Consider the following 56,332-nt stretch of genomic DNA (forward strand, 5'->3'; position numbering starts at 1 on the left):
GCCCCCCCCCCCGGCGGCCCGGGGGGGGGGTCCGGATCTCCCCCGCCCGGGCCCCCCCCCCCGGGCGGCGGCCCCCCCCCCCCGGGGGGCCCCGGGGGGGGGGGGGGCCCCCGCCCCCCCCGCCCCCGATGTGCGTGTCGGAAAACCGCCAGCCCTCGGGACCTTGGACGCGCAGACTCGAAGGCGCGGCAAGGTGCTGTGCGCGTGGGTGGAGGTGGCGGGGCATGACGGTGTACGCGAAGGTCGACAGCCCGCTGGGTGAGCTGTTGCTGGTCGGCGAGGAGTCCGCCGGCGCACCGGGCGGCGTCGCGCTCGCCTCGGTGTCGATGCCGGGTCAGAAGGGCGCGGCGGTCGTGCGGGAGGGCTGGCGCGAGGAGCCCGCGGCGTTCGCGGGGATCGCGGCGCAGCTCGCGGAGTACTTCGCGGGGACCCGTACGCGCTTCGACATCGCGTACGTCTCCGGCGGCACGGATTTCCAGCGGCGCGTGTGGGCCGCTGTCGAGGAGGTCCCGTACGGACGGACGGTTTCGTACGGGGAGGTGGCCGCACTGGTCGGGGTTTCCGGGGCGGGCGTACGTGCCGTGGGGACCGCGATCGGGCGCAATCCGCTGCTGGTGGTGCGGCCCTGTCACCGGGTGATCGGCGCGGACGGGGCGCTGCGCGGGTACGCGGGCGGTGTCGAGCGCAAGGAGCGGTTGCTCGGCCTTGAGGGCGCGCTGGTCGCGTGAGCGGGACGCTGTTCCCTCCTGAGCCGCGGGAGCGGGCCGAGGTCGCGCCGGGCGCGGTGCACGTGCCGGGGTGGCTGTCGATCGAGCGGCAGCGGGAGTTGGTCGCCGCGTGTCGCGGGTGGGCGCGGGGGCCCGTACCGATCCGGCACACCGTGCTGCCGGGCGGTGGCGTGATGTCCGTGCAGACCGTGTGCCTGGGATGGCACTGGAAGCCGTACCGCTATGTGCGCACCGCCGACGACGTGAACGGCGCCGCCGTCGCGGAACTGCCCGGGTGGCTGGCGGAGTTGGGCCGGGACGCGGTGCGCGAGGCGTACGGAGACGACGGTGGCTACCGGCCCGACGCGGCGCTCGTGAACTTCTACGACGGCGCCGCGCGGATGGGGATGCACCAGGACAGGGAGGAGCGGTCGCGCGCCCCTGTGGTGTCGCTCAGCATCGGCGACAGCTGCGTCTTCCGGTTCGGCAACACGGAGGGGCGCGGACGGCCCTACACGGACGTGGAGTTGCTCTCCGGGGACCTGTTCGTCTTCGGCGGGCCCTCCAGGTTCGCGTTCCACGGGGTGCCGAAGGTGCTGGCGGGGACGGGCGATCCGGCGCTGGGGATGCGCGGCGGGCGGCTGAACGTCACGCTGCGCGAGACGGGTCTCTGACGTTCACTTTCCGGCTCTATGGTGCGGCGCATGACACAGGAGTTGCGCCGGTCCCTCGGCGTGTTCGACGCGGTGGTGATCGGCCTCGGGGCGATGGTCGGGGCCGGGATCTTCGTCGCCCTCGCGCCCGCCGCACAGGCCGCCGGATCGGGGGCGCTGCTCGGCACGGGTCTGGCGCTGGCCGCCGCCGTCGCGTACTGCAACGCCATGTCGTCGGCCCGGCTGGCCGCCCGCTACCCGGCGTCGGGCGGGACGTACGTGTACGGGCGGGAACGGCTCGGGCCCTTCTGGGGGTACCTGGCGGGCTGGGGGTTCGTCGTCGGCAAGTCCGCCTCCTGCGCGGCGATGGCGCTGACCGTGGGGGCGTACGTGTGGCCGGGGCAGGCGCACGCGGTGGCGGTGGGCGCGGTGGCGGCGCTGACCGCCGTGAACTGTCTGGGGGTGCAGAAGTCGGCGTGGCTGGCACGGGCGGTCGTGGCGCTGGTGCTGGCCGTGCTGGCGGCGGTCGTCGTGGTGTGTCTGACGGGCGACGGGGGCGGCCCGGGTTCCGGCGGCGGGCGGGGGGCCGGTGGCGGGCTCGGCGGGGTGCTCCAGGCTGCCGGGCTGCTGTTCTTCGCGTTCGCCGGGTACGCGCGGATCGCCACGCTCGGCGAGGAGGTGCGCGATCCGGCGCGGACCATCCCGCGCGCGGTGCCGATCGCGCTGGGCATCGCCCTGGCGGTGTACGCGGCCGTGCTGGGCGCCGTCGTCTCCGTGCTGGGCACGGGCGGGCTGGCCGACGCCTCGGCGCCGCTCGCCGATGCCGTACGGGAGGCGGGCGCGCCCGGTCTCGTACCGGTGGTGCGGGCCGGGGCGGCGGTGGCCGCGCTGGGGGCGCTGCTGACGCTGATCCTGGGCGTGTCGCGGACGCTGCTCGCGATGGCGCGGGACGGGCACCTGCCGCGCGCGGTCGCCGTGGTGCACCCCCGCCACCAGGTGCCTCAGCGGGCCGAGCTGCTGGTGGGTGCGGCCGTCGCGGTGGTGGCCGCGACGGGGGACGTGCGCGGGGCGATCGGCTTCTCGTCGTTCGGCGTGCTGGCGTACTACGCGATCGCCAACGCGTCGGCCTGGACGCTCGGAGGCGGGGCGAAGGGCCCTGACGGGGGCGGGGGCGAGGGCGGGGGCGAGGGCGGGGGCGAGGACGGTCCTCGCGGGGTGCGGGTGCTCGCTGTGGGCGGGTTCGTGGGGTGCGTGGCGCTGGCGTGCGCCCTGCCGCTGTCCTCGGTGCTGGCGGGCGCCTCGGTGCTGGCCGCGGGAGCGGCGGTCTACGCCGTACGCCGGAGGTGACGTGCCGGTCCGCCGGCTCGGGCCCCCGCCGCCCCCTTCGGTCCGTCAGCGCGAGGCGAAGGGCTGGTCGGTGGGGACGATCTCCTTGCCCAGGGGCATCAGCGAAACCGGGATCATCTTGAAGTTCGCGATGCCCAGCGGGATGCCGATGATCGTGATGCACTGCAGGACGCCCGTGACGATGTGGCCGAGCGCGAGCCACCAGCCCGCCAGGACCAGCCACAGGACGTTGCCGACGCAGGAGGCGACGCCCGCGTCCCTGCGGTCGACGACGGTGTTGCCGAACGGCCACAGGGCGTACAGGCCGATGCGGAAGGCGGCTATGCCGAACGGGATGCCGATGATCGTGACGCAGAGCAGGGCACCGGCGAGCATGTAGCCGAGGAAGAGTGCGATGCCGCCCAGCACGAGCCATATGACGTTGAGGATTATCTTCACTGCTGGCGACCTGCCATCTGTTCGAGTCGGGCGATCCGCTCCGCCATCGGCGGGTGCGTCGAGAACATCTTGGACATTCCCTGCCCGGGGCGGAAGGGATTGGCGATCATCATGTGGCTCGCGGTCTCGATGCGCGGCTCCGGGGGCAGCGGCAGCTGCTTGGTGCCCGCGTCGAGCTTGCGCAGGGCGCTGGCGAGGGCGAGCGGATCGCCCGTCAGCTGCGCGCCCGACGCGTCGGCCTCGTACTCCCGGGAGCGGCTGACGGCCAGCTGGATGACCGAGGCGGCCAGCGGGCCCAGGATCATGATCAGCAGCATGCCGAAGATGCCGGGGCCCTCGTCGTCGTTGGACCGGCCCACGGGGATCAGCCAGGCGAAGTTCACCAGGAACATGACGACCGACGCGAGGGCGCCCGCCACCGAGGAGATCAGGATGTCGCGGTTGTAGACGTGGCTCAGCTCGTGGCCGATGACGCCGCGCAGCTCCCGCTCGTCGAGGATCTCCAGGATCCCCTGGGTGCAGCAGACGGCGGCGTTGCGCGGGTTGCGGCCCGTGGCGAAGGCGTTGGGCGCCTGCGTCGGCGATATGTAGAGCCTCGGCATGGGCTGGCGCGCGGCCGTCGAGAGCTCGCGGACCATGCGGTACAGCGCGGGCGCCTCGAACTCGCTGACGGGTCTGGCCCGCATGGCGCGCAGCGCGAGCTTGTCGCTGTTCCAGTACGCGTAGGCATTGGTGCCCAGTGCCACGACGAGCGCGACGATCAGCCCTCCGCGGCCGAAGAAGCTGCCGATGAGGATGATGAGTGCGGACAGCCCGCCGAGGAGTACGGCGGTCTTCAGCCCGTTGTGCCGGCGGTGCACGGTACGCCCTCCAAGTGGTGCGGCAGGGGAACCCTTTGCTTAGCGGTGCTCCACTCTCCAGTGGACCCTCCTGTACTGGTCAACGCCAGGCGAGGAGTGCTGGTTCCCCGGTGCTCCGGGGCGGGGCCGTAGGCCGTACGGGTGGGAGGCGCGGTGCCGCCCCGGCGCGGCGTCCGTCCGGAGCGGCGTCCGTCCGGAGCGGCGTCCGTCCGGGACGGCTTCCGCTCAGCGCTGTGCGGGCAGGCCGGCCTTCTCCAGGGCGTCGGCGAGCGGCTGGACCTCACTGGTGCAGTGTCCGCAGCGGCTGGCGACGGCGGGGATCTCCGTGTAGCAGCGGGGGCAGTCGCGCAGGGCGGCCCTGATGTCGAAGGGCTGGTCCTTGGTGAAGCGGTTCTGGACCTTGGCCATGGGGGCGACGACGAGGAAGTACAGGACGGCCGCGGTGATCACGAAGGCGATGGCCGGGGCGATGAACTTTCCGTACGGGAAGGTGACGCCCTCGATCGTGAAGACGGAGTCGCTGAAGTCGCCGGTGCCCTGGGTGGCGACGCCGATCAGCGGGGTGATGAAGGCGTTGCTGAAGCCGGTGACCACCGCGGTGAACGCCGATCCGATGGCCAGACCGATGGCCATGGATATGACGTTGCCGCGGAGGATGAAGTCCTTGAAGCCGGTCAGCATGGTGATGTAACTCTCCTTGTGGTGCAGATGGGTGCTATTCGGTCAGAATCCGTCAGAAGAGGGTGACAGACGCGAAGCGCAGAACCAACTGCGGGATGCCGGAGAGGCCGACGGCCGCCGCACAGGTGAGGGCGATCGCGGCGGTGAGGGCGGCGGGGGCGCGGTGCGCGACGGGGGCCTCCGGGGCGCCGTCTGCGGCCCCGGCGGGCTCGGCGGCGGTCTCGGGGGCCTTGAAGAGCGTCGCCGTCCACTGGAGGTAGTAGTACAGCGCGATCACGACGTTGGCGGCCATCACGACGGCGAGCCAGCCGAGCCCGGCGTCCACGGCGGACGAGAAGACCGTGACCTTCGCGAAGAGCCCGATGACGCCGGGCGGCAGTCCGGCCAGGCACAGCAGGAAGAAACCGAGCGTCAGGGCGGTCAACGGGCGGGTCCGGTACAGGGCCCGGTAGTCGGTGAGGCGGTTCTCCGGGTGCACGCGCGCGAGGAGGGCCGCCACCCCGAAGGCACCGAGGTTCACGACGGCGTACATCAGGGCGTACGCGACGGTGGCGCCGATCTGGTCGTCGCTGGAGTACCCGGCGGCGGCGATCGGCACCAGGAGGTACCCCGCCTGTCCGACGGACGACCAGGCCAGCAGGCGCACCGCGCTGTACGGACGGTCGGGCCGCTGCCGCAGGGCGCCGACGTTCCCGACGGTCATGGTCAGGGCCGCCAGGACGGCGACGGCCGGTCCCCACACGTCCGCGTACGAGGGGAAGGCGATGACGGTCACCAGGATCAGCCCGGAGAAGCCGACCGCCTTGCCGACGACGGACAGATAGGCGGCGACGGGCAGCGGGGCGCCGACGTACGTGTCGGGCACCCAGAAGTGGAAGGGCGCGGCGGCCGTCTTGAAGGCGAACCCGACCAGGGTGAGGGCGACGCCCGCCTTGGCGAGGGTGTCGAGCTGCGCGGGGACGTCGTCGAGCTTCCCGGCGATCTCCGTGAGGTGCAGGGTGCCCGTCGTCGCGTACACGAAGCTGACGCCCAGCAGCATCACGGCGGTCGCGGTGACCGAGGACAGGAAGAACTTGAGGGCGGCCTCCGAGGAGAGCCGGTCGCCGCGCTTCAGCCCGACCAGCGCGAAGGCCGGGAGGGACGCCACCTCAAGGGCGACGACGAGGGTGGCGAGGTCGCGGGAGGCGGGCAGCAGGGCGGCCCCGGCGGCGGAGGACAGCAGCAGGAACCAGAACTCCCCCGCCGGGAGCTTCCTGGTGTCGGCCAGGGACAGCAGGGCGGTGAGGAGCGCGCCGCCGAGCACCAGGAACTGGACGACCAGGGCGAAGTGGTCGGCGGTGTAGCTGCACACGCCCGTGTCGCCGGGCGTGGTGAGGCAGAAGGTCGTGCGGTCGCCCTTGCGCAGCGGCGCGAGGGCTGCGATCGCGACGGCCAGGCCCGCGATCGCGCCGTACCCGAGGAACCGCTTGCGGTCCTCGGGCACGAACAGGTCGGCGACGAGGACGGCGAGGGCGGTGACGGCCGCGACGGTCGGCGGCGCGATCGCGAGCCAGTCGACGGACTGGACGAGGGAGCTCACGACTTTCCTCCTGCGAGGAGCTTCTGCACGGCCGGGTCGGTGAGGCCGAGGAGGACCGCGGGCCAGAGTCCGGCGAGGACGGTGAGGGCGACGAGCGGTGTCCAGGTGACGGCCTCGTACCGCTGTACGTCGGCGATCTCCAGCAGTTCCTCGCCGCGCTCGCCCATGCACACCCTGCGGACCACGATCAGCATGTACGCGGCGGTGAGCAGCGTGCCCAGGCCCGCGATCGCCATGAAGGTGAGGAACGCGGGGCGGCTGAGCCCGTCCGCCGGGTCGAACGCGCCGAACATCGTCAGCATCTCGCCCCAGAACCCGGCGAGTCCCGGCAGTCCGAGCGAGGCGACGGCGGCGAACGCGAGGAGGCCGCCGATGCGGGGCGCGCGGCCGTAGAGCGCCGCGCCCGTGGCCCCGGCGAGGGTGTCGAGGTCGGCGGTGCCGTACCGCTCCTTGATGGCTCCGACCAGGAAGAACAGCAGTCCCGTGATGAGGCCGTGGGCGATGTTGGCGAAGAGCGCGCCGTTGACGCCGGTCGGGGTCATGGAGGCGATGCCCAGGAGGACGAAGCCCATGTGGCCGACGGACGAGTAGGCGATCAGGCGCTTGAGGTCGCCGCCCGCGCCCCGTCCGGCGAGGGCGAGGCAGGCGAGGGACCCGTAGATGATGCCGACGACCGCGAAGGCCGCGAGGTACGGGGCCAGTTCGCGCATTCCGTCGGGGGCGATCGGCAGGACGACGCGGACGAACCCGTACGTGCCCATCTTGAGCAGGACGCCCGCGAGGAGCACCGAGCCGACGGTGGGCGCGGCGGTGTGGGCCGCGGGCAGCCAGCTGTGCAGCGGCCACATCGGCGTCTTGACCGCGAGCCCGATCCCGATCGCGATCACGGCCGTGAGCTGCACGGACGTACTCAGGCCCCGGCCGTTGTCAGTGGCGAGTGCCACCATGTCGAACGTGCCCGCCTTCAGCCCGATGAGCAGGAGGCCGAGCAGCATGATCACGGAGCCGAGCAGCGTGTAGAGGATGAACTTCCAGGCGGCGGCCGCGCGGCCGTCGCCACCCCAGCGGGCGATCAGGAAGTACATGGGGATGAGGACCGTCTCGAAGGCCAGGAAGAAGAGCACCAGGTCGAGGACGGCGAAGGTGGCGAGGGTGCCCGACTCCAGGACGAGCAGGAGGGCCACGAATGCCTTGGGGGACGGGCCCGGGGGCATTTTGAAATAGCTGTGGAGCGCGCAGAGGAAGGTCAGCAGCGTGGTCAGCAGCAGGAGGGGGAGCGAGATGCCGTCGACACCGAGGTGGATGCGCACGTCGAGTGCGGGGATCCAGCTGATGTCCGTGGTGGCCTGCATCTTCGACGGGTGGTCGTGGTCGAAGCCGAGTGCGAGGGCGATCGCGGCGAGCAGGACCGCGCCGGTCACGGTCACGCCGTGGCGCAGCACGGCCTGTTCGGGGCTCTTGCCCTTCAGGCCCGGCGGGGCCGGGAGGAGGGCCGCGGCCGCGCCGACGAGCGGGCCGACGACGATCAACGCGAGGAGGACCCGCATCACGGACTCACTGATATCGATCACTGCTGCTCACGCTCCGGCGGTGGCGACGAGGACGGCGGCGATCGCCAGGACGACGGAGCCCAGGAGCAGCGCGCCGAGGTAGGTCTGCACGTTGCCGGTCTGGGCGCGGCGGACGGCCCTGCCGAGCCACTGCGCGCCGGTGCCCGCGCCGCGCACGTAGGTGTCGACGACCTCGCGGTCGAGGAAGCGGACCAGTCGGGCCGCGGCGCGGACGGGGCGGGCGAAGAGGGCGTCGTAGAGCGCGTCGAGGTGGAAGCCCGCGGCCGCGTGGCGGTGCAGCGGGCCCAGCAGGAGACGGCCGGGGTCGGCGGGGTCGGCGGCGGCGGACACCGAGCCGTACGCGGGGGTGTGGCTCGCGATCGCCTCGGCCTCGACCTGGCCGCCGTCGCCGTCGGGGTGCGCGGCGACGGCGCCGAGGGGGGTGCGGGCGGCGAGCGCGGTGGTGTGGCGCCAGGCGGCGTAGGTGATCAGACCGCCGACGAGGCCGATGCCGGTGCCGAGTACTGCGGTGGTGAGCGTCGGGGTGAGGGCGTGGCCGTCGAACCAGTCGTCGAGGTGGGTGACGGTGAGGCCGAAGCCGAGGGAGGGGATCGCGAGGATCCACAGGACGGTGGTCATGGCGAGCGGCTGCCTGCCGTGCTCGGGGACGCTCGGACCCCGGCCGCGGAAGGCCAGCAGCCACAGGCGGGTGGCGTACGCGGCGGTGAGGAGCGCCGTGAGCAGGGCGGCGACCAGGACGATCCAGCCCGCGCCCGCCGGGGCGGTGTCGCTGTCGCCGAGGGCGGTGTGCTCGGCGGCGACGAGGACGGCTTCCTTGGAGAAGAAGCCGGCGAAGGGCGGGACGGCGGCGAGCGCGAGCAGGGCGACGGTCATCGTCCAGTAGGCGTCGGGGATCCGCTGGGCGAGGCCGGACGTGCGGGACATGGCGGCCAGCGAGTTGGTCCCGGCGGCGTGGATGACCGCGCCAGCCGCGAGGAACAGCAGCGCCTTGAAGGCGCCGTGCGACAGGAGGTGGAAGACGGCGGCCCCGCGGTCGCCGACGGCCAGGGCGCCGGACATGTAGCCGAGCTGGCCGATGGTCGAGTAGGCGAGGACGCGCTTGATGTCGTCCTGGGCGAGCGCGGCGAGCGCCGAGCCGACCATGGTGAGCGCGGCCGTCACGGCGAGGACGGTGAGCGCCGCCTGCGAGGTGGCGAAGACCGGGAGGAGGCGGGCCACGAAGTAGATGCCGGCCGCGACCATGGTCGCGGCGTGGATCAGCGCGGAGACGGGGGTCGGGCCCGCCATCGCGTCGGGCAGCCAGGTGTGCAGCGGGAACTGCGCCGACTTGCCCGCGACGCCCGCGAGGAGCAGCAGCGCGACGAGGGTGGGGTGGTCGAGGCCGTCGTGCGCGACGGCGTCCAGGATGCCGGTGACGCGGAAGGTGCCGGTGTCGGCGGCGAGCGCGAACAGGCCGATCAGGAAGGGGACGTCGCCGAGCTTGGTGACCAGGAACGCCTTGAGGGAGGCGGCGCGGGCCTCGGGCGTCTCCCAGTAGTGGCCGACCAGGAAGTACGAGCAGATGCCCATGATCTCCCAGCCGACCAGCAGCACCATCAGGTCGCCCGAGTAGACGACCAGCAGCATCGCCGAGGTGAAGAGTGAGACGAGGGCGGCGTAGGAGGGGTAGCGCGGGTCGTCGCGGAGGTAGCCCGTGGAGTAGATCTGCACGCAGGTCGCGACCAGGCCGACCAGGACGGCGACCAGGGCGGCGAAGCCGTCGACGTGCAGGGCGAGGTCGACGGGGACCGAGCCGGTGGGGGTGAGCTGGGTGGCGGCGTCGATCGCCTTCCCGCCGCCCTGGCGCACGGCGACGAGGGCCGCGAGGCCCAGGGCGGCGAGCGTCGGCAGCACGGCCAGGGGGCGTACGAAACCGGGGGCCGTACGGCCCAGCAGCAGGCCGGCGACGGCGCCGAGGAGGGGCAGGAGGGGGACGAGGACCGCGAGGGTCGTGGTGGTCACGCGGTGGCCTCGGCCTTCTCCTCGCGGGGGTCGTCGGTGGGTGCGGTCGTGCCCGCGGGGGCGTCGTCGGCGGTGTCGCGGAGCTTGTCGATGTCCGCGGTGCCCCGGTTGCGGTAGACGGCGAGGACGATCGCCAGGCCGATGCCGATCTCGGCGGCGGCGATGGCGATGGTGAAGAGGGTGAGCGCCTGGCCGGTGTGGAGGGTGTCGCGCAGCCAGACGTCGAAGGCGACGAGGTTGAGGTTGACGGCGTTGAGCATCAGCTCGACGGACATCAGGACGAGGATGGCGTTGCGGCGGGCGAGGACGCCGTAGAGCCCCGTGCAGAAGAGGAGGGCGGCCAGGACCGCGGGGTAGGCGAGGTGCACTACTTCTCCCCCTGCCTGCTCTTGGCGTTCTTGCCCGTACGGGCGTTCTGGGCGTTCTGGGCGTTCTTGCGGGACAGGACGATCGCGCCCACCAGGGCCGCGAGGAGCAGCACGGAGAGCGCTTCGAAGGGCAGCACCCAGTGCCGGAAGAGCATTTCGCCGGAGACCGCGGTGGAGCCCTGGGCCGGTCCTTCCAGTTCGATCCAGGTCGTGCGGAACGCGTCCACGACGACCCAGACGAGGGAGGCGGCGGCGAGCAGGGCGACCCCGAGCGCGACGGGGCGGTTGCCCGAGTCGGCGTCCGGGGAGCGGCCGATGGGTGCCTTGGTGAGCATCAGCCCGAAGAGGAGGAGGACGACCACGGACCCGACGTAGATCAGGACCTGGACCCAGGCGATGAACTCGGCCGTCAGGAGCAGGTACTCGACGGCGAGGCCGCCGAGGGCCACGACCAGCCAGAGTGCGGCGTGCACCAGCTGCTTGGTCGTGACCGTGACCACGGCCGCGCCGAAGGTGACGAGGCCGACGAGGAGGAACGCGATCTCCACGCCGGTGGGCGAGAGGAAGCCGGGGTGGCCGGCTGCGAGGACGCTCACTCCGCGGCCCCCTGTTCCGCGGAGCCCGCCGCCTGTTCCGAGGAGCCTGCCGCGGCCTGCCTCTCGGCGGCCTGCCTCTCGGCGGCCTGCTTCTCGGCGGCCTTGCGGGCGGCGGCGAGTTCCTTGGGCTCCTCGGCGCCCGCGTCGAGCGCGGGCGGCTCGGGCACGGTCCACATCCACTCGCGGAGCTTGTCGCGCTCGTGGGTCAGCTCGTGGATGTCGGTCTCCGCGTACTCGAACTCGGGCGACCAGAAGAGGGCGTCGAAGGGACACACCTCGATGCAGATCCCGCAGTACATGCAGAGGGAGAAGTCGATGGCGAAGCGGTCGAGGACGTTGCGGCTGCGCTCGCGCCCGCCGGGCGCCGCGGGCGGCACCGTCTCCTTGTGGGAGTCGATGTAGATGCACCAGTCGGGGCACTCGCGGGCGCACAGCATGCAGACCGTGCAGTTCTCCTCGAACAGTCCGATGACGCCCCGGGTGCGGGGCGGCAGCTCGGGCTGGTGCTCGGGGTACTGCTCGGTGACGGACCTCTTCGTCATCGTGCGGAGGGTCACGGCCAGGCCCTTGGCCAGGCCCGAGCCGGGAACGGGGGGAGCCACTAGTTGATCGCCACCTTCACGATGCCGGTGAGCGCGATCTGCGCGAGAGCGAGCGGGACGAGGGTGGTCCAGGCGAGCTTCTGGAGCTGGTCCTCGCGCAGGCGCGGGTAGCTCACGCGGAGCCAGATGACGACGAAGGCGAGGACGGCGGTCTTCAGCAGCGTCCAGACCCAGCCGAGTCCGTCGCCGCCGAACGGGCCGTGCCAGCCGCCCAGGAAGAGGACGGTGGTCAGACCGCACAGGACGACGATTCCGACGTACTCGGCGAGCAGGAAGAGCGCGAAGCGCAGACCCGTGTACTCGGTGTACGCGCCGAAGATGATCTCGGAGTCGGCGACCGGCATGTCGAAGGGCGGGCGCTGGAGCTCGGCGAGACCGGCGACGAAGAAGACGAGCGCGCCGACGATCTGCCAGGGCAGCCACCACCACTCGAACGCGTCGAGGATGCCGGGCAGCGAGACGGTGCCCGCCGCCATGGCGACCGAAGCCGCGGCGAGCAGCATCGGCAGCTCGTACGCGAGGAGCTGCGCCGCGGTGCGCAGGCCGCCGAGGAGGGAGAACTTGTTGGCGGACGCCCAGCCCGCCATGAGCGAGCCGAGCACGCCGACGCCCATCATCGCGAGCACGAAGAAGATGCCCGCGTCGACGACCTGCCCGACCGCGCCGTCGCCGGGCCCGACCGGGATCGCGACCAGGACGAGGAGGTACGGCAGGAGGGCGACGGCGGGCGCGAGCTGGAAGACGCGGCGGTCGGCGGCGGCCGGGACGACGTCCTCCTTCTGCGCGAACTTCACCCCGTCCGCGACGAGCTGCGCCCAGCCGTGGAAGCCGCCCGCGTACATCGGTCCGAGGCGGCCCTGCATGTGGGCCATCACCTTGTGCTCGGTCTGCCCGACGACGAGCGGGAGGACGAGGAAGGCGGCGAAGACGATGACGAGACGGAGGGCGACGTCGAGAACGTCGTTCACGCGGAATCGCCTCCGGCGGGGGTGTCGGAATCGGAGTCGGAGTCGGAGCCGGAGTCAGGACCGGAGCCGGTACGGGGCTCGGGGTCGGCGGGTTCCTGCGCCGGGGCCTGCGCCTGCGCCTGCGCTTGGGCCTGCGCCGGGGCCGGGGACTCCTCGTCGAAGGCCGGGCGCGGGTTGTGCCAGGGGGCGTCCGCGCTGCCGGTGGGCGCGGGCCGCGCCGGGGCGGCCCCCTCCGGTGCGGGCGGCGTGTCGCGCTGCGAGGCCGACCCCTCACCGGCGCCGCGCGACCGGCGCACCGGCGCACCGGCCTGACTCGCCGAGCCGTCGGAAGCGCTGCGGGTACGCCGGGGCGGCCGGGCCGGAGCCTCCGCGGCGGCCGCTCCCCCGGCAGGCGTCTCCGGCGCCGCGGGAGCCTGGCTCGCCGAACCGTCCGACGCGCTGCGCGTGCGCCGGGGCGGCCGGACCGGAGCCTCCGCGGCAGCGGCCCCCTCGACGGGCGCCGCTGGAGCCTGGCTCGCCGAGCCCTCGCTCACGCTGCGGGTGCGCCGCGCCGGACGCTCCCCCGCGGCACCCGCCGCACCCGCCGCACCGGCGCCGGCACCTGCACCCGCGCGCGCAGCGCGAGCCGGGCGGGCCGGGGCCGGAGGCAGCTGCCCCTTGAGCGGGCCCCACTCGTTCGGATCGGGCACCCCGGGCGGCAGCATCTGCCGCCGCTTGGGCGCGCCGTGCGCCGCACCCGCCGCGGGCTCCCCCGGCTCCTTCGCGCCCGGCCACGCCTTCGCGACCCGCGCCGCGAGCACGAAGTCCTTGCGCAGCGGGTGCCCCTCGAAGTTCTCGGGCAGGAGCAGCGGAACCAGGTTCGGATGGTCGGTGAAGACCACGCCGAACATCTCGTGCGTCTCGCGCTCGTGCCACGCCGCGCCCGCGTAGACGTCCACGGCGGTGGGCAGCGCGGGCGCGGTGTGCGGCACGGTCGTGCGCAGCATCAGGCGCCGTACGCGACGGCCTTCGAGCCCGACGACGTGCGCGCAGACGCGGAAGCCCGTGCCCGGCTCGTCGACCGCGCTCAGCCAGTCGAAGTACGTGCAGCCCAGTTTGTCGCGGGCGATTTCGAGGGCGGCGATCCAGGAGCCGGTCGGCACGTCGACGGTGAGCAGGTCGTACGCGTGCTCGGCGGTCGCCTCGACGCCGAAGACCTCGGTGACGGCGTCGGGCAGCGTGTCGTAGGCGGTGCTCGTCATCGGTCCCCGGCCTCCCCGGACGCCGGGGGCGCGGGCGGCGGGGCGACCAGGGAGCTGCGCAGCGCGGCGGTGGAGGCGCGCGGGCCGCCGCCGTTCCCGTACCGCTCGGCGAGCGACTCCTTGGCGATCTTCTCCTGGAGCTTGAGGATGCCCTGGAGCAGCGCCTCGGGCCGGGGCGGGCAGCCGGGCACGTACACGTCGACGGGGATGATCTGGTCGACGCCCTTGGTCACGGAGTACGAGTCCCAGTAGGGCCCGCCGCAGTTGGAGCAGGCGCCGAAGGAGATGACGTACTTCGGCTCGGGCATCTGCTCGTAGAGCCGCTTCACGGCCGGGGCCATCTTGTCGGTGACCGTGCCGGAGACGATCATGAGGTCGGCCTGGCGCGGGCCCGGCGCGAAGGGGATCACGCCGAGGCGGATGAAGTCGTGGCGGGCCATCGACGCGGCGATGAACTCGATGGCGCAGCAGGCGAGCCCGAAGTTGAAGACCCACAGGCTGTAGCGGCGGCCCCAGTTGAGGACCACCTTCATCGGCTCGGGGGCCAGCCGGGACAGCACGCCGAGCCGCTGGGGCTCCGGGAGGTCCACGGGGCCGGGGCCCGGATGAGGGGCGGTCACGTCCATTCGAGGACGCCCTTCTTGTATGCGTAGAGCAGTCCCACGGCCAGGAAGCCGAGGAAGATGAACATTTCCACCAGGGTCGTCGCGCCGTATCCGGCGGCGGCGAAGACCGTCGCCCAGGGGAAGAGGAAGATCGAGTCGACGGCGAAGATCACGTAGAGGAAGGCGTAGACGTAGTAGCGGACCTGGGTGTGGGCCCAGCCCTCGCCGACGGGGTCGACCCCGCATTCGTACGTGAGCAGCTTCTCCTGCGTCGGCACCACGGGCCGCAGCAGCCGCCCGGCCCCGAAGGCCACGGCGACGAACAGCACGCCGACCACCGCCAGCAGCCCGACGACCGAGTAGCTCTCGAAGTAGTCCGCCGCGAGAACGGTCGATTCCGGCACGTCGGCCCCTCGCTCCCAGTCCTGGTCCGTTCGACGATCTGTACGCACGGGAGTCTAGGCCCTGTTAAAGGAGTGGTAAGCAGTTGTGTCGGCGTGGGGTGCGAAGTGGAGTGGAGTGGGGTGCGAGGCGGAGCGGGCGGGGTGCGGAGCGGAGTGGGGTTATCCCTACCGCACCCCACCCATGTACCCCATGGCGTGCGCTGCCCCGGCCGGGCAGGCTTGATGCCATGACCACGACCCCGCTGATCAGCGACTCCACCGGCGACGATCGGCCGCCGACCGCACGCTTCTTCGCCTTCGACCGGCACATCTGGAAGGAGATCGCCCATCTCCTGATCAATCTGCCGATGTCGCTGATCGGTTTTGTCTACACGGTGTTCATGGTCGCGCTCGGCGTGGGATTTTCCGTCACGGTGATCGGTCTTCCGCTGCTCGCGGTGGGGCTCGGCGGTTCGCGGCTGCTGGGCCGCCTGGAGCGCGCGCGGGCGCGGTCGCTGCTGGGCATGCGGATCGACGAGCCGAGCCCGCTCTCGCTCAGCCGCCGCGACCCGGGCTTCTTCGGCTGGCTGTGGTCGGCGGTCAAGGACCCGGTGGCCTGGCGGTGCGTGCTCTACGAGGTGGTCAGGCTGCCGTGGAGCGTGTTGACGTTCGCCGTGACGCTGGTGGGGCTGATCGTGCTCTGGCCCGTGCTCCCGTTCCTCGTGCGGACCCTCGCCAACGCCGACCGGGCCATGGTGCGCGGGCTGCTCTCGCCCTCCGACGAGCTGGAGCGGCGGATCGCCGAGCTGGAGTCGGACCGGGGCGTGGTGGTCGACACCGCAGCCGCCGACCTGCGCCGCATCGAGCGCGACCTGCACGACGGCGCCCAGGCCAGGCTCGTCGCCCTCGCCATGGGGCTCGGTCTGGCCAAGGAGAAGCTGCTGGAGGACCCGGAGGCCGCGGCGGCGATGGTCGGCGAGGCGCACGGCGAGGTGAAGCTGGCGCTCCAGGAGCTGCGCGACCTGGCCCGCGGCATCCACCCCGCCGTCCTCACCGACCGGGGGCTCGACGCGGCGCTCTCCGCCATCGCCTCGCGCTGCACGGTGCCCGTCAAGGTCACGGCCGACCTGCGGGAGCGCCCCGCCGAGGCCATCGAGGGCATCGCCTACTTCACGGTCTCCGAGCTGCTCCAGAACATCAGCAAGCACAGCGGGGCGCGGAACGCGACCGTCGAGGTGTGGCGGTCCAAGGGCCGGCTGCTGATCCAGGTGCAGGACGACGGGCGCGGCGGCGCGAGCCTCGACGGCGGTACGGGCATGGCCGGTCTCGCCGAGCGGCTCGGCGCGGTCGACGGGCTCTTCGTCCTGGAGTCCCCGGCGGGCGGCGGCACGACCGTGACGGCGGAACTGCCCTGGCGCGACCGGGAAGGTGCGGGAAAGCGCACTTAGCGGGGTGGGGAAAACCCCCGGTCGGAACTGAAACGGGCCTCATGGTGCGCGGTCTTCGCACCCGGCAGTCTTGTTGTACGAGCTTGAACACGAGCGCGGCGACACCGTCCGCGCCACCGCCCACCCGCCACCACCCACACACAAACGAGAACCAGAAACGGACGGCACCGCCATGGCCACGGCATACGACGGACCGGGGACCCGGGACCACTTCTTTCCCGCGGCGCTGCGCGCGCCGTTCGAGGCCCGCACCTGGCGCGAGTACGTCTACGTGCTGCTGAGCCTGCCGATCAGCGTGGTGAGCTTCAGCTTCGCCATAACCGGCTTCTCGGCCAGCGCCGGTCTGCTGATCACCTTCCTCGGGGTGCCGCTGCTCGCGCTGACGCTGGCCATGTGCCGCGGCTTCGGGGCCGTGGAGCGGCTCAGGGCGCGGGTGCTGCTCGGCGTGGACGTGGCCTCTCCCGCGCCGGCCAGGGGCCGGACCAACGGCCTGATGTCCTGGGTGGGCGCGGTCCTCAAGAGCGGCGTCTCCTGGCGGCACTTGCTCTACGCGCTGCTCCAGCTCCCCTGGTCGATCTTCACCTTCGTCGTCTCGACGGTCTTCTGGTCGATCGGCTGGAGCCTGTTCACGTACCCGCTCTGGCAGTGGACCTTCCCGGCGTACGGCGGCCACGGCGGCATCCAGCTGTACGGCGACAAGTCGCACGACATCTACCTGGACTCGGCCTTCGAGATAGCCGTCACCTCCCTGGTGGGCCTGGTCTTCGTCCTCGCCACCCCCTGGGTCGTCCGCGCCCTGACCTCGGTGGACCGGGTGATGGTGACCGAGCTGCTCGGCCCGTCCCGGCTGGCCACCCGCGTCACGGAGCTGGAGTCGGACCGGGGCGTGGTGGTCGACACCGCAGCCGCCGACCTGCGCCGCATCGAGCGCGACCTGCACGACGGCGCCCAGGCCAGGCTCGTCGCCCTCGCCATGGACCTGGGTCTGGCCAAGGAGAAGCTGACCGAGGACCCCGAGGCCGCCGCGCGGATGGTCGACGAGGCGCACGGCGAGGTCAAGACGGCCCTCCAGGAGCTGCGCGACCTGGCCCGCGGCATCCACCCCGCCGTCCTCACCGACCGGGGGCTCGACGCGGCGCTCTCCGCCATCGCCTCGCGCTGCACGGTGCCGGTGACGGTCGAGGTGGAGCTGGAGTCCAGGCCCGCCGCCGCGATCGAGGGCATCGCCTACTTCACGGTCTCCGAGCTGCTCCAGAACGTCAGCAAGCACAGCAGGGCGACCCGGGCGACCGTCGACGTGTGGCACGCCCAGGGCAGGCTGATGCTCCAGGTCACCGACAACGGCAAGGGCGGCGCGGACATCACGGCGGGCAGCGGACTGGCCGGGCTCGCGGAGCGGCTGGACGCGGTGGACGGGATCCTGGTCGTCGACTCCCCCGTGGGCGGCCCGACCAGCATCACGGCCGAACTGCCCTGGCGCCGCTGAGCGCCCGGCCCCGGCGGCGCCCGCCCCGGCGGACGCCGCCCCCTTCGCCGTACCCCGGCCTCGTGGCCCCCGACCTCGTGGCCCTCAGCCCCGCGCCTCCGGCCCCGTACCTCCCGGGATGTGCGGAGCGACACCCCGTTGTTGCCCGCACCCTGGCGCGTCCGGCCCCGGATCCTGGGATGCTGGAGGGCACAGGGGCGGGAAGCACATCGATACGTGGGGGCTACAGGGTCGTGGAGGACAGGGTGCGCGTCGTCATCGCCGAGGATTCAGTGCTGCTCAGGGAGGGCCTGACCCGGTTGCTGACCGATCGCGGGCACGACGTGGTGGCGGGTGTGGGCGATGCCGAGGCGCTGATCAAGACCATCGGGGACCTGCACGGACAGGGGCAGCTGCCGGACGTCGTCGTGGCGGACGTGCGGATGCCGCCGACGCACACGGACGAGGGAGTGCGGGCCGCGGTGCGGCTGCGCAAGGACTACCCCGGGATAGGCGTACTGGTGCTGTCGCAGTACGTAGAGGAGCAGTACGCCACCGAACTGCTCGCCGGGAGCAGCCGGGGCGTGGGGTACCTGCTGAAGGACCGGGTCGCCGAGGTGCGGGAGTTCGTCGACGCGGTGGTGCGGGTGGCGCGGGGCGGGACGGCGCTGGACCCGGAGGTCGTGGCCCAACTGCTGGGCCGCAGCCGCAAGCAGGACGTGCTGGCGGGGCTGACGCCGCGCGAGCGCGAGGTCCTCGGTCTGATGGCCGAGGGGCGGACGAACTCGGCGGTCGCCAAGCAACTGGTGGTGAGCGACGGCGCGGTGGAGAAGCACGTCAGCAACATCTTCCTGAAGCTGGGGCTTTCGCCGAGTGAGGGGGATCATCGGCGGGTACTCGCGGTACTCACCTACCTGAACTCCTGACGGAGCGCCGGGCGCTCCGCCCGGCGTCGAACCGGACTCGGACCTAGGACCAAAGGACGAGCGGGGAACGTCTCTGAGAGAAGCGCCGGGGGGCGACGAATCATGACGAAGCGTGGCAAGAGCGTGTTCCGACAAGGCGTTCATCATGTGATCTGCCCCGTAGGGGCGGCTCTCACGGCCGTAGGGTGGGCTCAGGGACTGCCGGGCAGCCGGCTGGTTCCGAGCAGCCGCCTCAAGGGAGGTTCAGTTCAGTGACCAGCCAGGTCAGTAGCCCAGCCGAGCAGGCCGACGGGGCCGACGGGGCCGTCGTCGCCGGGCAGCGTTCGCCGCTGCCCGAAGCGGCCGACAGAGCGGGTGCCGGCGAGAAGGAAGTGCGCCGACTGGACCGGGTGATCATCCGCTTCGCGGGTGACTCCGGTGACGGCATGCAACTCACGGGAGACCGCTTCACGTCGGAGACGGCGTCCTTCGGCAATGACCTCTCCACCCTGCCGAACTTCCCCGCCGAGATCCGGGCGCCCGCCGGAACCCTGCCGGGCGTCTCCAGCTTCCAACTGCACTTCGCCGACCACGACATCCTCACCCCGGGCGACGCGCCCGACGTGCTGGTGGCGATGAACCCGGCGGCACTGAAGGCGAACATCGCGGACGTACCGCGCGGCGCGGAGATCATCGTCAACACCGACGAGTTCACCAAGCGCCCGATGGCCAAGGTGGGTTACGCCACCTCCCCGCTGGAGGACGGCTCGCTGGACGGCTACCGCGTCCACCCGGTGCCGCTGACGACGCTGACGATCGAGGCGCTGAAGGACTTCGGGCTCTCCCGCAAGGAGGCCGAGCGCTCCAAGAACATGTTCGCGCTGGGCCTGTTGAGCTGGATGTACCACCGGCCGACCGAGGGGACCGAGCGGTTCCTGCGGACCAAGTTCGCCAAGAAGCCGAACATCGCGGAGGCCAACGTCGCCGCGTTCAGGGCGGGTTGGAACTTCGGCGAGACCACCGAGGACTTCGCGGTCTCCTACGAGGTGGCCCCGGCCACCCAGGCGTTCCCCACCGGCACGTACCGGAACATCTCCGGGAACCTCGCGCTGTCCTACGGGCTGATCGCCGCGGGCCGCCAGGCCGACCTGCCGCTCTACCTGGGCTCGTACCCCATCACCCCGGCGTCCGACATCCTGCACGAGCTGTCCAGGCACAAGAACTTCGGCGTGCGGACGTTCCAGGCGGAGGACGAGATCGCGGGCATCGGCGCGGCGCTGGGCGCGGCGTTCGGCGGCTCGCTCGCGGTGACCACGACGTCGGGGCCCGGCGTGGCGCTGAAGTCGGAGACCATCGGACTCGCCGTCTCGCTCGAACTGCCGCTGCTGATCGTGGACATCCAGCGCGGCGGGCCGAGCACGGGCCTGCCGACCAAGACCGAGCAGGCGGACCTGCTCCAGGCGATGTACGGGCGCAACGGCGAGGCGCCGGTCCCGGTCGTCGCCCCGAAGACCCCGGCGGACTGCTTCGACGCGGCGCTGGAAGCGGCGCGCATCGCGCTGACGTACCGCACGCCGGTCTTCCTGCTCTCCGACGGGTACCTGGCCAACGGCTCGGAGCCGTGGCGGATCCCCGAGATCGACGAACTGCCCGACCTGCGCGTGCAGTTCGCGACCGGCCCCAACCACGAGCTGGCGGACGGCACCGAGGTCTTCTGGCCGTACAAGCGCGACCCGCAGACCCTGGCCAGGCCGTGGGCCGTGCCCGGCACGCCCGGCCTCGAACACCGCATCGGCGGCATCGAGAAGCAGGACGGCACGGGCAACATCTCCTACGACCCGGCCAACCACGACTTCATGGTCCGCACCCGCCAGGCCAAGATCGACGGCATCGAGGTCCCGGACCTGGAGGTCGACGACCCGGACGGCGCCGGGACCCTGGTGCTCGGCTGGGGTTCGACGTACGGGCCGATCACGGCCGCCGTACGGCGGCTGCGCGCCGAAGGAACCGCCATCGCGCAGGCCCACCTGCGCTACCTCAACCCCTTCCCGCGGAACCTCGGCGAGGTGTTGGGGCGTTACGACAAGGTGGTCGTGCCCGAGATGAACCTCGGTCAGCTGGCCACCCTGCTGAGGGCGAAGTACCTGGTCGACGCCCACTCGTACAACCAGGTCAACGGAATGCCGTTCAAGGCCGAACAGCTGGCGACGGCTCTGAAGGAGGCCAGCGGTGTCTGACGCGAACGATACGCTGGAGGCGCTTTCACTCGTGCCCAAGGCCGAGGCCCTGCAGTCCATGAAGGACTTCAAGTCCGACCAGGAAGTCCGCTGGTGCCCCGGGTGCGGTGACTACGCGGTGCTCGCGGCCGTACAGGGCTTCATGCCCGAGCTCGGCCTGGCGAAGGAGAACATCGTCTTCGTCTCCGGGATCGGCTGCTCCAGCCGCTTCCCGTACTACATGAACACCTACGGGATGCACTCCATCCACGGCCGCGCCCCGGCCATCGCCACCGGACTCGCCTCCTCCCGGCGGGACTTGAGCGTCTGGGTCGTCACGGGCGACGGCGACGCGCTCTCCATCGGCGGCAACCACCTGATCCACGCGCTGCGGCGCAACGTGAACCTGAAGATCCTGCTGTTCAACAACCGGATCTACGGTCTGACCAAGGGCCAGTACAGCCCGACGTCCGAGGTCGGCAAGATCACCAAGTCGACGCCGATGGGCTCCCTGGACGCGCCCTTCAACCCGGTGTCGCTGGCGATCGGCGCGGAGGCCTCGTTCGTGGCGCGGACGGTCGACTCCGACCGCAAGCACCTGACGGGCGTGCTGCGCGAGGCCGCCGCCCATCCGGGCACGGCGCTGGTGGAGATCTACCAGAACTGCAACATCTTCAACGACGGCGCCTTCGAGGTCCTGAAGGACAAGCAGCAGGCCGAGGAGGCGGTGATCCGGCTGGAGCACGGGCAGCCGATCCGCTTCGGCGCCGAGGGCGCCAAGGGCGTCGTACGGGACCCGCTGACGGGCGACCTGAAGGTCGTCGCGGTCACCGCGGAGAACGAGTCGCGGATCCTGGTCCACGACGCGCACAGCACCAGCCCCACCACGGCGTTCGCGCTGAGCCGCCTGGCCGACCCCGACACGCTGCACCACACCCCGATCGGGGTGTTCCGCAGCGTGGAGCGGCCGGTCTACGACACGCTGATGGCCGACCAGCTGGACGCGGCGATCGAGCAGAACGGCAAGGGCGACCTCGGTGCGCTGCTGGCCGGCGGCGACACCTGGACGGTCGTCGGCTGAGAGCCGCACGTACGCAAGTAAGGGGCGCCCTCCCGGGAGGGCGCCCCTTACGCATGTCCGTACTACTTCTCCGCGCGCGCCTCGTCGTACGTCTCGCGCGCCTTCAGCACCTCGTCCATCCGCTGCTCCGTCCAGCGCGCCAGGCCCCACACCTGCTCGGCGGCCTCGCGGCCGAGGCCGGTGAGCGAGTAGTCGACGCGCGGCGGGATCACCGGCTTGGCGTCCCGGTGCACGAAGCCGTCCCGCTCCAGGGTCTGGAGGGTCTGGGCGAGCATCTTCTCGCTGACCCCGCCGACGTGCCGCCGCAGCTCGCTGAAGCGGTACGAGCGGTCCAGGAGCGCGGCCAGGACGAGGACGCCCCAGCGGCTCGTGACGTGCTCCAGGACCAGCCGGGAGGGACACATCGGCTGGTTGACGTCGGCTTTCCACGGTTGACTTACGCCCATACCAGTACCTTACTTCAAAGTGGGTACTTCCGAATAGTTAGTACCCCTCCTACGGTAAGTCCCATGAGCATCGTCATCACCGGAGCAACCGGACACCTCGGCCGTCTCGTCGTCGAAGAGCTGCTGACCACCCACCGCGTCCCCGCGGGCGACATCGCCGCCGTCGTCCGGAACGAGGAGAAGGCCGCGGACCTCGCCGCGCGCGGCGTCGAGCTGCGGATCGCCGACTACGGCGACCCCGCGTCGCTCGAAGGCGCCTTCCGCGCGGGCGAGCGCGTGCTGCTGATCTCCGGCAGCGAGGTCGGGCGGCGCGTGCCGCAGCACACCGCGCTGGTGGAGGCCGCCAAGGCGGCGGGCGTGGCGCAGCTCGCGTACACCGGGGTCCTGGGCGGCCCCGGGGCCGACTTCGACCTGGCGGCCGAGCACAAGGTCACCGAGCGGCTGATCCTCGACTCCGGCCTGCCGTACACCTTCCTGCGCAACGGCTGGTACCACGAGAACTACACGGAGCACCTGGCGCCCGTCCTGGAGCACGGCGCCGTCGTGGGCAACGCGGGCGACGGCCGGGTCGCGTCGGCCGCCCGCGCCGACTACGCGGCCGCCGCGGCCGCAGTGCTGACCGGCGAAGGGCACCTGGGCCGCACCTACGAGCTGAGCGGCGACACCGCGTGGTCCTTCGCCGAGTACGCGGCCGAGGTCGCCCGCGCGGCGGGCCGGGAGATCGCGTACCGGAACGTCACGGCCGCCGAGCACCAGGCGATCCTCGCCGGGGCGGGCCTCCCCGAGCCCCTTCCCGCGATCCTCGCCGACGTCGACGTGGCGATCGGGCGCGGCCTGCTGGCCGGGACGAGCGGCGACCTGGCCCGGCTGATCGGCCGCCCGACCACCCCCGTCGCGACGGCGGTCGAGACGGCGGTCCGCGCCGCCGGATAGCCCTACCGGGGCGCCGATCGACCCCGCCGGGGGCGCCGCAGGACCACCCGCCGGGGCCTGTCATGACCGTATGGCAATACGCACATGGCAGAAAAACCCCGACGCCGCTACCTTCCTCTTGAGTGGGCTCGGTCAACACCGGGTGTCGGGCATGGGGCGGGAAGGGCGGGCCGGTGGCTGAGTCGGAGAAGGAGCAGCGGGCAGGACTGCTGTACGGCATCGGCGCGTACGGGATGTGGGGCCTCGTGCCCCTGTTCTGGCCGCTCCTCAAGCCGTCCGGCGCGATGGAGATCCTCGCCCACCGCATGGTCTGGTCGCTGGTCGTGGTCGGCCTCGTCCTGCTCGTGCTGCGCCGCTGGGCGTGGCTCGGCGAGCTGCTGCGCCAGCCCCGCAAGCTGGCGCTCCTCGCGGCGGCCGCGGCCGTCATCACCGTCAACTGGGGCCTGTACATCTGGGCCGTCAACAACGGACAGGTCGTCGAGGCGTCGCTCGGCTACTTCATCAATCCGCTGGTCACCATCGCCATGGGCGTGCTGCTCCTGGGCGAGCGGCTGCGGCGCGCGCAGTGGGCCGCGGTCGCCACGGGCGCGGCCGCCGTGCTGGTGCTCGCGATCGGGTACGGCAGGCCGCCCTGGATCTCCCTGGTCCTGGCGTTCTCCTTCGCGACGTACGGCCTGGTGAAGAAGAAGGTCAACCTGGGCGGGCTGGAATCGCTCGCCGCCGAGACCGCCCTCCAGTTCCTGCCCGCGCTCGGCTACCTGGTGTGGCTCGGCGCGGCCGGGTCGCTGACCTTCGGCGCGGAGGGCACGGGCCACGCGGCGCTGCTCGCCGCGACGGGCGTGGTGACCGCGGTGCCGCTGGTGTGCTTCGGCGCCGCCGCGATCCGGGTGCCGCTCTCCACGCTGGGGCTGCTCCAGTACCTGGCGCCGCTGTTCCAGTTCGGGCTCGGAGTCCTGTACTTCCACGAGGCGATGCCCGTCGAGCGGTGGATCGGCTTCTCCCTGGTGTGGCTGGCGCTCGTGGTGCTGACCTGGGACGCCCTGCGCACCGCGCGCAAGGGCCGGCTGGCGGCGGCAGCGGCCCGCGCCGAGGCGCTGCCGGACCCGGAGGCCCCGGTGGAGAAGGGCCTCCGGGAGAAGGCGCCGCGGGAAGAGGCGCTGCCGGGGAAGGCCGCGGCGGCGCGCCAGGACGCGCCCGCCTCCTCCTCGTAACCCCCCTGGCTCCCCCGCACGGACCGTCGCCCGCAGCACCTGGGCGGCGGTCCGTGCAGTTTGCTGCCACCTCCGCCGGGCCGCCCTTCGCGTGGCGCGATCTGATCGCCGTACGACTGCCGGACCTGCGGCCGACATCGAGACCAACGGCGCGTAAACGGTCACCCGGCGAACGAAAAGCGCAGACCAACCACTCTTTCGCGACCCCCCGTGTCCGATATGCGGATCCTTCTGACCGATTCCCGCCCTTGACGCAATATCGGCCGCTCGCCGAACATTCAGCACGCGCTCAACATGACGTGCCCCTGCCACAGAGGCACCTCGCGTGCACCACAGCACTCCCGCACGTTCCGTCCTGTCCCCGTACGGAATTCGGAGCCCCCACACCATGACCCCGCTCTCCCGCAGAGGCGCCGCCGCGGTCGCGGCCCTCGCCGTCGCCGGTCTGCTCGGCACCGCGGCCACCACCTCAGCCGCGACCGGCGCCCCGGCCACCGCGCCCGCGAAGTCCGCGCGCACCGCCCAGGCCACCGCCCTCGCCGCGCCCGACATCCCGGTCGCCAACGTCAAGGCGCACCTGAGCCAGCTCCAGTCGATCGCCACCGCCAACGGCGGCAACCGCGCCCACGGCAGGGCCGGCTACAAGGCGTCCATCGACTACGTGAAGGCCAAGCTGGACGCGGCCGGCTACACCACGTCCCTCCAGACGTTCACCTCGTCCGGCGCCACCGGCTACAACCTGATAGCCGACTGGCCCGGCGGCGACCCGAGTCAGGTCCTGATGGCCGGGTCGCACCTCGACTCGGTGACCTCGGGTCCCGGCATCAACGACAACGGCTCGGGCTCGGCGGGCGTCCTGGAGACCGCGCTGGCGGTCTCGCGCGCCCAGTTCAAGCCCGACAAGCACCTGCGCTTCGCCTGGTGGGGCGCGGAGGAGCTGGGCCTGGTCGGCTCGCGCCACTACGTGAACAACCTGCCCGCGGCCGAGCGCACGAAGGTCAAGGGCTACCTGAACTTCGACATGATCGGGTCACCGAACCCCGGCTACTTCGTCTACGACGACGACCCCACGATCGAGAAGACCTTCAAGGACTACTTCGCCGGGCTCGGCGTCTCCACGGAGATCGAGACCGAGGGCGACGGCCGCTCCGACCACGCGCCCTTCAAGAACGTGGGCATCCCGGTCGGCGGCCTGTTCTCCGGCGCCGACTACACCAAGACGTCGGCGCAGGCGCAGAAGTGGGGCGGCACGGCCGGGCAGGCCTTCGACCGCTGCTACCACTCCTCGTGCGACACCACGGCGAACATCAACGACACCGCGCTGGACCGCAACGGCGACGCCATCGCCCACGCGATCTGGACGCTGTCGGGCGGCGGCGGCACCCCGCCGACCGGTGACGTGTACGAGAACACCGCGGACGTCCAGATCCCCGACAACGGCGCGGCCGTCACCTCGACGGTCAACGTCTCGGGCCGCACCGGCAACGCGCCCTCGACCCTCAAGGTCGGCGTCGTCATCAAGCACCCGTACCGCGGCGACCTGGTGATCGACCTGATCGCTCCGGACGGCTCGGCGTACCGCCTGAAGAACTCCGGCAGCGACTCGGGCGACGACGTCAACACGACGTACACCGTGAACGCCTCCAGCGAGGCCGCCAACGGCAGTTGGAAGCTGAAGGTCCAGGACGTCGGCCCGCAGGACGTCGGTTACATCGACAGCTGGAAGCTCACCTTCTGACCCTTCCCCGTCACCCTTTCGGGGCCTTCCACGGACTGTATGCGTGTGCATATACTGCACACGCATACAGTCGTGTGGGTGGAGGGGAAGCATCATGTCCGACCGGAAGTTCCTGTTCCTGCTGGGTTCGAGCCGCTCGGGCGGCAACACCGAGACGCTCGCCAGGCTCGCCGCCGAGCAGCTCCCCGACTCCGTCGAACAGCGCTGGCTGCACCTGGAGGACCTGCCGCTCGGCCCCTTCAGGGACGTGCGCCACGCCGAAGGCCCGGCCCCGGCCGCCGCGCTCACCGGCCACGCGGCGACGCTGCTGGAGGCCACGCTGGAGGCGACGGACCTGGTCATCGCGTCGCCGGTGTACTGGTACTCCGTCTCCTCGTCCACCAAGCTCTACCTGGACCACTGGGAGTACTGGCTGAACGAGCCCGACGTGGACTTCAAGGAGCGCATGAAGGGCCACACCCTGTGGGGCGTGACCGCGCTCGCGGGGCGCGACAGGGCGGACGCCGATCCGCTGGTCGGCACCCTGCGGATATCCGCCAGGTACCTCGCGATGAACTGGGGCGGGGCGCTCGTCGGCAACGGCAGCAAGCCCGGCGACGTGCTGAACGACAGCGACGCGACGGCCCGCGCGAAGACCTTCTTCGACCTCGGCTGACGGCCGCGGACGACGGGCCGCGCGGCGGCGGCCCGGTTCAGGGGCGCGGCTCAGTTCAGGGGTGCGGCCCCGCCCGTACCGCCCAGGGCCCCCACGGCCCCCAGGACGTGCGCGATCAGCTTCTCGACCTCCGCCGCGCCCTGTATCGGCTTGCGCAGGACGTAGCGGTAGTAGAGGGGGCCGTACAGCATCTCCACCATCAGCGGCAGGTCCGCGCCCTCCGGGAGCTGGCCCGACCGGCGGGCCGAGCCCAGCCGCTCCAGGGCGGCGTCGAACCGGGGGCCGATCATCTCCTCCTGCACGGCCCGCGCGAGCGCCGCGTCGTGGTGCAGCTCGGAGAGGATCCCGGCGTACGCGGGCCCGAAGGGCGGCGTCGTGAGCAGCTTCACAGCGCCCGTCATATGGGTACGGAGGTCGGCCGCGACGTCCCCGGTGTCGACGAAGGGCGTGGCGTCGATCAGCGCTTCCGTGACGGCTTCGAGCAGCACCGCGCCCTTGGAGGGCCACCAGCGGTAGATGGTCTTCTTGCTGACCCCGGCACGGGCGGCGATGGCCTCGACCGTGACGTGTGCGTACTCCTTCTCCGCGCAGAGTTGCAGCGCGGCCGACAGGGTCGACTGCCTGGACTGTTCGCTGCGGCGGCGCACACTCATCGACTGAGTCTACGGCCAGGGTTTGACAGTGGAATGACAACCTCCAAGAATGTCGGGGCACCGCAGGAAACGCTACGTGTCGTGTCGAGCCGCACGCGGGGACGTCTCGACGCGACACGTAGTCCTGGTCCGTACGGCCCCCCGTCGGAGCCGGTGTCTCAGGCGGTGATGTCCTTCGCCGTGAAGCGCGCCCAGGCCGCCGAGCCGAACACCGCCGCGTACAGCCCCTGGAGTCCGAGGTTCTTGACCACCTCGTCCCAGTAGACGGGATCGCGCAGCAGATCGGCGAACGACAGCCAGTAGTGCGTGAAGAGATACGGCTGAATGGCGTCCAGCTGCGGGATCGTGTCCAGGATCTGCACGGTGATCAGCAGCCCGACCGTCGTCGCCATTGCCGCGATGCCGCTGCTGGTGAGCGTCGAGACGAAGAGCCCGAGCGCGGCGATGCCGACCAGCGAGAGCGCGACCACGCCCGCGATCACCAGCGCCCGCAGCACGCCCTCCGCCATGCCGATCCTGGTCCCCGAAATCGTCGTGAGATCGCCGAACGGGAACAGCAGCGCACCGACGGCGAGCGCGGACGCGGCCACCACGAGCGTCGCGACCAGGCAGAAGGCCAGCGTCGAGGTGAACTTCGCGAGCAGCAGCCTGGTCCGGCCCGCCGGGGCGACCAGCAGATAGCGCAGCGTCCCCGAACTGGCCTCGCCCGCGACGGCGTCCCCCGCGACCACCCCGACCGCCATCGGCAGGAAGACGGGGAGGGTGGCGGCGAGCGCGGCGAAGACGAGGAAGAGGCCGTTGTTGGTGATCTGGGCGAGGAAGGCGGGCCCGTCGGAACCGCCGCCGCCCTCGCCGAGCGTCGAGCCGTCCCGCGTCTCGATCTTCACGGCGATGCCGATGAGGATCGGTACGCAGGCCAGCACGGCCAGGAGCGAGAGGGTGCGCCAGCGGCGGAGGGTCACGACCAGCTCGGAGCGGAAGAGGCCCAGCGTCCAGCTCCACTTCGGGGGCCGCGCGGGCGGTGCCGCCCCGGGCGCCGCCTCCCCCGTGGACGCCGCCTCCCCCGTGGACGCCGTCTCCCCCGTGGGCGCCGTCTCAGCCTGCGACATCGAAGCCCTCTCCCGTCAGCGCGACGAACGCGTCTTCCAGCGAGGCGCGCTGGAGGCCGAAGGCCCTGACGCGCACGCCTCCGTGCACCAGCGCGGCGTTGAGCTCCGCGAGGTCGGTCGTTTCCCGGTCGCCGCCGCCGTCGCCGTCACTGCCACTGCCGCCGCTACTGCCGCCGCTCCCGGTCGGCGGCTCGCCGGTCACCAGGTCGCCGTCCACCACCAGATCGGTCACGCCCAGTTCCTTGAGGATGCGCACGGCGTCGGCCGGGTCCGGGGTGGTGACGGCGAGCCGCCCCCTGGCTCCCGCCGAGAGCTCCGCGACCGGGCCCTGCGTGACCAGGCGGCCCCGGGTCATCACGGCCGCGTGCGTGCAGACCTGCTCGATCTCGTCGAGGAGGTGGGAGGAGAGGAAGACGGTGGTGCCGTCCGCCGCGAGCTCCCTGACGAGCGCGCGGATCTCCCGCATGCCCTGCGGGTCGAGGCCGTTCGTCGGCTCGTCGAGCACCAGCAGTCTGCGGGGCTGGAGGAGGGCGGCGGCGAGGCCCAGGCGCTGCTTCATGCCGAGCGAGTACGCCTTGGCCTTCTTGCCCGCGGCAGCGGTCAGCCCCACGCGCTCCAGGGCGGCCCCCACGCGCGCCCCGCGGCTCCGGGGGTCGGCGGTCGGGTCCGCCGCGTCGAAGCGCAGGAGGTTGTCGCGGCCGGTCATGTGGCCGTACAGCGCGGGGCCCTCGATCAGCGCGCCCACGTGCGGCAGCACGGCGCGCACCGCGCGGGGCACGGGCTCGCCCAGGACGCGGGCGGTGCCGGCGGTGGGGTCGATGAGGCCCATCAGCATGCGGATGGTGGTGGTCTTGCCCGAGCCGTTGGGCCCCAGGAAGCCGAAGACGCTTCCGGCGGGGACGGTCAGGTCCAGGTGGTCGACGGCGAGTTGGCCGCCGCGGTACTGCTTGGTGAGGCCCCGCGTCTCAATGACGGCACCCTCGGTCATCGCTCCCCCGTCTCTCTCGGCCTGCGCCCAGGCTAATCGCGTGTTCCACGCGCGGGGGCGGTTCCCCGGCTCCGCGCCCACGCGGCGGAGCCGCACACCAAACACAGCCCCGCGCCCCCATGAGGGGCGCGGGGAACCGCGCACGTCTCTTGACGCCCCGGCAGGGTTTCGGGAAGGGACGGGCGGGGGACGGCCCGCCGCGGGCGAAACGGCGCCCCCGGGCTACGGCGCCCCCGCCCCGCCCCCGTACCCCCTACTTCGCCGCGTTCGCCGCGTCCACCAGCGCGTCGCTCGTGACCGCGCCCACGAACACCTTTCCGTCGTCCGTGATCAGCGCGTTCACCAGGCGCGTCTTGAAGACCGTCCCGGACCCGAACTTGCCCGTCGCCTTGTCGCCGAGCGCGTTCAGGAACTGCTCCGCCTCCGGCGGCACCTCGCCCGCCTTCGGCGCGGTGAAGCCCTCGCCGCCGGGGACGTCGAGACGGGCCACCGACGTCCAGCCCTTGCCGATCACGTTCAGCCCCTCGAAGCCCTCCAGGCCCTCAAGGTCCGCACGGCCCTTGTCCGGGGCGCCCTTGTCCAGCTCCTTGGCCGCCTCGTCCGCCTCGGTGACCTTCGTGCCCTTCGGCGGCGTGAAGTCGAACGTCGACGCCTCCGGCGCCCCGAAGTCGACCTTCGTGAAGCCCGCGTCGATCACCGCCTTGCCGCCCCCGCTCGGCGAGAGCGTGAACTTCAGCGGCACGCCGTTCTTCGCGTCCACCGCGACCTTGATCGAGCCGATCGTCGAGCCGGCCTGCTTCGGCTTGATCAGCAGCTGGTACGCATCGCGCCCCGCGACCTTCGCCGTGCCGTCCACGGTCACCGACGTCGTCGGGTCGACCGCCTTCAGCGCCTGCTCGGCGAGCGCCTTGGGGGTGGTCGGCAGACCCTCGGGGGTCACCGGCTTCCCGGCGGGCCCGTCCGGCTTCGCCGCGTCGGCCGGGGCCTTCGCGTGGAACGCCTCGTTCGACCCGGAGTCGTAGGCCCACACCTCGCCCGCGTTGTGGATCAGGCTGTACTCCGCGGCCCTCTCCATGATCGATATGCGCTGCTTCTCGGGGCCGTCGAGCGCGACGCGCAGCGTGTGCGAGCCCGCGGCGAGCTGCGTCAGCTTGGCCTTGGGGTCGGCGGCCGAACCCCGGTCGTCGCCGCCCCCGCCGCCCCCGCCGCCGCCCGGCGCGAACGCCCCGGTCGCGGCGCCGCCCAGCGAGGGCAGCCCCAGATCAGTGGTGATCTTCACCGTGCCGGACAGCTGCTCCTGGTCCGAGGAGGCGATCTTCTCGATCAGCTCCTGCGCGGTGATCTTCGGCAGATCGGGGTCACCCGACGCGGCGAGCGCCGGGACCAGTCCGATGGTGGCCGCCGCCACTCCCGCCACCGCGACCGGGACGACGTACCGCGCCGCCTTCCTGCGGCCGGGGGCGAGGTCCCTGTCCTCGTCGGTGGAACGTGCGTTGTCGTTCGGTGCCATGGTGTGCCCTACCTCCGTGGTCGGCGGCGACTGCACTCTCCCCCACCCCGCGCCGCCATTCTCACCCGGATCGGCCGGGTTGCTCGGGAGTGGTGTCTCCCATCTGACCAAATCGGCCACGCCCGAGCGTCAGTCCTCGGGATCAACTCCGCCTACTCCTACGGTATGACGGCGAAGCCCGGCGCCTCCCCCGACCAGTAAGGGAAAGCGCCGGTGAGCTGGGACGACGAGCGGGGCACCCCTTCCCGTCCGGAACGGGCCCCGCCCTCCGTACGGGACGAATACCCCGCTCCGTCCGGAGCAGGCCCCCGCCTCCGTACGGAAGTGGGGCGCGGGAGGAGGACCCTCACTTCTGTACGAAGACGTAGTCCGCCCCGTACGGAACACCGACGACCGTGCCCCGGACGCAGGTGCCCGCCGGGGCGACCCCGCCCTTGGTGTTGAGCCGCAGGATCTCCGCGGTGCGCGACAGCAGCCCGTGGTTCCGGCCGGTCCTGGTCGCCGCGAGGTCCAGTTCGGCGATGTTCTCCGCGCCGTTGGGCGTCCTGCCGAGCACCGCCCCGGTGACCGCGCTGCGGTCCCCGGCGATCCACTGCGGCGTCCCCGAGTTCGGGGCGGTGAAGGAGTGGGCGATGCCCCCGGCGAGGAGGGCGCGCACGTCGCGCTGCTGGAACGAGAGCGTGCCGTCGGTGCCCTTCTTGCACTCGTAGACCTGCTGCCCGCGCAGGACGGGCGCCTGGAAGTGCTCCAGGGCCCGGCCGAAGTCGAAGGAGCGGGTCACCCGGTGGAGCTGGCCGCGCACCGCGCCGCCGGGGAACCTCGCCGTGTGCAGGTTGGCGTAGAAACCGCCCGGATCCGTCTTGAAGGCGTCCAGCAGCGCCGCGTCGCCGACCCGTACGGTGCCGGTGGCCGTACGGCCCTTCCCGCGGCCCAGCTCCCCGGTGAAGTCGACCTTGATGCCGCCGTTCACGCCCTTGGCGCCCTGGTGGATGTGGAGGGCGGTGGGCCGGTCGACGCCGCGCCACTTCACCGCGAAGGACACCCGGTCGCCCTTGACCTTCACGAACTCCAGCGCGACCCCGTCCCGGTCCCCGACCGCGGGCCCGCCCGGCACCGGAACCTCCTGGTCGCCGCTCATGCTCGCCACGAAGAAGGACGCGCCGCGCGCGTCCCGCAGCGCCCCGCCCCGCACCTCGACGCCCTCGCCCGCCCCGTGCCCCTGGTGCCCGGCCCGTCCGCTCACGGAACCGCCGGAGCCCGCACCGGAGTCGTCCGACCCGCTTTCGGCGACCGCCGGAAGGACCGCGAACGTGACCCCCGCGACGGCGGCGACGGCGGTCGCGCCGACGACGAGCCCCTTGATCCCCTTGCGGCTCCGAGAACCTTCGGACCTCTTGAAACCCTTCATCCCGGATTCCCCCGTATTCCCCTGTTTCCAGGCCTACGCCCCTGTGCGTCGGCTTCTGTGCAGGGGTACGGAGAGGATCTGAACCCGGACTCAACCCGAAAACGTGACCTGAGTCACAGGCCCGTGGGACGGGTCCACGGGCCGGGGGTCAGCCCGCGCGGTGCACCACCGCGTCGCACAGTTCCCCGAGCGCCGCCTTGGCGAACCCGTCGGGCAGCGGCGCCAGCGTCGCCCGCGCCTCCTCCGCGTACCGCACGGTGTCGCGCCGCGCCTGCTCGAAGGCGGGGTGCGTGCGCAGCGCGGCGAGCACCTCGGCCAGCACCGCGTCGTCCGACAGGTCGCCGTCGATCCGCTCGACCAGCGCCAGGTCCTCCGGGTCGCCGTGCTTCGCCGCGTGCGCCCGCAGGTGCAGCACCGGCAGCGTGGCGATGCCCTCGCGCAGGTCGGTGCCCGGGGTCTTGCCGGACTCCTCGGATTCGCTCGCGATGTCGAGGAGGTCGTCGGCGAGCTGGAAGGCGACGCCGAGGCGCTCGCCGTACTGCGTCAGGATGTCGACGACGCCCTCGGACGCGCCCGCCATCATCGCGCCGAACCGGCCCGACACGGCGACCAGCGAGCCCGTCTTGCCGGACAGCACGTCGAGGTAGTGCTCGACCGGGTCCCGGCCGTCGCGCGGGCCCGCGGTCTCCAGGATCTGGCCCGTGACGAGCCGCTCGAACGCCTCCGCCTGGATGCGCACGGCCTCCGGGCCCAGGTCGGCCAGGATGTGCGAGGCGCGCGCGAAGAGGAAGTCGCCGGTGAGGACGGCGACCGAGTTCTCCCAGCGGCTGTTGGCGCTCTGCACGCCGCGCCGCACGTCGGCCTCGTCCATCACGTCGTCGTGGTACAGCGTCGCCAGGTGGGTCAGCTCGACGACGACGGCGGACGGCACGACGCCCGGCGCGTAGGGGTCGCCGAACTGGGACGCCAGCATGACCAGCAGCGGACGGAAGCGCTTGCCCCCGGCCCGCACCAGGTGCTGCGCGGCCTCCGTGATGAAGGGGACCTCGCTCTTGGTGGCATCGAGCAGCCCCGCCTCGACTGCCGCCAATCCGGTCTGGACATCGGCTTCGAGAGCCTGGTCCCGCACGCTCAGCCCGAACGGCCCGACGACGGTCACGAGGGGATCTCCTGTCTGCTGACGATCACACGGAATGTCGATGTGTCGCTGCCTTCACTCAAGTCAGCGTATCCGGTCACCTTTCGATCACTGTGGGCGCCTTCCCGCTGCCCCCGATATGTCCTGAATAAGGCGATGCGGCGAGAGATAAGGACCACCCCGGAACCCCCTCCGCCCCTTCTCGCACTCCGTCCCCTTCCTCTTCCCCTTCGACCTCGACCTCACCGCCGTCGCCCCGCGCCGCCCCCGTCAGGAGTAGCGGAGGCCACTGCCGCTCCGCGTGATCGCGTCGTACCGTGTCACCACGCTCACGCGAACCGGAAAGCGAGGCAGCACCCCCATGTCCGAGCAGAGCCCGCTCGACCTCCCCGAGGGCGACCCCTTCGGCCCGCACAACCTCCCCTACGGCGTCTTCTCCACCGCGGCCGATCCGGCCCACCGCAGGCTCGGCGTCCGCATCGGGGACCACGTGCTCGACGCGGGCGCGGCGGCGCACGCACTGGGCTCGCCGTACGCCCAGCTCCTCGCCCAGCCCACGCTCACCCCGCTCCTCGCGGCGGGCCGCACCGCCTGGCGCGACGTGCGCCGCGCGCTCACCGCGTGGGTGACCGTCCCCTCGTACCGCCCGGACATAGAGCCCCTGCTGCACCACCTCTCCACGGTCACGCTGCACCTGCCGTACGAGGTGGCGGACTACGTCGACTTCTACGCGAGCGAGCACCACGCCACCAACGTCGGCAAGATCTTCCGGCCGGACGGCGACGCGCTCACGCCCAACTGGAAGCACCTGCCGATCGGCTACCACGGCCGCGCCGGCACGATCGTGGTCTCCGGCACGGACGTCGTGCGGCCCAGCGGCCAGCGCAAGGCCCCGGCCGACGCCGCCCCCGTCTTCGGGCCCTCCGTGAAGCTGGACATCGAGGCGGAGGTCGGCTTCCTGGTCGGCACGCCGTCCGCGCTCGGCACGCCCGTCCCGCTCGCCGGCTTCGACGAGCACGTCTTCGGCGTCTTCCTGCTCAACGACTGGTCGGCGCGGGACGTCCAGGCGTGGGAGTACGTGCCGCTCGGCCCGTTTCTCGGCAAGTCCTTCGCGACCTCCGTCTCCGCCTGGGTCACCCCCGTCGAGGCGCTGGACGCGGCGCGCGTCGCGCCCCCGGCCCGCGACCGGGAGCTGCTGCCCTACCTGGACGACGCGGCGGAGGAGCTGCCCGGCGGCTTCGACCTGCGGATCACGGTCTCGATCAACGGCGAGGTCGTCTCCGAGCCGCCGTTCGCCTCCATGTACTGGACGGCCGCGCAGCAGCTCGCGCACATGACGGTCAACGGCGCGTCCCTGCGCACCGGCGACGTCTACGGCTCGGGCACCGTCAGCGGCCCCGAGGTCCACCAGCGCGGCTCGCTCCTGGAGCTGACCTGGAACGGCACCGAGCCGCTCCAGCTCACCAACGGCAAGCGGACGTTCCTGGAGGACGGTGACACGGTCACCCTCACCGCCTGGGCGCCGGGCCCCGACGGCACCAAGGTCGGCCTGGGCGAGGTCACCGGCACGATCCTCCCGGCGCGCGGCGCGTGAGCAACGGGGCGGCGACCGGACCCCGGTCGCCGCCCCGCCGCCTCACTCCGCCGTCCTCACTCCGCCGTCCTCACTCCGCAGCCGAACCGGGCGCCGAACCGCTCGCCTCCGCGAGCGCGGCCAGCACGCCCTCCCCGTACGTCGCGAGCTTCTTCTCGCCGACCCCGCCGATCGTCCCCAGCTCCGCCACCGACCCGGGCTTCGTGCTCGCGATCTCGCGCAGCGTCGCGTCGTGGAAGATCACGTACGCCGGGACGCCCTGTTCCTTGGCCTGCGCGGCCCGCCAGGCGCGCAGCGCCTCGAAGAGCGGCACGTCCTCCGGCGCCAGGTCGACCACGGCCTTCGCCTTGCGCTCCGAGCCCGACCCCGACCCCGACGACGTGCGCGCCTTCTTCGCGGGCGCCGCCTCCTTGCGCAGCGGCACCTCGCGGCGCCGCGCCAGCACGTCCCCGCTCGTCCCGGTCAGCACCAGCGTGCCGTACTCCCCCTCGACCGCGAGCAGCCCCTGGGCCAGCAGCTGGCGCACCACGCCCCGCCAGCCAGCCTCCGACAGCTCCTCGCCGATGCCGAACACCGACAGCTGGTCGTGGTCGAACTGGATGACCTTCGCGGTCCGCTTGCCGAGCAGGATGTCGATGATCTGGCCCGCGCCGAACTTCTGCCGCCGCTCCCGGTCCAGGCGCACCACCGTGGACAGCAGCTTCTGCGCGGCGACCGTGCCGTCCCAGGTCTCGGGCGGGGTCAGACAGGTGTCGCAGTTGCCGCAGGTCGCCTCGCCGGCCTCCTGGCCGAAGTACTGGAGGAGCTGGGCGCGGCGGCAGGACGCCGCCTCGCAGAGCGCCAGCATCGCGTCGAGCTGCGCGGTGGCCCTGCGCCGGAAGTTCTCGTCGCCCTCGCCGCCGAGCAGCATCTTGCGCTGCTGGACGACGTCCTGGAGGCCGTACGCCATCCAGGCCGTCGAGGGCAGTCCGTCGCGGCCGGCGCGGCCCGTCTCCTGGTAGTACCCCTCGACCGACTTGGGCAGGTCGAGGTGGGCCACGAAGCGCACGTCGGGCTTGTCGATGCCCATGCCGAAGGCGATGGTCGCGCAGACCACCAGGCCCTCCTCGCGCAGGAAGCGCGACTGGTGGGCGGCGCGGGTGCCCGCGTCCAGGCCCGCGTGGTACGGCACGGCCTCCACGCCGTTCTTGCAGAGGAACTCGGCGGTCTTCTCGACCGAGGCGCGCGAGAGGCAGTAGACGATGCCCGCGTCCCCCGCGTGCTCCTCCTTGAGGAAGGCGAGCAGCTGCTTCTTGGGGTCGCTCTTGGGCACGACGCGGTACTGGATGTTGGGCCGGTCGAAGCCCGCGACGAAGTGCTCGGCCTTCTCCAGGCCGAGGCGCTGGGTGATCTCCTGGTGCGTGGCGCGGGTCGCCGTCGCGGTCAGCGCGATGCGCGGCACGTCGGGCCAGCGCTCGCCGAGCAGCGAGAGCGCGAGGTAGTCGGGGCGGAAGTCGTGGCCCCACTGGGCCACGCAGTGCGCCTCGTCGATCGCGAAGAGGGAGATCTTCCCGCGCGCGAGCAGGCCGAGCGTCGCTTCGACGCGCAGCCGCTCGGGCGCCAGGTAGAGCAGGTCGAGCTCGCCGGCCAGGAACTCCGCCTCGACCGTGCGGCGCTCGTCGAAGTCCTGCGTCGAGTTGATGAACCCGGCCCGCACGCCCAGCGCCCGCAGCGCGTCGACCTGGTCCTGCATGAGCGCGATGAGCGGGGAGACCACCACGCCCGTACCGGGTCTGACCAGCGCCGGGATCTGGTAGCAGAGCGACTTTCCGCCGCCGGTCGGCATGAGGACGACCGCGTCGCCGCCGCCGACCACCTGGTCGATGATCGCCGCCTGCTCGCCGCGGAAGCTCTCGTACCCGAAGACCTTCCGCAGCGTCTCCAGCGCGTCGCCGCTCATCGCTCTGTCCCCCGTGGGTTCGGTCCAGGTCCGGCAGTCACTCGGCCACCTTAGGGCCAGCCACTGACAGCCACGGACCACACGGGAGCACCCACGGGCGGGGTCAAGGCGCCGGGCCCCGCGCCCGGCGCCTCACACACACCTCACACGCCTCGCTCAGCCCACCCGCCACAGCGAGGGCGTTGCCGGGGGCTCCCACCCCGGCTGTGCGGTGTGCGACTGGAGGCATACGTAGCCCGTGCCGCCGTACGTGACCCGGGCTCCTGCCGTGTAGGACGTGCCGACCGTCCAGGTGGTGCCGCCTGGCGGGTTCGACGGGCCGGGACCCGGGCCCTGCCGGACGTTCAGCACGAAGTCGAAGGCCGCCTCCTTGCCCGGGTTCGACTGCCGGACGTTCATCAGCAGGCGCGGGTCGAAGAGCGAGTCGGTGTTGTTGCGCGGCTCGCCGGGGAAGTACAGCTGGGTGGTGAGGATGGGCTGTCCCGGCGCCTGGACCTTGACGTGGATGTGCCGGGTGCGGCCCGGGTAGAGGCCGGGCACGATCGTGGAGAGCGAGAAGCCGCCCTGCGCGTTGGTGAACTGGTGGCCGCGGAAGCGGAAGCCGGTGTTGTCGTACGCGCCGTTCACGTCCGCCTGCCAGAAGTCCAGCAGCGCGTTGGCTATCGGCTGACACGAGCGGCCGAAGACGTAGCCGGAGACGGTCAGGCGGGTGCCGGGGGTGCTCGCGTCCACGAGCGAGGTGCGCTTGGGCGAGTTCGGCTTGAAGTACGGGCCTTCCATCTGCGGCGGCGTGGGGTCGTCGCCGTCGTCGCAGAAGGGCGTGGGCTCCAGCTCCGTACCGCTGTTCGCCGACGTCCTGGCCAGTGCGGGGACGCCGATCAGGGCCATCGGTACGGCGGCGCCCGCGGCGAGCGCGGCCTTGAGCACCGTCTTGCGGCTCGGCCCGGTGGCGGCGTTCTGTTCGGCCGTGTGCTCGCCGTACTCGCCGGTTCCTTCGGATGTTCCGTCCATGCCAACTCCTGGGGAGGGGAGAAGAAGGGGGATGGGGTGGGGGGTGGGGATCGGGGAAATCGGGGGGAGAACAGGGGGATCTGTCGCGGGAATGGGCCGGTGCCGGGCGGCACGGTGGCCGACGGGGGTTCGGCTAAGAACCTATGGACCCGGCCCCGCTCCCGGCGATGGACGGGATTCGGTGATCGTGGTGAAAATCCCCGCCGCCCTTACGGAACGCCCCCGGACTCGTCCCCGTCTCCCGCCGGAAGAAGCGGCAGAAGTACGCCGGATCGTCGAACCCCACCCGCAGCGCGACCTGACGCACCGTCAGTTCGGTGCGCGCGAGCAGCCGCTTCGCCTCGTGCGTCCTGGCCTGGCGCACCAGCTCGCCGGGCGTCCGCCCCGTCGCCTCCTTCACGATCTCCGAGAGGTGCCCCACCGACACCCCTATCCGCTCCGCACAGGCCCGTACCGAGAGCCCCGCCGGATCGGACCCCGCGACGAGCCCCACGAACTCCTCGACCACCGACGGCGCCCGCTCGGGCACGGCCGGCCCCTCGGCCAGCCGCCTCCCCGCCCTGACGATCAGTATGTGCAGCAGCGCCCGCAGCACGGAGTCGAAGCCCCCGGCCCCCATGCGGTACTCCCGGTCGAGGTCCGCGACCAGGGGCCCCGCCCAGCCGTTCGCCCGCTCGTCGAGCCGCCGCCAGGGGGCCGCGCCCAGGCGCCGCAGGATCTCGCGGTCGCCCGGGTGGTCGAGCAGGAAGTCCTCGGTGAAGAGCACCACGTACCCCTCGACGCCCCGGCAGTCCTCCCAGTGGTGCAGCTGGCCGGGCAGGATGAACTCCAGGTGCGGCGGCCGCAGTTCGGCACGGTGCAGATCGCGCACGTGGGTGCCGGTGCCCCCGGTGACGTACACGATCTCGTAGAAGGTGTGCCGGTGCGGGAAGTCCGCCCTGGACATGGGGCCGATGCTGTCGAACGTACCGATCGCGAAGGGCAGGGAGTTGGGCATCGGGACGTCGAGCCGGTGCATCGGGAACACCCCGGCCGGCTCGTCCTCGATGTCCCCGTCGGTTAACACCGTGGCGCCGCTCATCCCGCCACGATGGCACGCGAGGTGCCCGCCCGGAACATACGAACCGGCCCTCTGGGCCGACGATATGGCCAGGTCGAACGGGGCCCGCGGGGGCCCGGACGGCACGCGGAAGGGCCCGGCCCGCCCCCGTCGGAAAGGGGGCGGGCCGGGCCCTTCGCAGCGCCGCGCGGACTACCGGACGAACACGCCCGCCTGCCCCGCGAGGTCGAGGAAGTACTGCGGCGCGAGGCCCAGCACCAGCGTCACCGCCACCCCGACCGCGATCGTCGTCGTCGTCAGCGGCGAGGGCACCGCGACCGTCGGCCCCTCGGGCTTCGGCTCGCTGAAGAACATCAGCACGATGACCCGGATGTAGAAGAACGCGGCGATCGCCGACGCGATCACGCCGACCACCACCAGCGGCCCCGCGCCGCCCTCGGCCGCCGCCTTGAACACCGCGAACTTGCCCGTGAACCCGGAGGTCAGCGGGATGCCCGCGAAGGCCAGCAGGAACACCGCGAAGACCGCCGCCACCAGCGGCGACCGCCGCCCGAGCCCGGCCCACTTGGACAGGTGCGTCGCCTCGCCGCCCGCGTCGCGCACCAGCGTGACCACCGCGAACGCGCCGATCGTCACGAAGGAGTACGCGCCCAGGTAGAAGAGGACCGAGGAGATGCCGTCCGGGGTGGCCGCGATGACGCCCGCGAGGATGAAGCCCGCGTGCGCGACCGAGGAGTACGCCAGCAGGCGCTTGATGTCCGTCTGGGTGATCGCCACGACCGCGCCGCCGATCATGGTGACGATCGCGACGCCCCACATGACCGGCCGCCAGTCCCAGGTGAGGCCCGGCAGCACCACGTACAGCAGGCGCAGCAGCGCGCCGAACGCGGCGACCTTGGTCGCGGCGGCCATGAAGCCGGTGACCGGCGTCGGGGCGCCCTGGTAGACGTCCGGGGTCCACATGTGGAAGGGGACCGCGCCGACCTTGAAGAGCAGGCCGACGAGGATCATCGCGGCGCCCATCAGCAGCAGCACGTCGTTGCCCATGGTGTCGGCGAGCGCCGGGTCGATCTCCTGGACGGAGCCGTCGACGACCTGGGCGATCTTCCCGTACGAGACGGAGCCCGCGTAGCCGTACAGCAGGGCGATCCCGAAGAGCAGGAACGCCGAGGAGAACGCGCCGAGCAGGAAGTACTTCACCGCGGACTCCTGCGACATCAGCCGCTTGCGGCGGGCGAGCGCGCACAGGAGGTAGAGCGGGAGGGAGAAGACCTCCAGCGCGATGAAGAGCGTCAGCAGGTCGTTGGCGGCCGGGAAGACCAGCATGCCGGCGACCGCGAAGAGGGCCAGCGGGAACACCTCGGTGGTGGTGAACCCGGCCTTGACCGCCTCCTTCTCGGCGTCGCTGCCCGGCACGGCCGCGGCCTCGGCGACGAAGGAGTCGACCCGGCTGCCGTGCGCCTCCGGATCCAGCCTGCGCTCGGCGAAGGTGAAGACGGCGACGATCGACGCCAGCAGGATCGTGCCCTGGAGGAAGAGCGCGGGCCCGTCGACCGCGACGGCGCCCATCGCGGCGATCCTCGCCTTGGTGGTGCCGTACCCCCCGGCCGCGAGCGCGACCACGGCCGCGAAGGACGCGGCGAGCGCGACGACGGAGAGGAACAGCTGGGAGTGGTAGCGCGCCCTGCGCGGGACGAACGCCTCGACCAGGATGCCGAGGACGGCCGCGCCGACGACGATCAGGACCGGGGCGAGCTGGGCGTACTCGATGTCCGGCGCCGTGATCTTGTCCAGTGGCTCGGCTGCCGTCGTCCACAGGCCGTGGACAGCTGGTGCGCTCACTTGGCGGCCTCCACTTCGGGCTTCGGGTCCTTCTTGTCCAGGTCCTGGACCATGGTGTGGTTCACCGCCGGGTTGACGACGTCGGTCAGCGGCTTGGGGTAGACGCCCAGGAAGACCAGCAGCGCGATCAGCGGCACCACGACCGCCAGCTCACGCGCCTTGAGGTCGGGCATGCCCCGCACCTCGGCCTTGACCGGGCCCGTCATGGTGCGCTGGTAGAGCACCAGGACGTACAGCGCGGCGAGCACGATGCCGGAGGTCGCGACGATCCCGACCACCGGGTACGCGGCGAACGCGCCGACCAGGACCAGGAACTCGCTGACGAACGGGGCGAGTCCCGGCATCGACAGCGTGGCCAGCCCGCCGATCAGGAACGTCCCGGCGAGCACCGGGGCCACCTTCTGCACCCCGCCGTAGTCCGCGATGAGCCGCGAGCCGCGCCTGCTGATCAGGAACCCGGCGACCAGCATCAGCGCCGCCGTCGAGATCCCGTGGTTGACCATGTAGAGCGTGGCGCCCGACTGGCCCTGGCTGGTCATCGCGAAGATGCCGAGGACGATGAAGCCGAAGTGCGAGATCGAGGCGTACGCCACCAGGCGCTTGATGTCCCGCTGGCCGACCGCGAGCAGCGCCCCGTACACGATGCTGACCAGCGCGAGCGCCAGGATCACCGGCGTCGCCCACTCGCTCGCATTCGGGAAGAGCCCCAGGCAGAAGCGGAGCATCGCGAACGTGCCGACCTTGTCGACCACGGCCGTGATCAGTACGGCGACCGGGGCGGTCGACTCCCCCATCGCGTTGGGCAGCCAGGTGTGCAGCGGCCACAGCGGGGCCTTCACCGCGAAGGCGAAGAAGAAGCCGAGGAAGAGCCAGCGCTCGGTGCTGGTCGCCATCTCCGCGCCGCTGGCCTCGGCGAGCGAGAAGGTCCCCGTCACCACGTACAGCCCGATGACGGCGGCCAGCATGATGAGCCCGCCGACCAGGTTGTAGAGCAGGAACTTCACCGCCGCGTACGACCGCTGGGCCGCCGCGTTCTCGTCGGAGCCCGCGTGCGCCCGGTCCCCGAAGCCCCCGATGAGGAAGTACATCGGGATGAGCATGGCCTCGAAGAGGATGTAGAAGAGGAAGACGTCGGTGGCCTCGAAGGAGAGGATCACCATCGCCTCGACCATCAGGATCAGGGCGAAGAAGCCCTGCGTCGGGCGCCACCGGGAGTTCGACGTCTCCAGCGGGTCCGCGTCGTGCCACCCGGCGACGATCACGAACGGGATCAGCAGCGCGGTGAGCGCGATGAGCGCCACCCCGATGCCGTCGACGCCCAGTTCGTAGCGGACCCCGAAGTCCTTGATCCAGGCGTGCGACTCGGTCAGCTGGTAGCGGTCGCCGCCCGGCTCGAAGCGCAGGAAGACGGCCGCGGCGAGCACGAGCGTGCCCAGCGAGAAGAGCAGCGCCAGCCACTTGGCGGCGGTGCGCTGCGCCGCGGGGACCGCGGCGGTGACGATCGCACCGACCGCCGGGAGCGCCGCGGTCGCCGTAAGGAGCGGGAACGACATGGCAGTTACACCGCCCTCATCAGCAGGGTCGCGGCAATCAGCACCGCCGTACCTCCGAACATCGAGACCGCGTACGAGCGGACGTAGCCGTTCTGGAGCTTGCGCAGGCGGCCCGACGCGCCGCCGAAGGCCGCCGCCGTGCCGTTGACCACGCCGTCGACCAGGGAGTGGTCGACGTAGACCAGCGAGCGGGTGAGGTGCTCGCCGCCGCGCACCAGGACCACGTGGTTGAAGTCGTCCTGGAGCAGGTCGCGGCGGGCGGCCCGGGTGAGCAGCGAGCCGCGCGGGGCGGTGACCGGGACGGGGCGGCGGCCGTACTGGAGGTAGGCGATGCCCACGCCGACCACCATGACCGCGACCGTGGCGGCCGTGACCGCGCCCGCGCTGATCGGCGGGTGGCCGTGCTCGAAGTCCGTGACGGGCTTGAGCCAGTTGACGAACCGGTCGCCGATGGCGAAGACGCCGCCCGCGAAGACCGAGCCGAAGGCCAGCAGGACCATGGGGATCGTCATCGACTTGGGCGACTCGTGCGGATGCGGCGCGTTGCCCTGGGCGTCCGGCTGCCAGCGCTTCTCGCCGAAGAAGGTCATCAGCATCACGCGCGTCATGTAGAACGCGGTGATCGCGGCGCCCAGCAGGGCGCAGAGGCCGAGGATCCAGCCCTCCGTGCCGCCCTTGGCGAAGGCCGCCTCGATGATCTTGTCCTTGGAGAAGAAGCCGGAGAGGCCGGGGAAGCCGATGATGGCGAGGTAGCCGAGGCCGAAGGTGGCGAAGGTGACCGGCATGTGCTTCCTGAGGCCGCCGTACTTGCGCATGTCGACCTCGTCGTTCATGCCGTGCATGACCGATCCGGCGCCGAGGAAGAGCCCGGCCTTGAAGAAGCCGTGCGTCACCAGGTGCATGATCGCGAAGGCGTAGCCGATCGGGCCGAGGCCCGCGGCCAGCACCATGTACCCGATCTGGGACATCGTCGACCCGGCGAGCGCCTTCTTGATGTCGTCCTTGGCGCAACCGACGATCGCACCGAACAGCAGCGTGACCGTGCCGACGATCGTGACGACCAGCTGCGCGTCGGGCGCGGCGTTGAACACCTCGCCGGAGCGCACGATCAGGTAGACGCCCGCGGTGACCATGGTCGCCGCGTGGATCAGGGCCGAGACCGGGGTCGGGCCCTCCATCGCGTCGCCCAGCCAGGACTGAAGCGGCACCTGGGCCGACTTGCCGCAGGCCGCCAGCAGCAGCATCAGGCCGATCGCCGTCAGCTTGCCCTCGCTGGTCCGCTCGACCCCGCCGAGCACCGCGTCGAAGCTGAACGCCCCGAACGTGGTGAACATCAGCATGATCGCGATCGACAGGCCCATGTCGCCGACGCGGTTGACCAGGAACGCCTTCTTGGCGGCGGTCGCCGCGCTGGGCTTGTGCTGCCAGAAGCCGATGAGCAGGTACGAGGCGAGGCCCACGCCCTCCCAGCCGACGTACAGCAGCAGGTAGTTGTCGGCGAGGACCAGCAGCAGCATCGCCGCGAGGAACAGGTTGAGGTAGCCGAAGAAGCGGCGGCGCCGCTCGTCGTGCTCCATGTACCCGATCGAGTACACGTGGATCAGCGTGCCGACCCCGGTGATGAGGAGCACGAAGGTCATCGACAGCTGGTCCAGCTGGAAGGCGACGTCTGCCTGGAAGTCGTTCACCGGGATCCAGCTGAACAGGTGCTGGTGCAGCGCCCGTTCGCCGGGGTCCTTGCCCAGCATGTCCAGGAAGAGCACGGCGGCGACGCCGAAGGAGGCGGCGGCGAGCAGCGTGCCGAGCCAGTGGCCGACCCGGTCGAGCCCGCGGCCGCCGCACAGCAGGACGGCCGCTCCGAGCAGTGGCGCCGCGACGAGCAGCGCGATCATGTTCTCCACGATTCTTGCGACCCCTTACAGCTTCATCAGGCTGGCGTCGTCGACCGAGGCCGAGTGGCGGGAGCGGAAGAGCGACACGATGATCGCCAGTCCGACCACGACCTCCGCGGCGGCGACGACCATCGTGAAGAAGGCGATGATCTGTCCGTCGAGATTGCCGTGCATCCGGGAGAACGCGACGAAGGCGAGGTTGCAGGCGTTGAGCATCAGCTCGACGCACATGAAGACCACGATCGCGTTCCGCCTGATCAGCACCCCGGACGCGCCGATGGTGAACAACAGCGCCGCGAGATAGAGGTAGTTGACCGGATTCACTTCGCGATCTCCGAATCTTCCTGGTCACGGTCCCGGCCCAGCCGCTCCTCGGAGCGCTGCTCCAGCGCCTTGAGGTCGGCCAGGGCCTCGCCCGACACGTCGCGGATCTGCCCGCGCTGCCGCAGCGTCTGCATGACGGTGAGCTCGGACGGGGTGCCGTCCGGCAGCAGGCCCGGGATGTCGACGGCGTTGTGCCGGGCGTAGACGCCCGGGGCGGGCAGCGGCGGCAGGTGCTTGCCCTCGCGCACCCGCTTCGCGGCCAGCTCGCGCTGGGTCGCGGCCCGTTCGGTGCGCTCCCGGTGCGTGAGCACCATCGCGCCGACGGTCGCGGTGATCAGCAGCGCGCCGGTGATCTCGAAGGCGAAGACGTACGTCGTGAAGATCTCCCGGGCCAGGCCCTCGACGTTCCCGCCGTGCGCGGTGTTGGCCGCGCCCAGGCCGTTGAAGGTCTTCAGCGAGGCGTTGCCGATGCCCGCGATCAGGAGGATGCCGAAGCCGAGCCCGCACAGGACGGCGAGCCAGCGCTGGCCCTTGATGGTCTCCTGAAGCGAGTCGGCGGCGGTGACGCCGACCAGCATGACCACGAAGAGGAACAGCATCATGATCGCGCCGGTGTAGACGACGACCTGCACGATGCCGAGGAAGTACGCGCCGTTGGCGAGGTAGAAGACCGCCAGGACGATCATCGTCCCGGCGAGGCACAGCGCGCTGTGCACGGCCCTCTTCATCAGTACGGTGCACAGGGCGCCGATCACCGCGACCGTGCCGAGCACCCAGAACTGGACGGCCTCGCCGGTCGACGTGGTGGCAGCGGCGGCGGCCAGGGCGCTCACGCCTCCACCCCCTCGGCCGCCGCGGGCCGCTCGCCCTTGGAGAGCGCGACCTGCCGCTCGGTGCCGGGCGCCGCCTGCGTCACCAGGCCCTGGTAGTAGGCCGTCTCGTCCATGCCCGGATAGATGGCGTGCGGCGAGTCCACCATGCCTTCGGTCAGCCCGGCGAGCAGCTGCTCCTTGGTGTAGATCAGGTTCTCGCGGGAGGAGTCGGCCAGCTCGAACTCGTTGGTCATCGTGAGCGCCCTGGTCGGGCAGGCCTCGATGCACAGCCCGCACAGGATGCAGCGGGCGTAGTTGATCTGGTAGACCCGGCCGTACCGCTCGCCCGGCGAGTAGCGCTCCTCGTCGGTGTTGTCCGCGCCCTCGACGTAGATCGCGTCGGCCGGGCAGGCCCAGGCGCACAGCTCGCAGCCGACGCACTTCTCCAGGCCGTCCGGATGGCGGTTGAGCTGGTGCCTGCCGTGGAAGCGCGGCGCCGTGGTCTTCTGCTGCTCCGGATACTGCTCGGTCAGCCGCTTCTTGAACATGGCCTTGAAGGTCACGCCGAAGCCGGCGACGGGGTTCTGGAAGTCAGACACCGTCAACCTCCTTGTCGTCACTCTGAGTGTCCACGCCGCCGCTGGCGATCAGCTCGCGCTCCCGCCGCGGCCGTCGGCGCGGAACCGGCGGCAGGGTCTGCCCCGGCAGCGGCGGCACGGGGAAGCCGCCCGCCATCGGGTCGAACGCGGGCACCGACTTCTCGGCCTCGGCCTGCTCGGCCTTCGCCCTCCGGTCGCGGAAGACGTCGACCACGAAGGAGACCAGCAGGATCGCGATGACGGCCCCGCCCACGTACAGCAGGATCTGGGAGAAGTCCTTGCCCTCGTTCCTGAGCGCGCGCACGGAGGCGACGAGCATCAGCCAGACCACCGAGACCGGGATCAGGACCTTCCAGCCGAGCTTCATCAGCTGGTCGTAGCGGACGCGGGGCAGCGTGCCGCGCAGCCAGATGAAGAAGAAGAGGAGCAGCTGGACCTTGATGACGAACCAGAGCATCGGCCACCAGCCGTGGTTCGCGCCCTCCCAGAAGGAGGAGATGGGGTACGGGGCCCGCCAGCCGCCCAGGAAGAGCGTCACCGACACGGCCGAGACCGTCACCATGTTCACGTACTCGGCGAGCATGAACATCGCGAACTTGATGGAGGAGTACTCGGTGTTGAAGCCGCCGACCAGGTCGCCCTCGGACTCCGGCATGTCGAACGGGGCCCGGTTGGTCTCGCCGACCATCGTGACGACGTAGATGATGAACGAGACCGGCAGCAGGATCACGAACCACCGGTCCGCCTGCGCCTCCACGATCGCCGACGTCGACATCGACCCGGAGTAGAGGAACACCGAGGCGAAGGCCGCGCCCATGGCGATCTCGTACGAGATCATCTGCGCGCACGAGCGCAGACCGCCCAGCAGCGGGTACGTCGACCCGGACGACCAGCCGGCCAGCACGATGCCGTAGATGCCGACCGAGGCGACCGCGAGGACGTAGAGCATCGCGATCGGCAGGTCGGTGAGCTGCATCGCGGTGCGGTGGCCGAAGATCGAGACCTGGTTGTCGGCCGGGCCGAAGGGGATCACCGCGATCGCCATGAACGCCGGGATGGCCGCGACGATCGGGGCCAGGACGTAGACGACCTTGTCCGCCCGCTTGACGATGATGTCTTCCTTCAGCATCAGCTTGACGCCGTCGGCGAGCGACTGGAGCAGGCCCCAGGGGCCGTTCCTGTTCGGGCCGATGCGCAGCTGCATCCAGGCGACGACCTTGCGCTCCCACACGATGGAGAGCAGCACGGTCACCATCAGGAAGGCGAAGCAGAACACCGCCTTGATGCCGACCAGCCACCACGGGTCCCGTCCGAACATGGACAGGTCCTCGGCAGCAAGGAACTGGTACGTCATCCCTCCACCTCCGTGATCTCGGCGGTCGCCGGGGCGATCCGGACCAGTTCGCCCGGCCGGGCGCCGAGGTCCGAAGGGACGCCGCCGCCTGTCGAGTTGAGCGGCAGCCACACCACCCGGTCGGGCATCTCGCTCACCTGGAGCGGCAGCCGTACGGTGCCGTGCGGACCGCTGACGGCGAGCGCGTCGCCGTCCTTGACGCCGGTCTCCGCCGCCGTGGTGGCCGACAGCCGGGCGACCGCCGCGTGCCGGGTCCCGGCCAGCGCCTCGTCGCCCTCCTGGAGCCGCCCCCGGTCGAGCAGGAGCCGGTGGCCCGCCAGTACGGCCTCGCCCTCGGCGGGCCTGGGCAGCGGACGGGCGGTGGCCAGCGCGTCGGTGGCGTGCGGTCCGTCCCAGCCGCCGAGCCGGTCCAGTTCGCGCCGCGCCGACTTCAGGTCGGGCAGCGCCAGGTGCGCGTCCATCGCGTCGGCGAGCATGTGCAGCACGCGCGCGTCGCCCGGGGCGAGCCGCCGCGTCATCTGCTCGGGCTTCAGCGCGGCCTCGAACATCCGGGCCCTGCCCTCCCAGTTGAGGAAGGTGCCGGGCTTCTCGGCGACCGCCGCGACCGGGAACACCACGTCCGCGTGGTCGGTGACCTCGCTGGGCCGCAGTTCGAGCGAGACCACGAACGCGACCTCGGCGAGCGCCTCGCGCGCCCGCGCCGGGTCCGGCAGGTCAGCGACCTCGACGCCCGCGACGAGCAGCGCGCGCAGCTCGCCGCCCGCGGCCGCCTCCACGATCTGGCCGGTGTCGCGGCCGTAGCGGTGCGGCAGTTGTGCGACGCCCCAGGCGGCGGCCACCTCCTCGCGTGCGCGCGGATCCGTGGCGGGCCGCCCGCCCGGCAGCAGCGAGGGCAGCGCGCCCGCCTCCACCGCGCCGCGCTCGCCGGCCCTGCGCGGCACCCACACCAGCCGGGCGCCGGTCGCGGACGCGAGGCGCACCGCGGCGGTGAACCCGCCGGGCACCGTCGCCAGCCGCTCGCCGACGACGATCACGCTGCCGTCGCCGCGCAGCGCCTCGGCCGCCGACGCGCCCTCCCCTTCGAGGCCGACGCCGCCCGCGAGCGCGTCCAGCCACTCGGTCTCGGTGCCGGGCGCGGCCGGCAGCAGCACGCCGCCCGCCTTGGCCAGGCCCCGCGTCGCGTGCGTGGCGAGCGAGAACGTCCGCTGGCCGTGCTTGCGGTGGGCCTTGCGCAGCCGCAGGAAGACGCCGGGCGCCTCCTCCTCGGCCTCGAACCCGACGAGCAGCACGGCGGGCGCCGCTTCGAGCGCGGTGTGCGTGACCCCGCTGCCGTCCAGGTCCCGGCCGCGCCCTGCGACGCGGGCGGCCAGGAAGTCGGCCTCCTCGCTGCTGTGCGCGCGGGCCCTGAAGTCGATGTCGTTGGTGTCCAGGGCGACCCGGGCGAACTTGCTGTACGCGTAGGCGTCCTCGACGGTCAGCCGGCCGCCCGCCAGGACCCCGGTCCGCCCGCGCACCAGTCCGCGCGCCGCGGCTTCGAGCGCCTCGGGCCACGAGGCGGGCTCCAGCTCGCCGTCCGCGTTCCGCACCAGCGGGGTGGTGAACCGGTCGCGCTGTTGCGCGTACCGGAAGCCGAAGCGGCCCTTGTCGCAGATCCACTCCTCGTTGACCTCGGGCTCGTCGGCCGCGAGCCGCCGCATGACCTTGCCGCGCCGGTGGTCGGTGCGGGTCGCGCAGCCGCCCGCGCAGTGCTCGCACACGCTGGGCGTGGACACCAGGTCGAAGGGGCGGGAGCGGAACCGGTACGCCGCCGAGGTCAGCGCGCCCACCGGGCAGATCTGGATGGTGTTTCCGGAGAAGTACGACTCGAAGGGGTCGCCCTCGCCGGTGCCGACCTGCTGGAGCGCGCCGCGCTCGATCAGCTCGATCATCGGGTCGCCCGCGACCTGGTTGGAGAAGCGGGTGCAGCGGGCGCAGAGCACGCACCGCTCGCGGTCGAGCAGCACCTGGGTGGAGATCGGCACGGGCTTCTCGTACGTCCGCTTCCTGCCCTCGAAGCGGGAGTCGGACTGGCCGTGCGACATGGCCTGGTTCTGCAGCGGGCACTCGCCGCCCTTGTCGCAGACCGGGCAGTCCAGCGGGTGGTTGATCAGCAGCAGCTCCATGACCCCCTGCTGCGCCTTCTCGGCGACCGGGGAGGAGAGCTGCGACTTGACCACCATGCCGTCGGTGCAGGTGATGGTGCAGGAGGCCATCGGCTTGCGCTGGCCCTCGACCTCGACGATGCACTGCCGACAGGCGCCGGCCGGGTCGAGGAGGGGGTGGTCGCAGAAGCGCGGGATCTCGATGCCGAGCTGTTCGGCGGCGCGGATGACGAGCGTGCCCTTGGGGACGCTGATCTCGATGCCGTCGATCGTCAGCGTGACGAGATCCTCCGGCGGTACTGCGGCGCTGCCGCCTCCGGCGGGGTTCGACGTGGTGACAGTCATGAGGTCACCTCCATGTGCTGGTCGGCCCACACCGTGGACTTCGCCGGGTCGAAGGGGCAGCGCCCGCCGGTGATGTGCTGCTCGTACTCCGCGCGGAAGTACTGGAGCGAGGAGAAGATGGGGGACGCGGCGCCGTCGCCGAGCGCGCAGAACGACTTGCCGTTGATGTTGTCGGCGATGTCGTTCAGCTTGTCGAGGTCCTCCAGCGCGCCCTTGCCCGCCTCGATGTCGCGCAGCAACTGCACCAGCCAGTAGGTCCCTTCGCGGCAGGGCGTGCACTTGCCGCAGGACTCGTGGGCGTAGAACTCGGTCCACCGCGTGACGGCCCGCACCACGCAGGTCGTCTCGTCGAAGCACTGGAGCGCCTTGGTGCCGAGCATCGACCCGGCGGCGCCCACGCCCTCGTAGTCGAGGGGCACGTCGAGGTGCTCGTCGGTGAACATCGGGGTCGAGGAGCCGCCCGGGGTCCAGAACTTGAGGCGGTGGCCGGGCCGCATGCCGCCGCTCATGTCGAGGAGCTGGCGCAGCGTGATGCCCAGCGGGGCCTCGAACTGGCCCGGGTTGGCGACGTGGCCGCTGAGCGAGTAGAGCGTGAAGCCGGGGGACTTCTCGCTGCCCATCGACTTGAACCAGTCCTTGCCCCGGTTGAGGATCGCGGGAACCGAGGCGATGGATTCGACGTTGTTCACCACAGTGGGACAGGCGTAGAGACCGGCCACGGCCGGGAAGGGGGGACGCAGCCTGGGTTGCCCGCGACGCCCTTCGAGCGAGTCCAGCAGCGCGGTCTCCTCGCCGCAGATGTACGCGCCGGCGCCCGCGTGCACGGTGAGTTCGAGGTCGAGTCCGCTGCCGAGGACGTTCGTGCCGAGGTATCCGGCGGCGTACGCCTCGCGCACCGCTTCGTGCAGCCTGCGCAGGACGGGGACGACCTCGCCGCGCAGGTAGATGAAGGCGTGGTTCGAGCGGATCGCGTAGCAGGCGATCACGATGCCTTCGATGAGGCTGTGCGGATTGGCGAAGAGGAGCGGGATGTCCTTGCAGGTGCCGGGCTCCGACTCGTCGGCGTTGACGACGAGGTAGTGCGGCTTGCCGTCGCCCTGCGGGATGAACTGCCACTTCATGCCGGTGGGGAAGCCCGCGCCGCCGCGCCCGCGCAGGCCCGAGTCCTTCACGTACGCGATGAGGTCGTCGGGCGACATGGCGAGCGCCTTGCGCAGCCCCTCGTACCCGTCGTGGCGGCGGTAGGTGTCCAGCGTCCAGGAGTCCGGCTGGTCCCAGAAGGCGGAGAGCACGGGCGCCAGCAGCTTCTCGGGGCTGGTGCCGTTCTCGTTGAGCTCGGTGGCCAAGGTCATCACTCCCCCTCCTCGGTGGCCGGCTGGTCCCGGACGGCCTCGCCGCGCGGGTGGACCACGCGGGGCAGCGGCGACTCGCCCTTGGCGAGGCGCAGTCCGACGAGCGAGGCGGGGCCCGCGCCGCCGGTCGCGTCGACGGCGCCCGGCCGCTCGTCGGGGAAGCCCGCCAGGATGCGGGCGGTCTCCTTGTACGTACAGAGGGGAGCGCCGCGGGTGGGCTCGACGGGACGGCCCGCCCGGAGGTCGTCGACCAGCTTCTTCGCCGACTCGGGCGTCTGGTTGTCGAAGAACTCCCAGTTGACCATCACGACGGGGGCGAAGTCGCAGGCCGCGTTGCACTCGATGTGCTCCAGCGTGACCCTGCCGTCCTCGGTGGTCTCGTTGTTGCCGACGCCCAGGTGCTCCTTCAGCTCCTCGAAGATGGCGTCGCCGCCCATGACCGCGCAGAGCGTGTTGGTGCAGACGCCGACCTGGTAGTCGCCGGACGGCTTGCGGCGGTACATCGAGTAGAAGGTGGCGACGGCGGTGACCTCGGCCGTGGTCAGGCCGAGCACGTCCGCGCAGAACCGCATGCCCGTACGGGAGACGTACCCCTCCTCGGACTGCACGAGGTGCAGCAGCGGGAGCAGGGCGCTGCGGCTGCCCGGGTAGCGGTCGACGATCTCCTCCGCGTCCGCCGCCAGGCGGGCGCGCACGTCGTCCGGGTAGTCCGGGGCGGGCAGTTGGGGCATCCCGAGCTGGATGTCCGTCATCGGTCGACGCCTCCCATCACGGGGTCGAGGGACGCGACGGCGACGATGACGTCGGCCACCTGGCCGCCCTCGCACATCGCCGCCATGGACTGGAGGTTGGTGAAGGACGGGTCGCGGAAGTGGACCCGGTAGGGGCGGGTGCCCCCGTCGGAGACCATGTGCACGCCGAACTCGCCCTTGGGGGACTCGACGGCCGCGTAGACCTGCCCGGCCGGGACCCGGAAGCCCTCGGTCACCAGCTTGAAGTGGTGGATCAGGGCCTCCATGGAGGTGCCCATGATGTTCTTGATGTGGTCGAGGGAGTTGCCGAGTCCGTCCGGGCCGAGCGCGAGCTGCGCGGGCCAGGCGATCTTCTTGTCCCCGACCATGACCGGCCCCGGCTCCAGCCGGTCCAGGCACTGCTCGACGATGCGCAGCGACTGGTGCATCTCCTCGACGCGGATCAGGAAGCGGCCGTACGCGTCGCAGGTGTCCGTGGTCGGCACGTCGAACTCGTAGTTCTCGTAGCCGCAGTACGGGTCGGTGCGGCGCAGGTCGTGCGGGAGCCCGGCCGAGCGGAGGACGGGTCCGGTGGCGCCGAGCGCCATGCAGCCGGTGAGGTCGAGGTGGCCGATGCCCTGCATGCGGGCCTTGAAGATGGGGTTGCCGGTGGCGAGCTTGTCGTACTCCGGCAGGTTCTTCCGCAGGGTCTTGAGCATCTCGCGCAGCTGGTCGACGGCGCCGGGCGGCAGGTCCTGGGCCAGGCCGCCGGGGCGGACGTACGCGTGGTTCATGCGCAGTCCGGTGATCAGCTCGTAGGCGTCGAGGATGTACTCGCGGTCGCGGAAGCCGTACACCATGACGGTGGTCGCGCCGAGTTCCATGCCGCCGGTGGCGATGCACACCAGGTGCGAGGTGAGCCGGTTGAGCTCCATCAGCATGACGCGCACGACGTTGGCCCGGTCCGGGATGTCGTCCTCGATGCCGAGCAGCTTCTCCACGGCCAGGCAGTACGCCGTCTCGTTGAAGAACGGCGTCAGGTAGTCCATGCGCGTGGCGAAGGTGGTGCCCTGCGTCCAGGTGCGGAACTCGGTGTTCTTCTCGATGCCGGTGTGCAGGTACCCGATGCCGCAGCGGGCCTCGGTGACCGTCTCGCCGTCGATCTCCAGGATGAGCCGGAGCACTCCGTGCGTGGAGGGGTGCTGGGGGCCCATGTTGACGACGATGCGCTCGTCGTCGGCGCGGGCCGCCTGCTCGACGATCTCGTCCCAGTCGCCGCCGGTGACCGTGTACACGGTCCCTTCGGTGGTCTCCCGGGCAGATGCGTGTGACGTGCTCATCAGCTGTACGACCTCCGCTGGTCGGGAGCCGGGATCTGGGCGCCCTTGTACTCGACGGCGATCCCGCCGAGCGGGTAGTCCTTGCGCTGCGGATGGCCCTGCCAGTCGTCCGGCATCATGATCCGGGTGAGGGCGGGGTGACCGTCGAAGATCAGGCCGAAGAAGTCGTACGCCTCGCGCTCGTGCCAGTCGTTGGTCGGGTAGACCTCGACCAACGAGGGGACGTGCGGATCGGCGTCGGGGGCACTGACTTCGAGCCGGATCAGCCGTCCGTGGGTGAGCGAGCGCAGGTGGTAGACCGCGTGCAGCTCGCGTCCCTTGTCGTGCGGGTAGTGGACCCCGCTGACTCCGGTGCAGAGCTCGAAGCGCAGCGCCGGGTCGTCGCGCAGGGTGCGGGCGACGCGCGGCAGGTGCTCGCGGGCGATGTGGAAGGTCAGCTCGCCGCGGTCGACGACCGTCTTCTCGATGGCGTTCCCGGGGAGCAGGTCCTGCTCTTCGAGGGCCCCTTCGAGCTCGTCGGCGACCTCGTCGAACCAGCCGCCGTACGGGCGGGTGGCCTCGCCCGGCAGGCGTACGGAGCGGACCAGGCCGCCGTAGCCGGAGGTGTCGCCGCCGTTGTCGGCGCCGAACATGCCGCGCTGGACGCGGATCTCCTCGCCGCCGTCGCCGCGCGGCGCGGGCACCGCGCCGCCGTTGAGGTGCTCGTCGCTCATCGCAGCAGCCCCTTCATCTCGATGAGGGGGAGCGACTTGAGCGCGGCCTCCTCCGCCTCTCGGGCCGCTTCCTCGGCGTTCACGCCGAGCTTGGACGTCTGGATCTTCTCGTGGAGCTTGAGGATCGCGTCCATCAGCATCTCGGGGCGGGGCGGACAGCCCGGCAGGTAGATGTCGACCGGAACGATGTGGTCGACGCCCTGGACGATCGCGTAGTTGTTGAACATCCCGCCCGACGAGGCGCAGACGCCCATGGAGATGACCCACTTGGGGTTGGGCATCTGGTCGTACACCTGCCGCACGACGGGCGCCATCTTCTGGCTCACCCGTCCCGCCACCACCATGAGGTCCGCCTGGCGCGGCGAACCGCGGAAGACCTCCATGCCGAAGCGCGCCAGGTCGTACCGGCCTGCGCCGGTCGTCATCATCTCGATGGCGCAGCAGGCGAGGCCGAAGGTGGCGGGGAAGACGGATGCTTTCCGCACCCACCCCGCCGCCTGTTCGACGGTGGTAAGCAGAAAGCCGCTCGGCAGCTTCTCTTCGAGTCCCATAGGTGTGCCCCTCCGCCCCTCAGTCCCATTCCAGGCCGCCGCGGCGCCACACGTATGCGTAGGCGACGAAGACGGTGAGCACGAAGAGCAGCATCTCCACGAGCCCGAAAAGCCCCAAGCTGTCGAAGGTGACGGCCCAGGGGTAGAGGAAGACGATCTCGATGTCGAAGACGATGAAGAGCATCGCCGTCAGGTAGTACTTGATGGGGAAGCGACCGCCGCCCGCTGGTGTGGGAGTGGGTTCGATACCGCACTCGTACGCCTCGAGCTTGGCCCGGTTGTAGCGCTTGGGGCCGATCAGCGTCGCCATCACCACGGAGAAGATCGCGAAGCCTGCCGCGAGAGCGCCGAGCACAAGGATGGGCGCGTAGGCATTCACGCCTCTCGCTCCTTCCAGTCGTCCTTGACCGTTGGACCGCACCGGGCTCTCCTGTCACGCCGCCTCGCGAAGATCGCGTACATGTGAGGCAGTTCACAAGCCCGACTGCCCCGCATCCTATGCCCGCCGTCCTGTGATCTGCGACACGGGGTGCGCCAACTAGTTTGTGATCTCTGCCACCTGACGAAGGATCATGAAGTCGGATGAGCGGTGATCTACGTACGCGAAGCGGTTGAGTGATCACTACTCGTGACATCAACGCCCGTAACCGCCGGTAGGAGGCCTGTCGCACTATCAAGAGGTGGTGGGTGCAGGCAAATTGGCGATGGACGTGGACCGGTGATAAAGGATCACAACTCACTCGGCCGGGGGAGATCCGGGGACCCGGGTGGACACGTGCGCGCGTTCACGAGCTCCGGAGCCCTCCCCGGAGCCGCCGGGCGTTATCGGGATGTGACCTGCACCACAGGCCCACGGGTGGCCCGAAAGCGGGCTTGGCCATCGGCGTGAAGCAGTGGTAAGCGTCGGGCAATTCGGACGAATCATGGAAACACCGTGATCACGGCCCTGATCATGCATGCCCGAATTGCCCGTTAGGGCGTCAATAAAGGCGCCGGACAAGTGGATTCACAGCTTCCGGCCGTAACTGTGGCGCACGACACGTTTCTTGAAAGGAACGGTCGGGCCCTGATAGCGGTTGTCCCATGTCCCACACCGCTCACATACCCAGCCACCGGAAGCCCCGCCGCAGCGCGTCGAAAATCGCGCTCCGTGCCGGAGTTGCCGGTGGCGTCCTCAGCACCATCGCGGTGGCCGGTGCTGCCGGGCCGGCGAATGCCGAGCCGGTGACCGAGACCATCGAGATGCCGACCCTGACCACGGACCTGAACACCGCCGCGGTCGAGTCTGCGAACGCCACCCAGCAGCTTGCCGTGCAGTTCGAGGCGCAGGCCCAGCAGGAGGCCGCCGCCGAGAGCGCGGCCAAGGCCGCGAAGAAGGCCAAGGCCGAGGCGGACCGCAAGGCCGAGGCGAAGAAGAAGGCCGAGGCGAAGGCCAAGGCGGAGCGCGAGGCCCAGGAGCGCGCGGCGCGCGACGCCCGGCGTACCACGCTCGCCTCGACCTCCGCCGCCTCCGGGTCGGACTCCGGCTCCTCGTCCGACGAGGGCTCCGGCTCGTCGTCGGACCGGGGCTCCTCCTCGAACGCCACCGGCTCCGCCGCCGCGGTCATCGCGTTCGCGCGCGCCCAGATCGGCGACGCGTACGTGATGGGTGCGACCGGGCCCAACGCGTGGGACT

At 71.5% G+C, this 56,332-nt stretch carries 51 protein-coding genes (1 of these 51 cut by a window edge); 14 read left to right on the forward strand and 37 right to left on the reverse strand.

The features are described 5' to 3' along the window. Nucleotides 1-224: 224 nt before the first annotated feature. Genes ACIBNE_RS22435 through ACIBNE_RS22445 form a run of 3 tightly spaced genes read left to right on the forward strand, consistent with a single transcriptional unit; the run spans nucleotide 225 to nucleotide 2,707 of the window. A complete protein-coding gene (locus ACIBNE_RS22435; RefSeq protein ID WP_399274102.1) occupies nucleotides 225-728 on the forward strand; it encodes a methylated-DNA--[protein]-cysteine S-methyltransferase in 504 nt (167 codons plus the stop codon). Further along, nucleotides 725-1,381, forward strand: coding sequence for an alpha-ketoglutarate-dependent dioxygenase AlkB family protein (locus ACIBNE_RS22440; protein ID WP_399274104.1), 657 nt, complete (start codon nucleotides 725-727; stop codon nucleotides 1,379-1,381). The genes ACIBNE_RS22435 and ACIBNE_RS22440 overlap by 4 nt, the downstream gene beginning before the upstream one ends. 30 nt (nucleotides 1,382-1,411) lie before the next feature. Continuing rightward, entirely contained in the window at nucleotides 1,412-2,707 is a 1,296-nt protein-coding gene (locus ACIBNE_RS22445) for an APC family permease (RefSeq protein ID WP_399274106.1), read from the forward strand. A 45-nt stretch (nucleotides 2,708-2,752) separates the two neighbouring features. On the opposite strand, the gene ACIBNE_RS22450 is transcribed toward ACIBNE_RS22445, so the two are convergent. The 13 genes from ACIBNE_RS22450 to ACIBNE_RS22510 all read right to left on the reverse strand — a co-directional run bounded on the left by ACIBNE_RS22450 (nucleotide 2,753) and on the right by ACIBNE_RS22510 (nucleotide 14,621). After that, on the reverse strand, nucleotides 2,753-3,145 hold the full coding sequence (locus ACIBNE_RS22450; protein ID WP_399274108.1) for a YccF domain-containing protein: 393 nt from the start codon (nucleotides 3,143-3,145) through the stop codon (nucleotides 2,753-2,755). Further along, nucleotides 3,142-4,005, reverse strand: coding sequence for a zinc metalloprotease HtpX (gene htpX, locus ACIBNE_RS22455; protein WP_399274110.1), 864 nt, complete (start codon nucleotides 4,003-4,005; stop codon nucleotides 3,142-3,144). Before htpX ends, ACIBNE_RS22450 begins: the two co-directional genes overlap by 4 nt. A 225-nt stretch (nucleotides 4,006-4,230) precedes the next feature. Beyond that, nucleotides 4,231-4,686 carry a large conductance mechanosensitive channel protein MscL gene (gene mscL / locus ACIBNE_RS22460; RefSeq protein ID WP_399274112.1) on the reverse strand — a complete coding sequence of 152 codons (456 nt, stop codon included), beginning with the start codon at nucleotides 4,684-4,686 and terminating at the stop codon, nucleotides 4,231-4,233. Nucleotides 4,687-4,738: 52 nt separating this feature from the next. After that, complete coding sequence (locus ACIBNE_RS22465; protein WP_399274114.1) at nucleotides 4,739-6,265, reverse strand: NADH-quinone oxidoreductase subunit N; 1,527 nt, start codon at nucleotides 6,263-6,265, stop codon at nucleotides 4,739-4,741. Beyond that, on the reverse strand, nucleotides 6,262-7,812 hold the full coding sequence (locus tag ACIBNE_RS22470; protein WP_399274278.1) for a NuoM family protein: 1,551 nt from the start codon (nucleotides 7,810-7,812) through the stop codon (nucleotides 6,262-6,264). The genes ACIBNE_RS22465 and ACIBNE_RS22470 overlap by 4 nt, the downstream gene beginning before the upstream one ends. Before the next feature lie 30 nt (nucleotides 7,813-7,842). Beyond that, the gene (locus ACIBNE_RS22475; RefSeq protein ID WP_399274116.1) at nucleotides 7,843-9,837 is read right to left on the reverse strand and encodes an NADH-quinone oxidoreductase subunit L; all 1,995 of its coding nucleotides are present in this window, start codon (nucleotides 9,835-9,837) and stop codon (nucleotides 7,843-7,845) included. Next, nucleotides 9,834-10,205, reverse strand: coding sequence for an NADH-quinone oxidoreductase subunit NuoK (nuoK, locus tag ACIBNE_RS22480; RefSeq protein ID WP_399274118.1), 372 nt, complete (start codon nucleotides 10,203-10,205; stop codon nucleotides 9,834-9,836). Before nuoK (ACIBNE_RS22480) ends, ACIBNE_RS22475 begins: the two co-directional genes overlap by 4 nt. Next, complete coding sequence (locus ACIBNE_RS22485; protein WP_399274120.1) at nucleotides 10,205-10,801, reverse strand: NADH-quinone oxidoreductase subunit J; 597 nt, start codon at nucleotides 10,799-10,801, stop codon at nucleotides 10,205-10,207. Before ACIBNE_RS22485 ends, nuoK (ACIBNE_RS22480) begins: the two co-directional genes overlap by 1 nt. After that, complete coding sequence (locus ACIBNE_RS22490; RefSeq protein WP_399274280.1) at nucleotides 10,798-11,343, reverse strand: NuoI/complex I 23 kDa subunit family protein; 546 nt, start codon at nucleotides 11,341-11,343, stop codon at nucleotides 10,798-10,800. The genes ACIBNE_RS22485 and ACIBNE_RS22490 overlap by 4 nt, the downstream gene beginning before the upstream one ends. A gap of 59 nt (nucleotides 11,344-11,402) precedes the next feature. Further along, complete coding sequence (locus ACIBNE_RS22495; RefSeq protein WP_399274122.1) at nucleotides 11,403-12,371, reverse strand: NADH-quinone oxidoreductase subunit H; 969 nt, start codon at nucleotides 12,369-12,371, stop codon at nucleotides 11,403-11,405. Continuing rightward, a complete protein-coding gene (locus ACIBNE_RS22500; protein WP_399274124.1) occupies nucleotides 12,368-13,612 on the reverse strand; it encodes an NADH-quinone oxidoreductase subunit C in 1,245 nt (414 codons plus the stop codon). Before ACIBNE_RS22500 ends, ACIBNE_RS22495 begins: the two co-directional genes overlap by 4 nt. After that, nucleotides 13,609-14,238, reverse strand: coding sequence for an NADH-quinone oxidoreductase subunit B (locus tag ACIBNE_RS22505; RefSeq protein WP_399274126.1), 630 nt, complete (start codon nucleotides 14,236-14,238; stop codon nucleotides 13,609-13,611). Before ACIBNE_RS22505 ends, ACIBNE_RS22500 begins: the two co-directional genes overlap by 4 nt. After that, entirely contained in the window at nucleotides 14,229-14,621 is a 393-nt protein-coding gene (locus ACIBNE_RS22510; protein ID WP_399274128.1) for an NADH-quinone oxidoreductase subunit A, read from the reverse strand. Before ACIBNE_RS22510 ends, ACIBNE_RS22505 begins: the two co-directional genes overlap by 10 nt. Before the next feature lie 227 nt (nucleotides 14,622-14,848). Between ACIBNE_RS22510 and ACIBNE_RS22515 the strand changes: the two genes are divergently transcribed. The 5 genes from ACIBNE_RS22515 (at nucleotide 14,849) to ACIBNE_RS22535 (ending at nucleotide 21,715) form a co-directional block, all read left to right on the forward strand. Then, the gene (locus tag ACIBNE_RS22515) at nucleotides 14,849-16,048 is read left to right on the forward strand and encodes a sensor histidine kinase (RefSeq protein WP_399274130.1); all 1,200 of its coding nucleotides are present in this window, start codon (nucleotides 14,849-14,851) and stop codon (nucleotides 16,046-16,048) included. A gap of 172 nt (nucleotides 16,049-16,220) precedes the next feature. Further along, entirely contained in the window at nucleotides 16,221-17,534 is a 1,314-nt protein-coding gene (locus ACIBNE_RS22520; protein WP_399274132.1) for a sensor histidine kinase, read from the forward strand. 245 nt (nucleotides 17,535-17,779) lie between these two features. Further along, nucleotides 17,780-18,439, forward strand: coding sequence for a response regulator (locus ACIBNE_RS22525; protein ID WP_399274134.1), 660 nt, complete (start codon nucleotides 17,780-17,782; stop codon nucleotides 18,437-18,439). 251 nt (nucleotides 18,440-18,690) lie between these two features. Beyond that, a complete protein-coding gene (locus ACIBNE_RS22530; protein WP_399274136.1) occupies nucleotides 18,691-20,655 on the forward strand; it encodes a 2-oxoacid:acceptor oxidoreductase subunit alpha in 1,965 nt (654 codons plus the stop codon). A 58-nt stretch (nucleotides 20,656-20,713) separates the two neighbouring features. Then, nucleotides 20,714-21,715: a 2-oxoacid:ferredoxin oxidoreductase subunit beta gene (locus tag ACIBNE_RS22535; protein ID WP_399274282.1), complete on the forward strand. Its 1,002-nt coding sequence runs from the start codon at nucleotides 20,714-20,716 to the stop codon at nucleotides 21,713-21,715. A gap of 62 nt (nucleotides 21,716-21,777) precedes the next feature. On the opposite strand, the gene ACIBNE_RS22540 is transcribed toward ACIBNE_RS22535, so the two are convergent. Beyond that, nucleotides 21,778-22,161 (reverse strand): winged helix-turn-helix transcriptional regulator, encoded by a 384-nt coding sequence (locus ACIBNE_RS22540; protein WP_399274138.1) that lies wholly within the window; start codon nucleotides 22,159-22,161, stop codon nucleotides 21,778-21,780. A 63-nt stretch (nucleotides 22,162-22,224) separates the two neighbouring features. On the opposite strand from ACIBNE_RS22540, the gene ACIBNE_RS22545 reads away from it, so the two are divergent. The 4 genes from ACIBNE_RS22545 to ACIBNE_RS22560 all read left to right on the forward strand — a co-directional run bounded on the left by ACIBNE_RS22545 (nucleotide 22,225) and on the right by ACIBNE_RS22560 (nucleotide 26,698). Continuing rightward, a complete protein-coding gene (locus ACIBNE_RS22545) occupies nucleotides 22,225-23,094 on the forward strand; it encodes an SDR family oxidoreductase (protein WP_399274139.1) in 870 nt (289 codons plus the stop codon). A 233-nt stretch (nucleotides 23,095-23,327) separates the two neighbouring features. Continuing rightward, on the forward strand, nucleotides 23,328-24,305 hold the full coding sequence (gene rarD / locus ACIBNE_RS22550) for an EamA family transporter RarD (RefSeq protein WP_399274284.1): 978 nt from the start codon (nucleotides 23,328-23,330) through the stop codon (nucleotides 24,303-24,305). A gap of 388 nt (nucleotides 24,306-24,693) precedes the next feature. Continuing rightward, nucleotides 24,694-26,043, forward strand: coding sequence for a M28 family metallopeptidase (locus ACIBNE_RS22555; RefSeq protein ID WP_399274141.1), 1,350 nt, complete (start codon nucleotides 24,694-24,696; stop codon nucleotides 26,041-26,043). 94 nt (nucleotides 26,044-26,137) lie between these two features. Further along, the gene (locus ACIBNE_RS22560) at nucleotides 26,138-26,698 is read left to right on the forward strand and encodes a flavodoxin family protein (RefSeq protein ID WP_399274143.1); all 561 of its coding nucleotides are present in this window, start codon (nucleotides 26,138-26,140) and stop codon (nucleotides 26,696-26,698) included. A 50-nt stretch (nucleotides 26,699-26,748) separates the two neighbouring features. Here ACIBNE_RS22560 and ACIBNE_RS22565 read toward each other — a convergent pair whose 3' ends face one another. The 6 genes from ACIBNE_RS22565 to ACIBNE_RS22590 form a co-directional block, all read right to left on the reverse strand. Next, nucleotides 26,749-27,351, reverse strand: a complete 603-nt coding sequence (locus ACIBNE_RS22565) for a TetR/AcrR family transcriptional regulator (protein WP_399274145.1) — start codon at nucleotides 27,349-27,351, stop codon at nucleotides 26,749-26,751. Between the two features lie 158 nt (nucleotides 27,352-27,509). Beyond that, nucleotides 27,510-28,460: an ABC transporter permease gene (locus tag ACIBNE_RS22570; protein ID WP_399274147.1), complete on the reverse strand. Its 951-nt coding sequence runs from the start codon at nucleotides 28,458-28,460 to the stop codon at nucleotides 27,510-27,512. Next, nucleotides 28,447-29,448: an ABC transporter ATP-binding protein gene (locus ACIBNE_RS22575; protein ID WP_399274149.1), complete on the reverse strand. Its 1,002-nt coding sequence runs from the start codon at nucleotides 29,446-29,448 to the stop codon at nucleotides 28,447-28,449. Before ACIBNE_RS22575 ends, ACIBNE_RS22570 begins: the two co-directional genes overlap by 14 nt. A 253-nt stretch (nucleotides 29,449-29,701) precedes the next feature. Further along, on the reverse strand, nucleotides 29,702-30,958 hold the full coding sequence (locus ACIBNE_RS22580; RefSeq protein WP_399274151.1) for an outer membrane lipoprotein carrier protein LolA: 1,257 nt from the start codon (nucleotides 30,956-30,958) through the stop codon (nucleotides 29,702-29,704). Nucleotides 30,959-31,304: 346 nt separating this feature from the next. After that, complete coding sequence (locus ACIBNE_RS22585; RefSeq protein ID WP_399274153.1) at nucleotides 31,305-32,366, reverse strand: CHRD domain-containing protein; 1,062 nt, start codon at nucleotides 32,364-32,366, stop codon at nucleotides 31,305-31,307. Nucleotides 32,367-32,514: 148 nt separating this feature from the next. After that, the gene (locus ACIBNE_RS22590) at nucleotides 32,515-33,525 is read right to left on the reverse strand and encodes a polyprenyl synthetase family protein (protein ID WP_399274155.1); all 1,011 of its coding nucleotides are present in this window, start codon (nucleotides 33,523-33,525) and stop codon (nucleotides 32,515-32,517) included. A gap of 340 nt (nucleotides 33,526-33,865) precedes the next feature. On the opposite strand from ACIBNE_RS22590, the gene fahA reads away from it, so the two are divergent. After that, nucleotides 33,866-35,098: a fumarylacetoacetase gene (gene fahA / locus ACIBNE_RS22595; RefSeq protein WP_399274157.1), complete on the forward strand. Its 1,233-nt coding sequence runs from the start codon at nucleotides 33,866-33,868 to the stop codon at nucleotides 35,096-35,098. A 70-nt stretch (nucleotides 35,099-35,168) separates the two neighbouring features. Here the strand turns inward: fahA and recQ are convergent, their stop codons facing one another. The 17 genes from recQ to ACIBNE_RS22680 form a co-directional block, all read right to left on the reverse strand. After that, nucleotides 35,169-37,037 carry a DNA helicase RecQ gene (gene recQ, locus ACIBNE_RS22600; RefSeq protein WP_399274158.1) on the reverse strand — a complete coding sequence of 623 codons (1,869 nt, stop codon included), beginning with the start codon at nucleotides 37,035-37,037 and terminating at the stop codon, nucleotides 35,169-35,171. Nucleotides 37,038-37,193: 156 nt separating this feature from the next. Then, nucleotides 37,194-38,048, reverse strand: a complete 855-nt coding sequence (locus ACIBNE_RS22605) for a carbohydrate-binding protein (RefSeq protein WP_399274160.1) — start codon at nucleotides 38,046-38,048, stop codon at nucleotides 37,194-37,196. Between the two features lie 133 nt (nucleotides 38,049-38,181). Beyond that, complete coding sequence (locus tag ACIBNE_RS22610; RefSeq protein WP_399274163.1) at nucleotides 38,182-39,129, reverse strand: AraC family transcriptional regulator; 948 nt, start codon at nucleotides 39,127-39,129, stop codon at nucleotides 38,182-38,184. Between the two features lie 171 nt (nucleotides 39,130-39,300). After that, nucleotides 39,301-40,950: an NADH-quinone oxidoreductase subunit NuoN gene (gene nuoN, locus ACIBNE_RS22615; RefSeq protein ID WP_399274165.1), complete on the reverse strand. Its 1,650-nt coding sequence runs from the start codon at nucleotides 40,948-40,950 to the stop codon at nucleotides 39,301-39,303. Next, nucleotides 40,947-42,503: an NADH-quinone oxidoreductase subunit M gene (locus ACIBNE_RS22620; protein WP_399274167.1), complete on the reverse strand. Its 1,557-nt coding sequence runs from the start codon at nucleotides 42,501-42,503 to the stop codon at nucleotides 40,947-40,949. The genes nuoN and ACIBNE_RS22620 overlap by 4 nt, the downstream gene beginning before the upstream one ends. 5 nt (nucleotides 42,504-42,508) lie before the next feature. Further along, complete coding sequence (nuoL, locus tag ACIBNE_RS22625) at nucleotides 42,509-44,404, reverse strand: NADH-quinone oxidoreductase subunit L (RefSeq protein ID WP_399274169.1); 1,896 nt, start codon at nucleotides 44,402-44,404, stop codon at nucleotides 42,509-42,511. A gap of 15 nt (nucleotides 44,405-44,419) precedes the next feature. After that, entirely contained in the window at nucleotides 44,420-44,719 is a 300-nt protein-coding gene (gene nuoK / locus ACIBNE_RS22630; protein WP_307539564.1) for an NADH-quinone oxidoreductase subunit NuoK, read from the reverse strand. Then, on the reverse strand, nucleotides 44,716-45,552 hold the full coding sequence (locus ACIBNE_RS22635; protein WP_399274171.1) for an NADH-quinone oxidoreductase subunit J: 837 nt from the start codon (nucleotides 45,550-45,552) through the stop codon (nucleotides 44,716-44,718). The genes nuoK (ACIBNE_RS22630) and ACIBNE_RS22635 overlap by 4 nt, the downstream gene beginning before the upstream one ends. Continuing rightward, nucleotides 45,549-46,130, reverse strand: coding sequence for an NADH-quinone oxidoreductase subunit NuoI (gene nuoI, locus ACIBNE_RS22640; RefSeq protein WP_399274173.1), 582 nt, complete (start codon nucleotides 46,128-46,130; stop codon nucleotides 45,549-45,551). The genes ACIBNE_RS22635 and nuoI overlap by 4 nt, the downstream gene beginning before the upstream one ends. Beyond that, complete coding sequence (gene nuoH / locus ACIBNE_RS22645) at nucleotides 46,123-47,484, reverse strand: NADH-quinone oxidoreductase subunit NuoH (RefSeq protein ID WP_399274175.1); 1,362 nt, start codon at nucleotides 47,482-47,484, stop codon at nucleotides 46,123-46,125. Before nuoH ends, nuoI begins: the two co-directional genes overlap by 8 nt. Beyond that, on the reverse strand, nucleotides 47,481-49,970 hold the full coding sequence (locus tag ACIBNE_RS22650) for an NADH-quinone oxidoreductase subunit G (protein WP_399274177.1): 2,490 nt from the start codon (nucleotides 49,968-49,970) through the stop codon (nucleotides 47,481-47,483). Before ACIBNE_RS22650 ends, nuoH begins: the two co-directional genes overlap by 4 nt. Continuing rightward, complete coding sequence (gene nuoF / locus ACIBNE_RS22655) at nucleotides 49,967-51,322, reverse strand: NADH-quinone oxidoreductase subunit NuoF (RefSeq protein WP_399274179.1); 1,356 nt, start codon at nucleotides 51,320-51,322, stop codon at nucleotides 49,967-49,969. Before nuoF ends, ACIBNE_RS22650 begins: the two co-directional genes overlap by 4 nt. Continuing rightward, nucleotides 51,322-52,074, reverse strand: a complete 753-nt coding sequence (nuoE, locus tag ACIBNE_RS22660) for an NADH-quinone oxidoreductase subunit NuoE (RefSeq protein WP_399274181.1) — start codon at nucleotides 52,072-52,074, stop codon at nucleotides 51,322-51,324. The genes nuoF and nuoE overlap by 1 nt, the downstream gene beginning before the upstream one ends. Then, nucleotides 52,071-53,393 (reverse strand): NADH-quinone oxidoreductase subunit D, encoded by a 1,323-nt coding sequence (locus tag ACIBNE_RS22665; RefSeq protein ID WP_399274183.1) that lies wholly within the window; start codon nucleotides 53,391-53,393, stop codon nucleotides 52,071-52,073. Before ACIBNE_RS22665 ends, nuoE begins: the two co-directional genes overlap by 4 nt. Continuing rightward, complete coding sequence (locus ACIBNE_RS22670) at nucleotides 53,393-54,106, reverse strand: NADH-quinone oxidoreductase subunit C (RefSeq protein ID WP_399274185.1); 714 nt, start codon at nucleotides 54,104-54,106, stop codon at nucleotides 53,393-53,395. The genes ACIBNE_RS22665 and ACIBNE_RS22670 overlap by 1 nt, the downstream gene beginning before the upstream one ends. Continuing rightward, nucleotides 54,103-54,657, reverse strand: a complete 555-nt coding sequence (locus ACIBNE_RS22675; protein WP_399274187.1) for a NuoB/complex I 20 kDa subunit family protein — start codon at nucleotides 54,655-54,657, stop codon at nucleotides 54,103-54,105. Before ACIBNE_RS22675 ends, ACIBNE_RS22670 begins: the two co-directional genes overlap by 4 nt. Before the next feature lie 19 nt (nucleotides 54,658-54,676). Beyond that, on the reverse strand, nucleotides 54,677-55,036 hold the full coding sequence (locus tag ACIBNE_RS22680; protein ID WP_399274189.1) for an NADH-quinone oxidoreductase subunit A: 360 nt from the start codon (nucleotides 55,034-55,036) through the stop codon (nucleotides 54,677-54,679). A gap of 704 nt (nucleotides 55,037-55,740) precedes the next feature. Here ACIBNE_RS22680 and ACIBNE_RS22685 point away from each other — a divergent pair. Continuing rightward, on the forward strand, nucleotides 55,741-56,332 hold the 5' portion of the coding sequence (locus ACIBNE_RS22685; RefSeq protein ID WP_399274191.1) for a C40 family peptidase. It continues 266 nt past the right edge of the window; the window shows 592 of its 858 coding nt (coding positions 1-592); its start codon is at nucleotides 55,741-55,743; the stop codon falls past the right edge of the window.

Origin of the sequence: Streptomyces sp. NPDC050504 (genome assembly GCF_044458065.1) — a bacterium.
Classification (GTDB): domain Bacteria; phylum Actinomycetota; class Actinomycetes; order Streptomycetales; family Streptomycetaceae; genus Streptomyces.

What these genes read in the sequence shown, in the direction of transcription:
- ACIBNE_RS22545 (WP_399274139.1), top strand. Translation starts at nt 22,225, where the DNA reads ATGAGCATCGTCATCACCGGAGCAACCGGACACCTCGGCCGTCTCGTC.
- ACIBNE_RS22435 (WP_399274102.1), top strand. Translation starts at nt 225, where the DNA reads ATGACGGTGTACGCGAAGGTCGACAGCCCGCTGGGTGAGCTGTTGCTG.
- ACIBNE_RS22500 (WP_399274124.1), bottom strand. Translation starts at nt 13,612, where the DNA reads ATGACGAGCACCGCCTACGACACGCTGCCCGACGCCGTCACCGAGGTC.
- ACIBNE_RS22650 (WP_399274177.1), bottom strand. Translation starts at nt 49,970, where the DNA reads ATGACTGTCACCACGTCGAACCCCGCCGGAGGCGGCAGCGCCGCAGTA.
- ACIBNE_RS22540 (WP_399274138.1), bottom strand. Translation starts at nt 22,161, where the DNA reads ATGGGCGTAAGTCAACCGTGGAAAGCCGACGTCAACCAGCCGATGTGT.
- ACIBNE_RS22565 (WP_399274145.1), bottom strand. Translation starts at nt 27,351, where the DNA reads ATGAGTGTGCGCCGCCGCAGCGAACAGTCCAGGCAGTCGACCCTGTCG.
- ACIBNE_RS22445 (WP_399274106.1), top strand. Translation starts at nt 1,412, where the DNA reads ATGACACAGGAGTTGCGCCGGTCCCTCGGCGTGTTCGACGCGGTGGTG.
- ACIBNE_RS22505 (WP_399274126.1), bottom strand. Translation starts at nt 14,238, where the DNA reads ATGGACGTGACCGCCCCTCATCCGGGCCCCGGCCCCGTGGACCTCCCG.
- ACIBNE_RS22520 (WP_399274132.1), top strand. Translation starts at nt 16,221, where the DNA reads ATGGCCACGGCATACGACGGACCGGGGACCCGGGACCACTTCTTTCCC.
- ACIBNE_RS22470 (WP_399274278.1), bottom strand. Translation starts at nt 7,812, where the DNA reads ATGCGGGTCCTCCTCGCGTTGATCGTCGTCGGCCCGCTCGTCGGCGCG.
- ACIBNE_RS22585 (WP_399274153.1), bottom strand. Translation starts at nt 32,366, where the DNA reads ATGAAGGGTTTCAAGAGGTCCGAAGGTTCTCGGAGCCGCAAGGGGATC.
- ACIBNE_RS22580 (WP_399274151.1), bottom strand. Translation starts at nt 30,958, where the DNA reads ATGGCACCGAACGACAACGCACGTTCCACCGACGAGGACAGGGACCTC.
- ACIBNE_RS22535 (WP_399274282.1), top strand. Translation starts at nt 20,714, where the DNA reads ATGAAGGACTTCAAGTCCGACCAGGAAGTCCGCTGGTGCCCCGGGTGC.
- ACIBNE_RS22560 (WP_399274143.1), top strand. Translation starts at nt 26,138, where the DNA reads ATGTCCGACCGGAAGTTCCTGTTCCTGCTGGGTTCGAGCCGCTCGGGC.
- nuoE (WP_399274181.1), bottom strand. Translation starts at nt 52,074, where the DNA reads ATGACGGACATCCAGCTCGGGATGCCCCAACTGCCCGCCCCGGACTAC.
- nuoF (WP_399274179.1), bottom strand. Translation starts at nt 51,322, where the DNA reads ATGACCTTGGCCACCGAGCTCAACGAGAACGGCACCAGCCCCGAGAAG.
- ACIBNE_RS22610 (WP_399274163.1), bottom strand. Translation starts at nt 39,129, where the DNA reads ATGAGCGGCGCCACGGTGTTAACCGACGGGGACATCGAGGACGAGCCG.
- ACIBNE_RS22605 (WP_399274160.1), bottom strand. Translation starts at nt 38,048, where the DNA reads ATGGACGGAACATCCGAAGGAACCGGCGAGTACGGCGAGCACACGGCC.
- ACIBNE_RS22665 (WP_399274183.1), bottom strand. Translation starts at nt 53,393, where the DNA reads ATGAGCACGTCACACGCATCTGCCCGGGAGACCACCGAAGGGACCGTG.
- ACIBNE_RS22490 (WP_399274280.1), bottom strand. Translation starts at nt 11,343, where the DNA reads ATGACGAAGAGGTCCGTCACCGAGCAGTACCCCGAGCACCAGCCCGAG.
- mscL (WP_399274112.1), bottom strand. Translation starts at nt 4,686, where the DNA reads ATGCTGACCGGCTTCAAGGACTTCATCCTCCGCGGCAACGTCATATCC.
- fahA (WP_399274157.1), top strand. Translation starts at nt 33,866, where the DNA reads ATGTCCGAGCAGAGCCCGCTCGACCTCCCCGAGGGCGACCCCTTCGGC.
- ACIBNE_RS22555 (WP_399274141.1), top strand. Translation starts at nt 24,694, where the DNA reads ATGACCCCGCTCTCCCGCAGAGGCGCCGCCGCGGTCGCGGCCCTCGCC.
- ACIBNE_RS22515 (WP_399274130.1), top strand. Translation starts at nt 14,849, where the DNA reads ATGACCACGACCCCGCTGATCAGCGACTCCACCGGCGACGATCGGCCG.
- ACIBNE_RS22675 (WP_399274187.1), bottom strand. Translation starts at nt 54,657, where the DNA reads ATGGGACTCGAAGAGAAGCTGCCGAGCGGCTTTCTGCTTACCACCGTC.
- ACIBNE_RS22575 (WP_399274149.1), bottom strand. Translation starts at nt 29,448, where the DNA reads ATGACCGAGGGTGCCGTCATTGAGACGCGGGGCCTCACCAAGCAGTAC.
- nuoH (WP_399274175.1), bottom strand. Translation starts at nt 47,484, where the DNA reads ATGACGTACCAGTTCCTTGCTGCCGAGGACCTGTCCATGTTCGGACGG.
- ACIBNE_RS22620 (WP_399274167.1), bottom strand. Translation starts at nt 42,503, where the DNA reads ATGTCGTTCCCGCTCCTTACGGCGACCGCGGCGCTCCCGGCGGTCGGT.
- rarD (WP_399274284.1), top strand. Translation starts at nt 23,328, where the DNA reads ATGTGGGGCCTCGTGCCCCTGTTCTGGCCGCTCCTCAAGCCGTCCGGC.
- ACIBNE_RS22670 (WP_399274185.1), bottom strand. Translation starts at nt 54,106, where the DNA reads ATGAGCGACGAGCACCTCAACGGCGGCGCGGTGCCCGCGCCGCGCGGC.
- ACIBNE_RS22570 (WP_399274147.1), bottom strand. Translation starts at nt 28,460, where the DNA reads ATGTCGCAGGCTGAGACGGCGCCCACGGGGGAGACGGCGTCCACGGGG.
- recQ (WP_399274158.1), bottom strand. Translation starts at nt 37,037, where the DNA reads ATGAGCGGCGACGCGCTGGAGACGCTGCGGAAGGTCTTCGGGTACGAG.